Annotated in this window: 48 protein-coding genes and 1 other RNA gene (1 of these 49 only partly in view); 30 read left to right on the forward strand and 19 right to left on the reverse strand. The window is 54.8% G+C overall.

Going from position 1 to position 57671, the window contains the following annotated elements; all coding sequences use genetic code 11:
• Positions 1–109 precede the first annotated feature (109 nt).
• From can to BLR09_RS04995, 4 genes are all read right to left on the reverse strand, one after another.
• A complete protein-coding gene (gene can, locus BLR09_RS04980; protein ID WP_093198600.1) occupies positions 110–742 on the reverse strand; it encodes a carbonate dehydratase in 633 nt (210 codons plus the stop codon).
• Positions 743–766: 24 nt separating this feature from the next.
• Positions 767–2350: a SulP family inorganic anion transporter gene (locus BLR09_RS04985; protein WP_093198602.1), complete on the reverse strand. Its 1584-nt coding sequence runs from the start codon at positions 2348–2350 to the stop codon at positions 767–769.
• Positions 2351–2695: 345 nt separating this feature from the next.
• Positions 2696–4018: a hypothetical protein gene (locus BLR09_RS04990; protein WP_093198605.1), complete on the reverse strand. Its 1323-nt coding sequence runs from the start codon at positions 4016–4018 to the stop codon at positions 2696–2698.
• Between the two features lie 266 nt (positions 4019–4284).
• Positions 4285–7968: a hydantoinase B/oxoprolinase family protein gene (locus BLR09_RS04995; RefSeq protein ID WP_093198607.1), complete on the reverse strand. Its 3684-nt coding sequence runs from the start codon at positions 7966–7968 to the stop codon at positions 4285–4287.
• A gap of 67 nt (positions 7969–8035) precedes the next feature.
• On the opposite strand from BLR09_RS04995, the gene BLR09_RS05000 reads away from it, so the two are divergent.
• Together BLR09_RS05000 and BLR09_RS05005 are read left to right on the forward strand one after the other, a co-directional pair.
• Positions 8036–8971: an EamA family transporter gene (locus BLR09_RS05000; RefSeq protein WP_093198610.1), complete on the forward strand. Its 936-nt coding sequence runs from the start codon at positions 8036–8038 to the stop codon at positions 8969–8971.
• A gap of 23 nt (positions 8972–8994) precedes the next feature.
• Positions 8995–9909 carry an alpha/beta hydrolase gene (locus tag BLR09_RS05005; protein ID WP_093198612.1) on the forward strand — a complete coding sequence of 305 codons (915 nt, stop codon included), beginning with the start codon at positions 8995–8997 and terminating at the stop codon, positions 9907–9909.
• A gap of 91 nt (positions 9910–10000) precedes the next feature.
• Here the strand turns inward: BLR09_RS05005 and BLR09_RS05010 are convergent, their stop codons facing one another.
• Positions 10001–11059 carry a LacI family DNA-binding transcriptional regulator gene (locus BLR09_RS05010; protein ID WP_093198615.1) on the reverse strand — a complete coding sequence of 353 codons (1059 nt, stop codon included), beginning with the start codon at positions 11057–11059 and terminating at the stop codon, positions 10001–10003.
• A 280-nt stretch (positions 11060–11339) separates the two neighbouring features.
• On the opposite strand from BLR09_RS05010, the gene BLR09_RS05015 reads away from it, so the two are divergent.
• The 6 genes from BLR09_RS05015 (at position 11340) to BLR09_RS05040 (ending at position 17958) form a co-directional block, all read left to right on the forward strand.
• Positions 11340–11951, forward strand: a complete 612-nt coding sequence (locus BLR09_RS05015; RefSeq protein ID WP_093198617.1) for an RNA polymerase sigma-70 factor — start codon at positions 11340–11342, stop codon at positions 11949–11951.
• Between the two features lie 116 nt (positions 11952–12067).
• Positions 12068–13255 carry an MFS transporter gene (locus BLR09_RS05020; RefSeq protein WP_245689868.1) on the forward strand — a complete coding sequence of 396 codons (1188 nt, stop codon included), beginning with the start codon at positions 12068–12070 and terminating at the stop codon, positions 13253–13255.
• Between the two features lie 62 nt (positions 13256–13317).
• Positions 13318–16197, forward strand: coding sequence for a glycoside hydrolase family 9 protein (locus tag BLR09_RS05025; RefSeq protein ID WP_093198620.1), 2880 nt, complete (start codon positions 13318–13320; stop codon positions 16195–16197).
• Positions 16194–16730 carry a GNAT family N-acetyltransferase gene (locus BLR09_RS05030; RefSeq protein WP_093198622.1) on the forward strand — a complete coding sequence of 179 codons (537 nt, stop codon included), beginning with the start codon at positions 16194–16196 and terminating at the stop codon, positions 16728–16730. Before BLR09_RS05025 ends, BLR09_RS05030 begins: the two co-directional genes overlap by 4 nt.
• Positions 16731–16810: 80 nt before the next feature.
• Entirely contained in the window at positions 16811–17302 is a 492-nt protein-coding gene (locus BLR09_RS05035) for a helix-turn-helix transcriptional regulator (RefSeq protein WP_093198625.1), read from the forward strand.
• Positions 17299–17958, forward strand: a complete 660-nt coding sequence (locus BLR09_RS05040) for a nucleotidyl transferase AbiEii/AbiGii toxin family protein (RefSeq protein ID WP_093198627.1) — start codon at positions 17299–17301, stop codon at positions 17956–17958. Before BLR09_RS05035 ends, BLR09_RS05040 begins: the two co-directional genes overlap by 4 nt.
• Here the strand turns inward: BLR09_RS05040 and BLR09_RS05045 are convergent, their stop codons facing one another.
• The 5 genes from BLR09_RS05045 to BLR09_RS05060 form a co-directional block, all read right to left on the reverse strand.
• Positions 17959–18837 carry a DUF2279 domain-containing protein gene (locus BLR09_RS05045; RefSeq protein WP_176785457.1) on the reverse strand — a complete coding sequence of 293 codons (879 nt, stop codon included), beginning with the start codon at positions 18835–18837 and terminating at the stop codon, positions 17959–17961.
• Positions 18838–18886: 49 nt separating this feature from the next.
• Positions 18887–20944: a GGDEF domain-containing protein gene (locus BLR09_RS05050; protein WP_093198631.1), complete on the reverse strand. Its 2058-nt coding sequence runs from the start codon at positions 20942–20944 to the stop codon at positions 18887–18889.
• 57 nt (positions 20945–21001) lie between these two features.
• The gene (fabG, locus tag BLR09_RS05055) at positions 21002–21748 is read right to left on the reverse strand and encodes a 3-oxoacyl-[acyl-carrier-protein] reductase (RefSeq protein WP_093198634.1); all 747 of its coding nucleotides are present in this window, start codon (positions 21746–21748) and stop codon (positions 21002–21004) included.
• A 97-nt stretch (positions 21749–21845) separates the two neighbouring features.
• Positions 21846–22001 carry a hypothetical protein gene (locus tag BLR09_RS25450; protein WP_176785458.1) on the reverse strand — a complete coding sequence of 52 codons (156 nt, stop codon included), beginning with the start codon at positions 21999–22001 and terminating at the stop codon, positions 21846–21848.
• An 8-nt stretch (positions 22002–22009) separates the two neighbouring features.
• Complete coding sequence (locus BLR09_RS05060; RefSeq protein WP_093198635.1) at positions 22010–23770, reverse strand: tetratricopeptide repeat-containing sensor histidine kinase; 1761 nt, start codon at positions 23768–23770, stop codon at positions 22010–22012.
• Between the two features lie 174 nt (positions 23771–23944).
• Here BLR09_RS05060 and BLR09_RS05065 point away from each other — a divergent pair, with 174 nt between their 5' ends.
• The 7 genes from BLR09_RS05065 to trmD all read left to right on the forward strand — a co-directional run bounded on the left by BLR09_RS05065 (position 23945) and on the right by trmD (position 30686).
• Positions 23945–24886, forward strand: a complete 942-nt coding sequence (locus BLR09_RS05065) for a Smr/MutS family protein (RefSeq protein WP_093198638.1) — start codon at positions 23945–23947, stop codon at positions 24884–24886.
• Positions 24887–25004: 118 nt separating this feature from the next.
• Positions 25005–26336 carry a DUF4403 family protein gene (locus BLR09_RS05070; protein ID WP_176785459.1) on the forward strand — a complete coding sequence of 444 codons (1332 nt, stop codon included), beginning with the start codon at positions 25005–25007 and terminating at the stop codon, positions 26334–26336.
• Positions 26337–26437: 101 nt separating this feature from the next.
• Positions 26438–26843: RNase P RNA component class A (gene rnpB, locus BLR09_RS05075), an RNA gene on the forward strand.
• Positions 26844–26877: 34 nt separating this feature from the next.
• Entirely contained in the window at positions 26878–28545 is a 1668-nt protein-coding gene (locus BLR09_RS05080; RefSeq protein ID WP_245689869.1) for an OmpA family protein, read from the forward strand.
• A gap of 245 nt (positions 28546–28790) precedes the next feature.
• A complete protein-coding gene (locus tag BLR09_RS05085) occupies positions 28791–29336 on the forward strand; it encodes a 30S ribosomal protein S16 (protein WP_093198642.1) in 546 nt (181 codons plus the stop codon).
• A gap of 90 nt (positions 29337–29426) precedes the next feature.
• Positions 29427–29993: a ribosome maturation factor RimM gene (gene rimM / locus BLR09_RS05090; RefSeq protein WP_093198643.1), complete on the forward strand. Its 567-nt coding sequence runs from the start codon at positions 29427–29429 to the stop codon at positions 29991–29993.
• Between the two features lie 12 nt (positions 29994–30005).
• Positions 30006–30686 (forward strand): tRNA (guanosine(37)-N1)-methyltransferase TrmD, encoded by a 681-nt coding sequence (gene trmD / locus BLR09_RS05095; protein ID WP_093198645.1) that lies wholly within the window; start codon positions 30006–30008, stop codon positions 30684–30686.
• 73 nt (positions 30687–30759) lie between these two features.
• On the opposite strand, the gene BLR09_RS05100 is transcribed toward trmD, so the two are convergent.
• The 6 genes from BLR09_RS05100 to BLR09_RS05125 form a co-directional block, all read right to left on the reverse strand.
• Positions 30760–31887, reverse strand: a complete 1128-nt coding sequence (locus tag BLR09_RS05100; protein ID WP_093198647.1) for a glycoside hydrolase family 88/105 protein — start codon at positions 31885–31887, stop codon at positions 30760–30762.
• 80 nt (positions 31888–31967) lie between these two features.
• A complete protein-coding gene (locus BLR09_RS05105; RefSeq protein ID WP_093198649.1) occupies positions 31968–33260 on the reverse strand; it encodes a rhamnogalacturonan acetylesterase in 1293 nt (430 codons plus the stop codon).
• 4 nt (positions 33261–33264) lie between these two features.
• Entirely contained in the window at positions 33265–33714 is a 450-nt protein-coding gene (locus tag BLR09_RS05110) for a GNAT family N-acetyltransferase (protein WP_093198651.1), read from the reverse strand.
• 10 nt (positions 33715–33724) lie between these two features.
• Positions 33725–34747, reverse strand: coding sequence for an RluA family pseudouridine synthase (locus BLR09_RS05115; RefSeq protein ID WP_093198653.1), 1023 nt, complete (start codon positions 34745–34747; stop codon positions 33725–33727).
• Between the two features lie 176 nt (positions 34748–34923).
• Complete coding sequence (gene sufB, locus BLR09_RS05120) at positions 34924–36369, reverse strand: Fe-S cluster assembly protein SufB (RefSeq protein ID WP_093198655.1); 1446 nt, start codon at positions 36367–36369, stop codon at positions 34924–34926.
• 69 nt (positions 36370–36438) lie between these two features.
• Positions 36439–36918, reverse strand: a complete 480-nt coding sequence (locus tag BLR09_RS05125; protein WP_093198657.1) for an Lrp/AsnC ligand binding domain-containing protein — start codon at positions 36916–36918, stop codon at positions 36439–36441.
• A 749-nt stretch (positions 36919–37667) separates the two neighbouring features.
• On the opposite strand from BLR09_RS05125, the gene BLR09_RS05130 reads away from it, so the two are divergent.
• From BLR09_RS05130 to BLR09_RS05190, 13 genes are all read left to right on the forward strand, one after another.
• Entirely contained in the window at positions 37668–38903 is a 1236-nt protein-coding gene (locus tag BLR09_RS05130) for a DUF819 family protein (RefSeq protein WP_093198660.1), read from the forward strand.
• A 180-nt stretch (positions 38904–39083) separates the two neighbouring features.
• Positions 39084–40985, forward strand: a complete 1902-nt coding sequence (locus tag BLR09_RS05135; protein ID WP_093198662.1) for a glycoside hydrolase family 88 protein — start codon at positions 39084–39086, stop codon at positions 40983–40985.
• Positions 40986–41099: 114 nt separating this feature from the next.
• Positions 41100–41927 carry an EboA domain-containing protein gene (locus BLR09_RS05140; RefSeq protein ID WP_143011026.1) on the forward strand — a complete coding sequence of 276 codons (828 nt, stop codon included), beginning with the start codon at positions 41100–41102 and terminating at the stop codon, positions 41925–41927.
• 112 nt (positions 41928–42039) lie between these two features.
• Positions 42040–42945 (forward strand): TatD family hydrolase, encoded by a 906-nt coding sequence (locus BLR09_RS05145; RefSeq protein ID WP_394331399.1) that lies wholly within the window; start codon positions 42040–42042, stop codon positions 42943–42945.
• Between the two features lie 132 nt (positions 42946–43077).
• A complete protein-coding gene (eboC, locus tag BLR09_RS05150; protein ID WP_262507470.1) occupies positions 43078–43953 on the forward strand; it encodes a UbiA-like protein EboC in 876 nt (291 codons plus the stop codon).
• A 48-nt stretch (positions 43954–44001) separates the two neighbouring features.
• Positions 44002–45156 carry a 3-dehydroquinate synthase gene (locus tag BLR09_RS05155; RefSeq protein WP_093198673.1) on the forward strand — a complete coding sequence of 385 codons (1155 nt, stop codon included), beginning with the start codon at positions 44002–44004 and terminating at the stop codon, positions 45154–45156.
• Positions 45157–45188: 32 nt separating this feature from the next.
• Positions 45189–46379, forward strand: coding sequence for a metabolite traffic protein EboE (gene eboE / locus BLR09_RS05160; RefSeq protein WP_093198676.1), 1191 nt, complete (start codon positions 45189–45191; stop codon positions 46377–46379).
• Positions 46380–46397: 18 nt separating this feature from the next.
• Positions 46398–47771, forward strand: coding sequence for an alkaline phosphatase family protein (locus BLR09_RS05165; RefSeq protein ID WP_093198679.1), 1374 nt, complete (start codon positions 46398–46400; stop codon positions 47769–47771).
• A 156-nt stretch (positions 47772–47927) separates the two neighbouring features.
• Positions 47928–48329, forward strand: coding sequence for a VOC family protein (locus BLR09_RS05170; protein WP_093198683.1), 402 nt, complete (start codon positions 47928–47930; stop codon positions 48327–48329).
• A gap of 136 nt (positions 48330–48465) precedes the next feature.
• Positions 48466–49512 (forward strand): PA0069 family radical SAM protein, encoded by a 1047-nt coding sequence (locus tag BLR09_RS05175; protein WP_093199658.1) that lies wholly within the window; start codon positions 48466–48468, stop codon positions 49510–49512.
• Positions 49513–49728: 216 nt separating this feature from the next.
• A complete protein-coding gene (locus BLR09_RS05180; protein ID WP_093198686.1) occupies positions 49729–50751 on the forward strand; it encodes an AI-2E family transporter in 1023 nt (340 codons plus the stop codon).
• Between the two features lie 9 nt (positions 50752–50760).
• Positions 50761–51540, forward strand: a complete 780-nt coding sequence (locus tag BLR09_RS05185; RefSeq protein WP_093198688.1) for a carboxylesterase family protein — start codon at positions 50761–50763, stop codon at positions 51538–51540.
• Positions 51541–51543: 3 nt separating this feature from the next.
• Complete coding sequence (locus tag BLR09_RS05190) at positions 51544–51990, forward strand: DoxX family protein (RefSeq protein ID WP_093198690.1); 447 nt, start codon at positions 51544–51546, stop codon at positions 51988–51990.
• On the opposite strand, the gene BLR09_RS05195 is transcribed toward BLR09_RS05190, so the two are convergent.
• Positions 51991–52830, reverse strand: coding sequence for an AraC family transcriptional regulator (locus BLR09_RS05195; protein WP_093198693.1), 840 nt, complete (start codon positions 52828–52830; stop codon positions 51991–51993). It abuts the gene before it with no gap.
• A 91-nt stretch (positions 52831–52921) separates the two neighbouring features.
• Here BLR09_RS05195 and BLR09_RS05200 point away from each other — a divergent pair, with 91 nt between their 5' ends.
• Entirely contained in the window at positions 52922–53845 is a 924-nt protein-coding gene (locus tag BLR09_RS05200) for an NADP-dependent oxidoreductase (RefSeq protein WP_093199660.1), read from the forward strand.
• Positions 53846–53880: 35 nt separating this feature from the next.
• Here the strand turns inward: BLR09_RS05200 and BLR09_RS05205 are convergent, their stop codons facing one another.
• Entirely contained in the window at positions 53881–56016 is a 2136-nt protein-coding gene (locus BLR09_RS05205; RefSeq protein WP_093198695.1) for an alpha-L-fucosidase, read from the reverse strand.
• Between the two features lie 213 nt (positions 56017–56229).
• Between BLR09_RS05205 and BLR09_RS05210 the strand changes: the two genes are divergently transcribed.
• On the forward strand, positions 56230–57165 hold the full coding sequence (locus BLR09_RS05210) for a M20/M25/M40 family metallo-hydrolase (RefSeq protein ID WP_218126610.1): 936 nt from the start codon (positions 56230–56232) through the stop codon (positions 57163–57165).
• A gap of 67 nt (positions 57166–57232) precedes the next feature.
• On the opposite strand, the gene BLR09_RS05215 is transcribed toward BLR09_RS05210, so the two are convergent.
• A protein-coding gene (locus BLR09_RS05215) for a GNAT family N-acetyltransferase (protein WP_093198698.1) crosses the window boundary here: on the reverse strand, positions 57233–57671 show its 3' portion. 110 nt of this gene lie beyond the right edge of the window; the window shows 439 of its 549 coding nt (coding positions 111–549); the start codon falls outside the window, past its right edge; its stop codon occupies positions 57233–57235.

Here is a 57671-nt window from a genome sequence, read left to right on the forward strand (position 1 = left end):
TCTCACAGAATACACAGACTTCACAGAAAAAGCTGGAAGATTTTAGCTAATCTACTCCCAAGCAGTTTTCTGTGAAGTCTGTGTATTCTGTGAGAAAAAAACCTTCCCCTTAATCGAAATCGTACCGGAATACCGGATCAATCGGACTATTCGGCGGAAGGCTCAGGATTTCGTTGATAATCCCCGTCTTCAACCCGAATACCCATCCGTGGATATACGGCACCTCCCGGGTCTTCCAGGCACGCTGCACGATGGTCGTTTTCGACAGGTTCTTCACCTGTTCGAGTACGTTCAATTCTACGAGCCTGTCTGACCGTTTGTGTTCGTCTTCAATGGCGTTGATTTCCTCTTCGTGTTTGTAGTAGACTTCCTTGATGTTACGGAGCCACTTGTTGATCAGCCCGAGGTCCTGATTGCCCATCGCCGCCCGCACCCCGCCGCAGCCATAGTGGCCGCACACGATAATGTGCTTCACTTTCAGCACTTCCACGGCATACTGAAGCACGGAAAGCATGTTCATATCGGTGTGTACCACCAGGTTGGCGACGTTCCGGTGGACAAAGATCTCCCCCGGCTGTGTCTGAGTAATCTGCTCGGCAGGTACCCGGCTGTCGGCGCAACCGATCCAGAGAAACTTGGGCTTCTGGTCTCTGGCCAGATCGTCGAAAAAGGCTTCATTTTCCTGGAGCTTTTCCATCGCCCAGGCTTTGTTATTCAAGAGAAGTCGCTGGTATTCCTGCATAGTAGTTGTTAGTGGGAAAGTCGCTTACAAAACTTCAGTGGATTTCCGGTCTTCGAGTTTACGCCGGCTAACGTGCTTGAATTCAACAGACACTTCCCGTTCGGGCGCATTTTCCTTGAATTCTTTCATGAGCTGAAACACATCGTAGTCGATAAACTGCGCGCGGCTGCCGTCAAAGATAACCATGTCGCCCGCTTCAATTTCACTCAGGACCTGTTTGATTTTTGGTTTATTGAGGAATGATACGTCTTTGTTGAATTTAATGAGAACGCGATTTTCATCCCGGACGACCGTGAGCACGGAGTGAAAATTGGTATACAGGACAAAAGCCAGTCCCACGAATGTCCCGATGAAAATCCCCATCAGCAGGTCAGTAAAGACAACCAGCAGGATCGTCACCAGAAACGGAATGAACTGATCCACTCCCTCTTTCCACTGTTTGATGAAGTGGGAAGGATTGGCCAGTTTCCATCCAACGATGATCAGTACCGCCGCCAGCGACGACAGCGGAATGCGGTTGAGCAGTCCCGGCAACGCAAATACAGCTACACACAGCAGCAAACCGTGAACAAAAGCAGACATCCGCGAACGCGCTCCGGAATATACGTTGGCAGAGGTGCGCACCACTACCGACGTGATCGGTAACCCGCCGATCATTCCCGAAACCAGGTTGCCAACTCCCTGAGCGACCAATTCCTTATTAGGAGACGAAATACGCTTGTACGGATCGATTGCGTCCGAGGCTTCGAGGTTCAGCAGGGTTTCCAGACTGGCCACAATCGCGATGGTACCGGCGGTCACCCATACCTGCGGATTGGTGATGAAACTGAAATCCGGGAAAATAAGAATGCTTAACAGGCCCTCGCCTTCTTTGGCGATCGGTACGTTGACCATGTGGGTCGGAAGGTTTCCGAGGAAGAGCGACGGGAAAGCTGCTTTGAACCATTCATTCAGTCCTACTCCCAGCAATACTGCGGCGAGAGATGAGGGAAAAGCCTTGAAGAAGCCAATTCCTTTTTTGGCGAGTTTATCCCAGAAAACGAGGAGAACAATAGCCAACACACTGATAATCAAAGCACCTTCATGAAACGATACCACCGACTTGATCAGCTCGGTAATGGTATTTTCGTGGTCGTTCTGAAGAAACTCGAACTCCCCTTCCGCATCCTGGTCGTCGCCCAGGGCGTGCGGTATCTGTTTGAGGATGATGACAATTCCGATGGCAACCAGCATACCCCGGATCACACTTTCCGGGAAGTATGCGCTGAGACGGCCGGCTTTCAACGCACCCAGCAACACCTGCAAAGCACCGGCGAGTATTACCGCCACGAGGAAACCTTCGAACGACTCCAGTTTGGTAATCGCGGCGGCGACAATCACCGTCAATCCGGCGGCGGGGCCACTCACTGAAATCTCCGAACCGGAGAGTAGTGAAACCAGTACGCCGGCCACTATTCCGGCTACCAACCCTGAAAAAAGAGGGGCTCCCGATGCCAGCGCAATCCCGAGGCAGAGCGGAAGTGCGACAAGAAAGACCGAAAGACCTGATTTCCAGTCGCTTTCAATTAGAGAGCGCCTGTAGTATGACCAATTCTCGCTGAGTTTCATGAAATAAGTTCAATAAGGAGTTAAATCAATTACAAAATTGACTTATCAAAGAAGGCGAAAATTGAAGGAAAAATAAAAACGGGATTAAAAATTAATAAATAGTTGGAAAATTGGTGGCGTTTTCAGTTTACGGTTGGTAGCCCGGTGCGAGTAGTCGAGGCCGATTGCCCGCCGTGCGTAGCTCCACTACGGTAGGCAACCAGCTTAGACTACGCGCACCCGGCTGCCGAACAAGCAACTGAAAACAGAAAACCACAAACTGAAAACAAAAAAGAACCTCCACCCCAACGGAGCGGAGGTTTCCAACCTTCCCACTATAAACTACTCTGGTATTTGCGTTTGGATTCAGTTCAGAAATACCTGATACTGAAGAATAAAGGCCCCTCTGTGTCCGGTCAGGTCCGCTTGTTGGCCGCGGGTTTCGAACAGGGGGCGGTTCTGATAGGCCAGCGTCAGCTTCGAGGTATGGCCTCTGAGCAGCCAGTTGATGCCTGCGTCCCAGAACAACATCGCGTCATTCAGGCGGTCATACTTCGCGTATTGCAGACTGGCATAGGGCATCAGCGTCGTTTTTCCGACAAGGTTATCCCGGAATTTGTACCCCGCCTGTGCGTAAAGCAGATTTCCGGTACCGAAAGACGGGTATCCGTTTCCGCCTCCGTTGACCAGACTGGCCTGCGTACTACGGCCATCCGCCGGATTCATGACAGCCTGATTGCGGATGTAGCCAGGACCATAATAGGTATTCAGGTACGCCGCGTAAATACTGATTGCAGTACCCTTTGATTTGTTGACAGGTGCATCGTAAAAAACATCCACCGCGAAATTCCGCATGGACGTTTCCACCGTATCTCCCGACGCGGAGGTATGCCACTGGGCATTATCCTGGTACTGAAAACCCGCGCCAATATTGAATACCCGCTTACTACCCAGGTAAGTACCTGTATTATAACCCGTCACGTTCGACTCCCGATCCAGAAACTGCCATTGAAAATACCCGTTGAGCTGCAGCTGCGCGGGTTTCGGCGAAAACGTGGAATTCGCGCCGATCGCCGGAACATACCCGGCCGATTTGGTAATTGACATCGGTGAGGCGACCGTCACCCGGTAGTCCAGCTTTCCCAGTTTGCCTTTTGCGTAAATGCTGAGTTTCCGGAGAAACTGGTCGGTCACGTCGTTGGTATTCTGTTCAAAAAGCGGCGCATCGAGGCCTAGAATCGAGCCTACCGAGGGGGAAGAATACCGGGACAGCCCGTTCCAGGCCGTCAACCCGCCGCCGAGGAAGAATTTCTTCCGCACGACTTCGTAATCCCCGTTGATATCGTGGATAAAGAAGCCGGCTTTCCGGTCTGACAGGTAGTTAAAGTTATTCATTCCGATCTGGGTATACAGAAAAACACGGTCGGCAATCTGCCCATAGGCCTGCATCCGGGCGCGCCGGATACCAATGTCGGTGACATTCCGTTTTGCGAACCCATTGACCGTTGAGCCCGGGTTCAGGTCGGTATTTCTCAGCCAGAACTGGCCCGTGAGCGTCACCTTGAAATAGTTGCTGCCGTCTTCGTTGAGCCATAGTTTACCATCTTTAAACTGCTGGCTGTAAGCGATGTGCGACAGCAAAAGGCTGGCTGCGAGGGTCGTGACCGGAAGGAGTCGTCTGAAATGCATGCAGGTGAAGTATGACGTGGATAAAAGCACAGCAGGCGACCCCCGCCGGGCTTTTCCCGTCAGGCTGTCACCTGTTCCTCTTACTGGACGTTGCTAAAATAGACCTTCTTTCGGGAGAAAATCCCAAAAAACGCTCCTCCACTCCGGCATGCTGCTTCGTTACCTGCATATGCAAAACGGGTGCTGTTGTCACCCACGCAGATTAGACGGGCAAGGCCGTTCCGGTCAAACCCCGAAATCCGGTTTTAATTTCATTTTAATACCCGTCAGGCAGGCGGGCCGTATCCGCCGCCGCCGGGCGTTTCGAGGTGCAGGCGATCGCCCGCGGCAAGCGCTGCGCCGTCGATGCCTCTCAGGGGAAGGATGGTACCATCGGCCCGTGTCACCCACTGCCGGCCGGCAGCGCCTGGATGCCCGCCCGCCACGCCATACGGACCGGCGTTCCGGTGCTGGGTAAGCATGGACAACGTCACCGGTTCCAGAAATTCCATGACACGGCGGATACCATCGCCTCCCCGGAAACGCCCGGCTCCACCCGAGCCTTCCCGGATTTCGAAGCGCTCCAGCCGGACCGGATACCGCCATTCAAGTATCTCAGGATCAGTGATGCGCGTATTGGTCATGTGCTGGTGTACGCCGGAAGCGCCGGCAAAGTCCGGCCCGGCGCCGGTACCCCCGCCTACGGTTTCGTAATATCCGAAGCGGTCGTTTCCAAACAGCGTGTTATTCATCGTACCCTGGGAGCAGGCCACCGAGCCGAAGGCTTTCAGAAGCGTATCGGTGAGGCGCTGACTGGTTTCGACGTTGCCGCCGACCACGGCCGGGCAGCGGGAGGCTTCCGGCGGGAAGGCCGGTCGCAGCAGCGTATCTTCCGGAATAATCAATTCCACAGCCCGCAGCAACCCGTCATTCAGCGGAATATTTTCCGGAATGAGCGTCCGGAGTACGTACATGACCACGCTTTGAACGATGGCTTCGTTGGCGTTGAGGTTTCCCGGATGCACCCCTCCGGTTCCGGAAAAGTCGATGATACGGTGATCCGACTGCCGCATCGCTATGCGGAGAGGTGTACCGTCGTCCAGCATTTCCGCTGCCGACCCGACCGGTAATCCGAAAACATATTCCCGGACTTTTGCGGCAGAATAGGCCTTCAGTTTTTCCATGTAAAGCCGAACGGTATCAATACCGGACGCAGCGGCCAGTCGCTGTAACCCCGTAGCGCCCTCGCGGTTGGCGGCGAGCGCCGCGTTGAGATCGGCCAGGTTTTCTTCCGGCGAACGACTGGGATACCTCGCGCCCGTCAGCACGTCAGTCATTTCCGCCCAGCGTGTCTGGCCGTGGTGAACGAGGTACATCGGTGGAATAACAACGCCTTCTTCTTCCAGGTTTTTCGCATCCGGCGGCATCGAAGCGGGTCGGATACCGCCCATTTCAGCGTGATGGCAGCGACTCGCTACGTACCCGATCCGGGTTCCCTGCCAGAAAACCGGAGTAATCAGGGTAACGTCCGGCAGGTGACTTCCTCCAAAACCAGGGTGATTGGTCACGACAACATCCCCCTCCTCCATCGGAATCGCCTCCCGTACCTTCCGGACGCATACGCCGAGACTCCCCAGATGCACCGGGATATGCGGAGCATTGGCGATGAGTTCGCCGTTTTCATCCAGCAGAGCGCAGGAAAAATCCAGCCGTTCTTTTACGTTGACGGAAAGACTGGTACGGCGGAGCATTTCGCCCATATTTTCGGCAATCGCACGAAAGCGGTTTGTAAACAGCTCCAGGTCAGCGAGTTCGTGCCCGGCTATTGCCTGCGTATGCTCGTGTAAGGTAATGATGACTGTTCCGTCGGGATCGACGAGGGCTTCGGAACCTTCGTCGAGCCAGGTAGTCGAAAACGCATCGGTCAGCACACAGGGCCCCTGGACGACGCTTCCGGCAGCTAATTCCTCCCGCCGGATAACCGGAGCAGCAGGTACGGGAATACGTTCCGGGGAAGCAGCTCCACCGGGCATATCTTCCTGCACACGCTCTGCTGCTATGACCCGTATACTTTCGATTTCAATACTTCTGTTTTCGGGGAAATAGCCATAGACCTGCTCGTATCTTGCCCGGAATAATCCGCCCAGCACGGCAATATCCAGTGATTCAACCGGTATTTCGAGGCTGGATTCCTGCCCTTTTAACCGGAGAAAAACGAAGCGGCGGCGGATGTATCCATCCGCAACCCCCTCTTCCTCCAGTCGTCCCAGGGCGTCTTCCTCCAAAATTTTCAGGTAATCGCGGAGGACAGACGGATTGTCAAGTAACTGAAGAACAGATCGTTCGGCAAACCGTTCCAGACGTGACCGGGAGATCCCATAGGCGCTCAACAGCCCCGCCTGTGCCGGCAGCAAGATCGTCCGCACATGGAGCAACCGCGCTACTCCGCACGCGTGGAGCCCACCAGCCCCGCCGAAAGCGACGAGGGCGTACTCCGCCGGATCGTATCCTTTGGAGACGGAAATCGTCCGGACAGCCTCGGCCATCGTTTCATCTGCGATCCGGATAAAGCCCAGCAGGGTGTCTTCGGCACCGGGCCGGGCCCCGGTTTTTGTTTCGATGGCAGTCAACAGCTCTTCCAGCCGGAATGAAGCATCTTCCAGGGATACCGGAATACCAAACTGGCCGGCGTCGAGGCGCCTGAGCAGCAGGTTAACGTCGGTGATCGTCAGCGGGCCGCCTGCGCCGTAGCAGGCCGGACCGGGCGAGGCGCCTGCCGATTCCGGTCCGACATACAGCTTTTGCCCGTCGAATCCGCAAACCGACCCGCCGCCTGCTGCAACGGTATGAATCGCCAGCGCCGGCGCCTGCAGCCGCGCCTGACCGATGACAGACTCAAACTGGTAGTCGTAATCTCCGTCGTACCGGGCCACATCTGTACTCGTTCCGCCCATATCAAAGGTCAGAATACGCTGAAAACCTGCCCGGCGGGCCGTTTCCGCTGCCCCTACTACTCCACCGGCCGGGCCGCTGAGGAGACTATCCTTCGGTTCAAAAGATGTAGCCCGGACCAGATTCCCGGCACTGCTCATCACAAAGAGCTCGCCGCCGCGGAGTACTTCCTGGATTTTTCCGAGGTATTGATGAATAACGGGTGACAGATACGCATTGACGACGGCCGTCTCCGCCCGGTGCAGAAACTTGATCTGGGACGACAGATCCGTCGAAACAGAGGTAAAAGGATGTTTCAGAAACGTAGCCAGCTGCTGTTCGTGTACCGGATTCCGGAACGCATTTTTCAGGCAAACGGCAATACTTTCGGCATCTGTCGCAGCAGGTAATTTCATCGGAATCAGCACATTACCGGCTGCGTCAATCTGCTCTTCGACTTCGATGACATCGGAATAAAGCGGCGCCGGTTTACGGATATTCAACGCGAAAAGATCCGGCCGGGATTGATCTCCGATCCGGAGTAAGTCCCGGAATCCCTGCGTAATGTAGAGCGCAGTGCGTGCGCCCTTTCCTTCCAGCAGCGCGTTGGTTCCGCGGGTAGTACCCAGGCGCAGGACCAGCGGCGGGAATACCTCGCCGGGAGCAGTTCCGGTCAGCAGACGGGCCGCCAGTACGGGCGCCTCCTCTCCCGCGGTCAGCTCGAAAGCGCCAATACCTTCCGGCGGCGCATCTTCGAGTTCAAGTACCGCAAACCTCCCCTGAGGCAGGCAGGTCTGTACGACAGAGGTAAAATTGCCTGAGAGCGAGCGAAAGCGGAATCCTTTCAGTACATCACGTGTTAACCCCCACACATTCAGCACCGTGAGCCGATTATCGGCTGCCGAAACAACACGACTCCTCAGGCATCCGCTGGAAAGTACTTTGAGCTGATAGGAATGCCCTTCGGAATCCCGGGCGATGCAATCGGTGAAGGTACCGCCGGTGTCGACGGAGAGGTAGTAGGTCAGGTCTTCTCGCATGTCCAAAAATAAATTGTGAAAGCAGGGTCGTCAACTTTTCTGTAATTTGGTCGCACTTAAACTTCCCATGAGCCGCACTTCTTCCTTCCAAATCTGGTCCGGATTGCTGTACCTGTACCTCGCCTGGGGCAGTACGTATCTGGCTATTCACTACCTCGTCGAAACCGTACCTCCCCTGCTCGCTTCCGGTTTCCGGAATCTGTCGGCGGGAATGATCATGCTTGCCTGGGCGCGCTTCCGGGAGCCGCAGGTATGGCCGGACCGGCGTTCGTGGCTGATCTCGACCTGGATCGGCATTTTGCTACTGGGCGTGGGCAACGGCGGCGTGAGTATCGCAGTAGCCTGGGTACCAACGGGATATGCTGCGCTGATTGTGGCGGCCGTGCCGATCTGGCTGGTATTGCTGCAATGGCTCTGGCTGGGTATACGGCCGAGTGCGATGGTGCTGGGCGGCGTACTGACGGGCGTCCTCGGTGTCGGGTTGCTTCTCGATTTTGAAGCCTTTTCGCTGGAAGGCGCCTCTGCCAATTTCACCTGGGGTATCCTGGCGCTCCTGCTCGCTACGTTTTGCTGGAGTTTGGGAATGGTAACGGCGCAGCGCTCTCCGGTACCCTATTCGGCGGCATACATTTCCGCCATGCAAATGCTGGGCGGAGGCATGGCGACGCTCCTCGTGAGCGGCCTGACCGGCGAGTGGCTGCGCTTTGATCCGGGAAAAATGAACCTGGTGACGTTTCAATCGTATGCATACCTGCTGATTATCGGCTCGCTGGGAGGCTTTACCGTTTTCAGCTGGCTCGCGCAGAAGACGACGCCTACGCTATTAGCTACCTATAATTATGTAAACCCGCTGGTTGCTTTGTTGCTGGGTTATATTTTTGTCGGAGAACAACTTTCATTCAAAGTAGTACTGGCAGCAGTCATTATCATTGCGGCAGTCGTCTTAATTACGGTCGGGCAGCGTCGCCAGAAGCGGATTTCCCGCGAGGAGCAGCCCGCCTGATCCCCTAAAACCTCTAAATCACCATGAAAAAAACCGCACTGGTTTTACTCGGCAGCATGCTTACTCTCGGTACTCAGGCACAGCAGGTTATTCCGCTTTACGACTTTCAGCCTATTCCGAATCAGGCGCCGAACGCGCCGACGACAGACGAGATCGCAGAAAACGACGGAATTCTCCGCATCCGCAACGTCACGAAACCTACGCTGACAGTCTACAAACCCGCCAAACCCAATGGCACAGCGATAATTATCTGCCCGGGAGGCGGCTATTACATCCTCGCTGCCGGGCATGAAGGGTCGGATGTTGCCAAGACGCTCAATGACTTCGGGGTGACGACCTTCGTCCTGAAGTACCGCCTGCCGACAACGGAGAACCTGTTTATGGACAAAGAAACCGGTCCGCTGACCGACGCCCAGCAGGCCATCCGCCTGGTGCGTTCGCGGGCGGTGGAGTTTGGCATACGTCCCGACAAGATCGGTGTCATGGGTTTCTCGGCCGGCGGGCACCTGGCCTCTACAGCCGGCACTCATTTCGAGCATCCGGTCGGAAACTGGCCGGGCCGGTCAACGGTATCCGTTCGCCCGGATTTTCTGGTGCTGCTGTATCCGGTTATCAGCTTTGCACCCGGGCTTGCACACGGAGGCTCGCGCGATGCGCTGCTTGGTAAGAATGCCTCTCCCGAAAAAATAGACCTTTACTCCAACGAAAAGCAGGTTACGAAACAAACGCCACCGGCTTTCCTTGTTCACGCAGCGGACGACGGTGGTGTGCCGGTGGAAAACTCTGTTGAATTTTTCCTGGCTTGTAAGCGCAACGGCGTTCCGGCGGAGTTGCACATTTACCCCAAAGGTGGCCACGGCTTCGGCATGAACAACCCGACAACTCCTGATAAGTGGACGGAGCGGTTGAAAAACTGGCTGACGAGTATCGGGATGTAGGGCAAAGAGCAAAATTACGTTTCTGTGAATTCTGTGTTTTCTGTGAGAAATAAAAAATGTTACTCACAGAAAGCACAGAATTCACAGAAGATCAGATAAACTCATTCATTTCTTCCACCATCGACCCCTTCCGTTCCGAGGATTTCCGTATGACGAGATCCGTTTGCAGGATACGCGTTTGATACCGGATCGGCTTTCCCTTCTTTTCAATCAGGTCAATCAATAGTTCGGCCGCCTGCTGCCCCATTTCAAAGCCGGGTTGAGCCACTGAGCTCAACGGCGGGTCGAGCAACGGCGCGATCGGCGGATCTGAAAACCCGATCAACGCTACCTGCTCGGGCATGCGCAGGCCCATTTCCCGGATGGCGAGGTGCGCGCCCAGCGCGATACTGGTACTCGCGGCCAGGATACCGTCGGGATAGTCGGCGGCGTTTGCACACAATTCTTTCGTCAACTGATTGCCGCTCTGCTGCCGGAAGGGGCCTTCCACGAGCCATTCTTCACGTACAGGCAGGTTGTTTTTATGCAGCGCCGCGCGGAACCCGGCTGTTCGCTGCTGGACAATCGGCAGATGCTGCGGACCGGTCAGACATGCCAGGCGACGGCAACCCTGCGCGATCAGGTGCTCGGTAGCCCGGAAGGCGCCGTCGAAGTCGTCGACCAATACCTGGTGCGTTTGAAAATTATCCACTTTCCGGTCGAAGAAAACGACGGGAATCCCCTGCTCTTGAAGGGTGCGGAAGTGGTCTCCGTTACGGACGGAGCTGGCTGTAGAGACAACGAGTCCGTCGGCCCGCCGTACCAGAATATTCCGCACATCAGCAACTTCGCGGTCTACTGAATCGTGGCTCTGGTAGATAATGATGTGGTAGCCCATGCGGTAGGCTACTTCTTCTACTCCACTGATAACCAGCGCAAAAAAAGAATTAGCAATCTCCGGGACGATGATCCCGATGGTCTGGCTACGGCTGCGCTGAAGGCTCAGCGCGATGGGGTTCGGGGAGTAACTCAGTTCCTGGGCCAGCTCCAGTACTTTCCGCTTCGTTTCCTCCCCAATTTCGCTGCTGTCACGCAGGGCGCGGGAGACGGTCGACTTGGAAACACCAAGCCGGCGGGCAATTTCCTTCAGGGTAATAATCGAACTATTCACGACGGTATTTTTTGCGAAACCCGGAAAAATCCAAAACAGTACCGGGACGATTTGATTCTACTCCTCCTCTTTCTTCGGCAAAAATTGAACTTTACCTAAAAAAAACTGACCTAAAGATAGTTTACGCAACCGTTCCCGGGAACGGTTGCGTAAAAATATTTTCTCCGGCGCTTGGCGGTGCTGTTTTACCCCCCCAATATCCCTTCAACAAACCGGCACGAAAGCAACACCTGTTTTTCCGGTTTCTGGGAAAAATCGAATACGTCTTACTACCAAACCGATGCATCTCTCGTCACGTCGCTCTGCACTTCGTCCGGCCATCGCCAAATCGAAGGCATCTACTGCCCAATTGTTCGAGCGTTTCATTCAGAACGCAGACGACACGGCGTTTTCCGATCTGTATCACCGGTACCACAAGCGGCTGCTGGTTTACGCGACGAAAATTGTCAATTCTGCCGAGCTGGCGGAGGAGATCGTGCTGGACGTATTCATGCACTTCTGGCAACATCGCTCCCGCCTGCAGATTCATACCTCATTCGAATCGTACCTTTTCCGCTCTGTCCGGAACCTGGCATTTGACTACCTCAAGCACTACCGGCACGAGTTGCACCTGCACGAGATTACGCCGGAAGTAGCGAATTCCCTGCCGTTGTCGGAAGACCGCCTCGCGGACCAGTACGACTACCAGATCCTGAGCCATTTCCTCGAAAGCCATATTGCAGCTCTCCCCAAGCGCTGCCGCCTGATTTTCCGCATGAGCCGGGAAGAAGGGCTGATGTACCGGGAAATTGCCGAGAAGCTCGACCTGTCGATCAAGACCGTCGAAGCCCAGATGGGCCGGGCATTGAAAATGCTCCGCTCGGCTTACGAACAGCATTTTGAGGCCGTTTGATGCCCACTCCTACTGGGCATTCAATACGAGGTTCCGCTTCCGGGCGGGACCTTTTTTCGTTTCCTCCGAAACTTCCCCGGCGGTGATGCTGTTCCCGTCCTATCCCTATCTTCCCAATGAATACCAAGATGCAGGCTACTGTTGAACGTCCGCCGCAGGCGATTGCCCCCAGTCTGGTATGGATCATGGCCGTTACATGCGGCGTGGTCGTTGCCAACATTTATTACAACCAGCCGTTGCTGCAAAGCATCGCTTCTTCCCTCTCGCTATCGGAAAAGGCCGTCGGCTGGATTGCCACCATTACGCAGGTCGGGTATACCCTCGGTCTTCTTTTCATGGTTCCGCTCGGAGACAAATTCGAGCGGAAGCGTCTCATTTTGCTGATGCTGACGGGCGCCACTGTGTTTTTGCTGATTGCAGGATTTACCCTCAGTTATCCCATTCTCCTGATTGCCAGCTTATTCATCGGTATTTTCTCGTCTGTTCCGCAATTGCTGCTGCCAATGGCGGCTCACCTGGCGCCGGACGAGAGCCGCGGAAAGGTAGTCGGCAAAGTCATGAGCGGTTTGCTCATCGGTATCCTGCTGTCGCGGACTGTCAGTGGCTACGTAGGCGCTCATTTCGGCTGGCAGACGATGTTTCTGGCGGGGGGCGGCCTCATGCTGGTCATCATGGCGCTGCTGTACACCCGCCTTCCGGATAGCCAGCCGACGTACACCGGCACCTATGGCAGCCTGATGAAATCCCTGTGGACGCTGGTGCGGACACTTCCCCCGCTGCGCCAGGCGGCAGCTACCTCCCTGTTTCAGTTCGGGGCGTTCAGCGCGTTCTGGACGACGCTCGTATTTTTCCTGGAAGGCCCTGACTATCAATTTAAAAGTGATATCGTCGGCCTCTTCGGACTCATCGGCGCGGTTGGAGCGCTTGCTGCTCCGCTGGCCGGAAGGAGTGCTGACAAACGCGGCCCGCGCCCGACGATCCTCGCCGGCATGGCAGTGGGCATCGTAGCCTTCGCGCTGATGGGCATATTGAGCAAATCGCTGCTGGTGGTGATCCTCGGTGTGATTCTGCTGGATATGGGACAACAGCTGACGCATATTTCGAATCAGACGAAAGTATTCGCCCTGAAACCGGAAGCGCGGAGCCGCCTCAATACGGTTTACATGTCCAGTGCCTTTGCAGGCGGCTCGCTGGGTTCTTTCCTGGGTATGATGGCCTGGACAAGCGGGCAATGGCCGGCAGTGTGTTTACTGGGGATTATCCTCATTTCAATCGGCTTGTTTCTCAACCGGAAAGCGAATTAAACGACTGGTAGTCAGGAATCGGCCGGGGCGCATTACCTTTGGTCAATTCCTGACTATCCGCCATGCAAGCCCTCTCAACCGCCATTGCAGCAGCCGGCCTGTTTGCCTGCCTTACCGGCTATGCCCAGGTTTCCGGTTCGGGAACCCTTCCGTCCGGAGGCAGAATCCGCTCCTTTTCCTACCACCTTCCTGCTGCCATACCTCCCGGCGGACTACCGCTGGTCATCGCCTGTCACGGAGACGGCGGTACGGGCGCCGGCTTTCAGGCCTACGCCGGACTGGACGCCGTCGCGGATCAGCAATCCTTTCTGGTGGTATACCCGAATGCCGTGAACGTCGGCGGTGGAATCCAGTTCAATAAATATGCGGACACCGCGCCGGGTTTCGGTACCGTCGGAGACCCGAACGGCCCGTCGCCGGCCGATCCGAACGCTCCGGATGATGTCGCTTTTGTCTCCGATCTGATCGACTACTTTTATCAGCAGTATCATATCGACCGAAACCGGGTATATGCCACGGGGCATTCCGGCGGCGGGTTTTTCTGCTACTTCCTCAGTCTGGCAATACCGCAGAAAATAGCGGCGGTTGCTCCGGTAGCAGCCAGTCTCTGGGGGAATGACAGTTACCTCACCAACCGCTTCGCCACTGGCAATTACCAGCAGGTTCCTGTCCTGCATATACATAGCAAGGGAGACGGGACGGTCACCCCGCCGATTTCCCCCTATCCGGACCCAACGCCGGATTTCGTCTGGCCATTATCGAATTATGCCTACGGGAATTGTAATAACGGCAGTGGATACACGACGAATCCCCTCAATGCGAATGTAGATTCCCTGACCTTTTGCGGTTCCGGAAAAAAAGTCATTTTACTGATGACGAAAGATGCGACGCATGGCTGGAGCACGCTTTTTCCCGTTGCGCAAACGATGTGGAACTTCTTCCGGAACTACCAGCTGACAACTTACCCGAACGGCCCGGTCACTGATCCGCATCTCCGGATCGATCAGTTCGGCTACCAACCCCTGGCGAAGAAAATAGCGGTCATCGCCAACCCGCAGACCGGCTACGACGCCGGAAGCTCTTTCACCCCCGGAACTGTTTATCAGGTCCGGAATGCCGCGACTAATCAGGTCGTTTTCCAGGCAGCGCCGGTGGCCTGGAATAGCGGCGCAACGCACGCACAATCAGGAGATAAAGTCTGGTGGTTTGATTTTTCGACGGTGCGTGAACCGGGCACTTATTTCATACTGGATACCATCCGGAACGTCCGCAGTTATTCTTTTCAGATTCAGGAAGAGGTGTACCGGCCGGTACTCCGGCATGCAACGCGGGTATTCTTTTACCAGCGCAGCGGCTTCGCCAAACAACCTCCTTATGCGGAAGCGCCGTGGACAGACGGCGCTGCTTTCCTGGGCCCCGAGCAGGATACCAACTGCAAGCTCGTAGGCTCGCTAACCGACCCCCGCGATCTCCGGGGCGGCTGGTTCGATGCCGGCGACTACAACAAATACGTCCCGTTTACCTTCGGCACCCTCACGGATATGCTGCTGGCGTATGAAGACAATCCGCGTGTCTGGACCGACGATTTCGGCATTCCGGAATCGGGCAATGGTATTCCGGATTTGCTCGACGAAATCAAATGGGAGCTCGACTGGCTGAGGCGTATGCAGTCGGCCGACGGGTCGCTGTTGCACAAAGTCTCGGTCACCGACTTTTCCGCCGTTTCTCCGCCCAGCGCAGATACGCACCCCAGACGTTATGGCGCAGCAAGTACGGATGCGACAGCTACCGGCGCAGCGGTATTTGCGCTGGCGGCCCTTTCCTTTCGTTCCGTTGATCCGGTCTACGCCGATACACTTCAGCAGGCGGCTATCCGGGCGTATGACTGGTGTACCACGCATCCGGAGCAGGTATTTTCGAATACCGGTTTTCAAAGCGCAGCGGCGACTTATACCTCAAACGACCGGCTGGCCAGGCGGGTAGCAGCGGCGGGATACCTGTTTGCACTGACCGGAAATACGGCCTACCGTACTTTTTTTGATGCACAGTATACCCAGCTTCACCTGCTTGCATGGTCGTACGCATATCCGTTTGAAGCGGCCTATCAGGATGCCCTGCTGTACTATACCCGGGTACCGGCGGCTACGCCTTCTGTCCGGAATACCATTCTTACTACTTACCGGCAAAGTCTTCAGAACGGGAATACCGAAAACCTTCCGGCATACCTCAACCAAACCGACGCCTACAGGGCTTTTCTCGCCGACCGCAACTATACCTGGGGAAGCAACGAAACCAAATCGCATCAGGGGTCTATGTTCCTGACCATGAATCAGTACCAGCTGGATACTGCCAACAGGGTGCAGTACCGGGATGCCGGTCTTGGGTTTCTGCATTACCTCCACGGCGTCAACCCCACGCGATACTGCTACCTGACGAATATGGGTACTTCGGGCGCCGGGTATTCTGTTCAGACGATGTATCATTCCTGGTTCGGCGATGGAACAGCTTTCGATACCAATCCGCCACCAGGGTACCTGATGGGCGGCGCCAATCCGACCTTTGCCCCGGATCCATCCTATGCCGGCCCTCCGCTGTCACCACCTCAGAATCAGCCGGTTCAGAAGTCGTACAAGTCCTGGAATACCTCCTTTCCGGAAAATTCCTGGGAGCTCAATGAGCCGGCGATTTATTCTCAGGGCGCGTATCTCCGGCTGCTTGCTCAGGCCATGTGTTACACGACAGCCGTCACCAGCGTCCGTTCCGGCAACTGGACCGACCCTGCGACCTGGGCTTGCCGACGCGTGCCGCTTTCGACAGATCCGGTTATTATTGCGGCCGGAACCTCCGTCACGGTAAGTACATCTGTCGAAGCCCGGAAGATCTCGCTTCAGGGAACGATTCAGTATCAGAATGGAGGGGTACTTAAACTAGGTCAGCCATGAAACGCCTGTTCGATCCTGCTCATATTCACGTAGAAACCATCCGGCAATTACTGGAATCATCTTTTCCGGTGGAAGAAAGACGGCCTTTTCCGGATTTTCTCCGGCTGCTTTCCAACGGCGCTTTTTCGCTGTATGTCTGGGAGGAAAACGAAAAACTGATGGCCTTTTCCGTCGTCTGGGATTTCGGGGATTTTCAGTTTCTGGAATACCTCGCGGTACATCCGGATACCCGCGGAACGGGGTATGGTACCCAGGCGATGAACGACCTGATCGCCGCCTTTCAAACACCCCTGTTGCTGGAAGTCGAACCGCCGGCAGATGCCATCAGCCGCAAGCGTATCGTTTTTTACGAGCGACTGGGTTTTGTATTGAACGACTTTCCGTATTTCCAGCCGCCGTACCGGGCAGATGGAACTCCGTTTTCGCTCCGGATCATGTCCTATCGCCGACCACTGGAAGCTGCCGATTTCGCGGAAAAGGCAGAGAAGTTGAAATGGGAGGTGTATGAGAGGTGGTATGATGGGGTGAAATAACTTCTTCAAGCCCGCTCGCCTGGGATTTTTCCTCGCCTTCGATTATTCGGAATGTAAACAAAACTGTTTACATTTCAACTATGGACGGGCGATTCGAAAAATACAAAGGCATTCATCCCGGGATAGTACTGGACCGCGAGCTGAAAAGGCGGGCGCTCAAACAACGACCGTTTGCTCTGGCCTTGGCCGAGCATCCACAGACTTTTAATGCGATTACGAAAGGGAAACGTAACCTTACGACTTCATTGGCGTTAAAAATCGAGCGGGAGCTGGGTTTGGAAGAAGGAACGTTGCTCGTTTTGCAGGTTTTTTACGATATCCGGAAAGAGAAAGAAAAGCTTGCAACCCGGATTGCTCCAAATCTGTCCTTGTTACGCAAAACGCTTTTCTGGGATACTGAGATAGAAAAAATTGACTGGCAACAGCAATCGACGGCAGTTATCCGACGTGTGTTTGAACGTGGAAGCGAAGCCGAAAAAGCTGAGATCCTTCGATTTTATGGAAAAGCAAAAGTTGTCTCAGTGATGGGTTCCGTCGCTTTGTCGACGGAACCCATCACTGAAGATGAATGACGTTATATTACAACACTGTTGACCCGGATCTTCGATACTGCCTCGATATATTGATGAAGGCAGAGATACTGGCGGACTTCCGCCTTGTTGGAGGTACTGCCCTCAGCCTCCAGGTTGGGCATCGCCGCTCGGTAGATATCGACTTGTTTACAGACGCCCCTTACGATACGGTCGATTTTCAAGGAACAGACGAGTTCGTGGAAGCCGCCTTTCCGTATGCCAGTCATATGGCCAACTGCTCACCTGCCCTTGGGAAATCATATTCCATCGGAAACCATCGGACAAACGCTGTCAAGCTGGATCTCTTTTACACAGATCCTTTTATATTTCCTGCCGTAGTGGCGGAAAATATCCGTTTGGCCTCAGTTGAGGAAATCGCCGCCATGAAACCCGACGTGATCTTACGCGGAGGTCGAAAGAAAGACTTTGGGGACTTACACGAGCTTCTCACCATTCACGACGTTTCTACCCTACTCGCACTGCATCGGCAACGATACGAATACGCCCATGACAGGAACCTGCTCCTGAAGAATCTTACCGATTTCGCTTCCGCTGAAGAAGATTTCGACCCTATTTGCCTCAAAGGAAAGTACTGGCAATTTGTCAAGGAAGACATTCAGGAGGCAGTGGCTCTCACCATTCGCTCCGCTCTCTGATCAAAAATAAATCGCATGCACCTTCACCTTAAACTTCGGAGGTACTTTCGAAAAGCGGAATTCAATTGCCGGAGCCGGAATTTTCAGGCAGTTTGCGAGGAATAACAGGCTTCGGATCAGGTCGGAATTCGTCGGAATACGCGTCAGATCCAGGTCCGGTGACAGGAAAAACTGCCGCACCGGCCGGCGACCAAGCGCGACGCTCTTTTCATAATCCGCCGCGATCATGTTATCAATTCCGTAGCCTACGGCAATGTTGAGCATTTTCGGCCAGTGAACGGAGCGGTCGGCCGTCTGAAACGACGCCGGGTTGACGGAAAGCCAGTAGGTTTGGCCGTTGTAATCCTTAAGCCAGCTTTCCTTCCAGGTTCTCCCGAGTATTTCCGGGCGTTCGCGCGCCAGGCGCGTCGGGTGAAAGCTCCATTTCGGCGTCACACGAACTTCTCCCCAGGCAAGTTGTTGTCCGACCAGCAACGCAGGGCCCGCCAGGTTTGCCGCCATATCCCCGAGAGAAAAGCCGTACTCCGGCGAAAATCCATCCAGAATTTCAATGGGAAGCATAAACGTCAACCCGCTCGTAGCGCCGTAAATCGCAGCGTTCCGGTCCGTCAGTCCCGCCCAACGGTATGCAGCCATACCCATCCGGGCAATTTGGTACGAGGTATAGGCATGACCGGCTTTATCGATCTGAAGCCACTCTTTGTTGTCGTTGAACGTATGAAAATCCTTGAGGGGCTTCTTATACCACGCTTTGCTCAAACCGTAGATACTTCCCGCAAAACCTACGCCCTGCCCGATCAGCAAACCGTTGAGCCGGTCGTGATGGATCTGGCAGAATACAAACTGAGGGACACAAATCAGGAATAACAGCAGGCGCACGGGGTGAAGGAAGGTTGGCACAAAAATGGGGAAAAAGCACCGGCAGACGTCAATATCCGCCCATGAATTTCCGCACGCCCCACTCCAGCGTCAGCAATGCGACCAGCAGGAAAAACACCCAGCGCAGGTTGATGGCCTCCCGAAGGTCTTCCGTACTCGAGATCCGGTCGGGCGTATCCCGCTTTTCCAACCGTGCAGTCAGCTCCGGAATCTGGCTTGCCAGGTAAAAATGCCCGGATGTCTGCTGGCTGAGCTGCCGCAGGAGGTTGAAGTCGGCAGTGGTATTGGACAGCTCCATCTGCTCGTCGCGCACGACAAACTGCCCTGCCGCCGATTCGTCCTTTCCCAATACTTTCGCCGTAGCCGAATAGTGGTATACACCCGCCGGCAGATTACTGATATCAAACCGGCTCTGGGATGCGGTGTAGGAATAGGTACGCGGTTCGCCTTTTTCTCCGGTTACTTTCAGGTTGACGGTCTGTCCGTATATCCGTTCGTAAATGTCGTTGTAGATCTCTGTTTCGAAGGATACCCGCTCTTCCGTCTGGAACTGGTTCTGAACCGGATAGACCCGGAGCTTGCGCTTGTCGTCCTTGGATGAAAGGTACTGGATGATTTTCGTGAAAAGGCCGTCTACTACCTCCTGTTTTTCCGTCAGGTTATACTCTTCCAGCCGCCATTCCCAGAGACCTTCGCCGAGCAATACCGCGCTTCTGCGACCGCCGGAATGCAGTAGCAGCAGGGGTTTTGTCGTTTCGACGTTGTTTTTCTTCTGGTAAAGAACCACTTCCGAATTAGCCAGTACCCGCACATCTCCGAAAGGCACCGTCATCGGCGGCAGCTTCCGGATGAGCTCCATCTGAGCGGCATCGAGGTTGAGGCGGGTGAAATTCCGGTTGTAAAAGCCCGTTACCTGGTCGGTCTGGCTGCCCTGCGACAATACCTGCGCCGCCTGCTGGAGATTGTTCAGCGCGTTGAGGTTTGTCTGCGCACCGACAATCCAGAAAACCGGCGTACCTGAATCGAGCCATTTCTTCAGGTATCCGGCAGAGGAGTTCGTCTGGTCGGGCTGCTGGTGGAAGATGACCAGATCGTATTTCTGGTCTGTCGCCGGCGCCGGGGACAACGGATTGACAATCTGAAACTGAAATTCCAGGTTCTCGTTTTTCTCAATAATACTTCGCAGCGCCTTGATATCGGGGTGCGGAGCAGATGCGACCAGGAGTATCTTCTGCCGTCCGTCGATGACTTCCACATACACATCGCGGCGGTTATTCTGTACGGTGTGTTCGCCCGGAAGCGGCGACACCTCCACCACCAGGTGCTGTACGCCCTTTGCCTGTGCCTGCGCAAGAAACTGCACGGAAACAACATTCGACTCTCTTGGAAAGGAAACAGCCTGCTGACCGACGACCTCACCGCCCCGACGGAGGGTTACCGTCGCCGAACGGCCCGCATACCCGTCTGCCCGAACTTCTGCCTGAACCGGAAACTGGTTCCCTAAGTAAGCTATCTGATTGGCATAGACCGATTTGATACTGACGTCCTTCTTCGGGACGGTATCTCCAACCGCGATAGTATGAATCGGGAAAGAATAGCTGCCGAACGCGGGAGAAGTACCCTGGTTGACGATACCATCCGAAAGCAGAATCACATCGGTAACGTTACGGCCTTCAAAATTGCTTTTGACAGTACCCAGTAAACGTGAAAGGTCGGTTGTTTTCTGGTTGAAGCGAACGGAGTCCAGTGTGGCGGGCGGACGGTCCTGAAGAGTCTGCCACTCAACGGCATAGCCTTTGTCTTCCAGGCTTTCGCGGAGCGATTGCAGGCCGGGAATAGCGGCAGCCCCCGCTTTGCCGAGCGAGGCGGAGTTATCCAGCGCCAGTACCACCGTTTTCTTTTCTACACGTACTTCAGTCTGGCGGAGCAGCAGGTTCAGCAGCAGCAGACACAGTCCTGTAACCGACAAAAACCGCAGCGCAGCCAGCAGAAGGTTGGTCCGCTTGCTCCACGACGGCTGGGGTTGATAGAGAAGAAAGGCATAGAGGCCGCCTGCCAGCAGACAGAGCAGAATCCACCACGGTGACGACTGAAAAACGACGTTCAAACTCCCGGTGATTTTGGAGCGGGGCCCCGCTCATTGCCAGGCCCCGCTACTGTGTGACTAGGTTAAGATACCTCCGTCTACCTGAATAACCTGTCCGGTGATGTACCGCGACATGTCAGAACCCAGGAAAACGCAGGCGTCGGCCACTTCTTCCGGCTCTCCTCCCCGCTTCATCGGGATGGAGTTCATCCAGTCGGCAACAGCCTTCTCGTTCACTTCGCCCGTCATTTCGGTGACGATGAAGCCCGGAGCGATGGCGTTGGAGCGGATATTCCGGCTGCCCAGTTCGAGGGCGACCGACTTGGTAAATCCGACGATACCGGCTTTCGACGCCGCGTAGTTGGCCTGTCCGGCGTTTCCGCGAAGTCCGACAACCGACGTCAGGTTGATAATGGAACCGCTTTTCGCCTTCATCATCGGGCGGGTTGCCGCCTTGGTGAGGTTGAAAACCGATTTCAGGTTGACCCGGAGTACTTCATCCCAGGCTTCTTCCGTCATGCGCATGAGCAGACCGTCACGCGTGATGCCGGCGTTGTTCACCAGTACATCCAGTTTGCCGAAATCGGCAATAACCTGATTGACCAGTTCTTCCGCTGCCTGAAAATCGGACGCGTCCGAACGATATCCTTTCGCCTTAACGCCCAGAGCGGCCAATTCCGCTTCCAGCGCCTGGCCTTTTTCTACGCTTGAGAGATAGGTAAACGCAACAGAGGCCCCCTCCTGGGCAAAACGGGTGGCAATCGCCCGGCCGATTCCCCGGGATGCACCCGTTACCAGGGCGACTTTTCCTTCTAATAAGGGCATAGATAAGAAATTGTTTGGAGTACGAATGACAAAAATATCAGGGTTCGGCGATCTCTGAGACAGAAGACCGAAAAATTAAGTCAGAAGAGGAAAGACTTCAGACAGCCAGGGACAGGTCGAAACGGGTACCGATCTGCGGAGAGGAGCTGATGATCATGACGCCGCCGATGGCCTCCATCCGTTCCCGGATATTCTTGAGGCCAATGCCGTCGAAATGGCCCTGGATGTTGAATCCCCGCCCGTTGTCCTGCACGGTTACGTTCAGGGTTTCGGCTGTTTTTTTTCGACGACAATCTCCGCCAGCTGCGCTTCGGCATGTTTGAGAATATTGTTACAGAGCTCCAGGCACACATTATAAAGGTTGAACTCCACTTCCCGAGACAACCGACCATCCAATCCTTTGACAGTCAGATCAAAACGGGTTTGTCCGCGGCCGTTGTTCAGCACCCGGACCAGGCGGGTAAGGCTCTCCACCAAACCGTGTTTTTCAAGCTCTTCCGGAAGCATGTTGTGGGAGATGTAGCGGACTTCCTGGTAGGCTTCTCCCATCATCGACAATACCTCGCTGTAAATTTCCTGCTCCCGTACCGTCAGGTTCTTCGGATCGAGGGCCTTGATTGTCATCCGGGTAGCCGCCAGCAGGCCGCCGAGGTTGTCGTGCAGCTCAGCCGCCACACGCTTCCGCTCCATCGTCTGTCCGCGTACGAGCGCTTCGGAAATTTCCCGGTTTTTCTGGATCAGCTCTTCGTTGGCCTGTTTGAGCTCCTGGGTACGGCTTTCGACACGCTCTTCCAGGGTTTCGTTGAGTTCTTCGATTTTTTCTTTCTGAAGGGCGATCTCCTCCTTCTTTTTCTGAACCGTCCGGTACAGGAAGAAGAGCATCGCTCCGATGCCCCAGAAAAGTACGGCCGCGCCGACAAACCAGAGCTTCATTTTCCGCTCCCGGTCAGCTTCCTGCTGCTTTTCAGCCAGTTTTTCGCGCTCTGATTCCACCATGATTTTATAGAAATCCTGGAGACCGGCGTTTTTCGGAAGACTGTCGTTTGTGGCCTTGTACTGCTCGTGGTATTCAAGGGCTTTGTCGAAATGGCCAAGAACCTTGTAGGACTCGGCGAGGTACTGCAATGCTTCCGCCCGGTCGGCCAGGTTATTGCTTTCCATGCGGGCATTCCGCAGCGCTGCTTCCGCAAAACCGATAGCGGCGCGGGCGTCTCCCTGCCTGAGCGAAAGCTGTGCGAGGTAGAGGTTGCTCGTCGACCGGGTAATGGTACTGCTGTCAGACCGGATGGCCTGATGAAAGAGGTCTATCGCCCGGGACGTATCGCCGAGGCGCTCGTAGATTTCGCCGAGGAAATTGAGCGTCATCCCGATTTCATAGGTCCGGTTGGCTTTCCGGGCCAGGCCCAGCGCCCGCTCGAAATACTGCTTGGCGACCTTGGGCTTGTTCATCTTCCGGTAGCAAAGTCCTACCTGTCGGAGCATGAACGCCCGCTGTTCGTCCGTCCGTGAAATCTGTTCTCCTTTTTCAAAGAAACGCAGCGCCTGAGGATAGTCCTCCAGCGTCGTATACTGAATCCGGCCCATGCGTTTCAGGCATTCGAAGAGGTAGCGGCACTGATCGGGCGGGTATTTGAGATAGAGATTATAGGCCTGGTAGTTTGCCAGGTAGGATTCCCGGTAGTGCAGATCAAGGTGGGCGATACGACCTTTCAGCGTGAGAGCGTCCGCTTCCGCTAATTCATAGCCAAGGGCTACAGCCGCCTTCAGGTGGAGGTCGTTGTAATAGTAGGCCGAATCAAGGTCGCCATCCGAATCGTCGTAGCTGTCGGATTGTTCGATGTACAGATTCGTCAGCTTTTCGTACAGGTCGAGGCTCTGCCGGGTGTCCTCCTCGCTGGTATGTGCGCGCTTCCACTCGTCCAGTTCCCGGCGGGCACTGGAAATCGAACGGGTCAGCGGTACCTGCTGGGCAAGGGTGGGAAACACCCAAAGAGTCAGCAATAAGGAGTAGATAAGCTTCATCCGACGGTGAGCGGAAAACAGAAGGTCAAAATAAGAGTTTTTATCCCTCGAAATCAAGGAAGATACCAGACGAACTCGTAAGCGGTCAGAATCGGCTGCCGCACATCCCGCCAAAAAATCCGGGGCATCCCGCGGCGGATTCCTACTTTTGCGCCCTGAAACAGTTCTGAGACTATGAATATCGGAGACAGAGTACGGCTGGTCCACGGTCGGGAAGAAGGTATCATCACCAAATTCCTGCCGGGGGATATTGTAGAAGTGGAAATCGAGGACGGCTTCCGTATCCCGGTGCAGAAGCGGGAGGTAGCTCTTGTTTCTCCGGAAGAAAAAAACCGGTTCCGCGGCGTGGAACCCGCCCAGACCGAGCGCCCCCGCGCCTCGGAAATCGTAGCCAATCAGGGTCTTTACCTCGCGTTTATTCCGGTCAATGACCGGGAGATGACCCTCTATGTCATTAACAATACCGACTGGGACATTCCCTTCACGCTCACCAATGGCGCCGAGCCGCATTTCCGCAGCCTGGCGGCCGGATCGCTCAAGGGCCGCAGCAGCCTGAAAGCGGGCGACTGGCTCGTGAAAGACTTCGAAAGCTGGGGTGTTTTCACTGTTCAGGCCCTGTTCAGCCGCCCGGCATTCATGCAGCTTCGTGCGCCGCTGGAGAAGAAACTTCGCTTCCGGGCGGCTACCTTCTTCAAAACCACGCAGCGGGTACCCGTGCTGGATAAATCGGGACATCTCTTCCAGCTCGATGGGCAGGAGCCCGTCCGCGCCGAGCAACTGAAAGCCAGCCTCGAAGGAGCGCCCAAAGCCGATACCCTGCCCGATCTGCCCAAACCGGAAGAAACGGTAGACCTGCACATCGAAAAACTGTCCCGGGATTTTCTGGCAATGGACCCGCTTGAAATACTGGATCTGCAACTAAAAACGTTCGAAAAAGCGTTGGAGAATGCCATCGCGCACGGCGTGGATGAAATCACCTTTATTCATGGCGTCGGAAACGGCACGCTTCGCACTGAATTACACCGCAAACTCGGCAAACACCCGCATGTCGCCTATTTCTCCGACGCCCGCAAAGAAAAATTCGGGTATGGAGCTACCCTGGTCCGGATCAAGTAATCCGGTACGTTCGTTTTGGTTTTTGGGCCTTTTGGCCCTGTTTTTGTGGGGATGTCAGCCGAAAGGCCCGGCGGGTCCGCCGGCGCCGAAGGAATCGTACCTCTATACGAAAAAGCAAGTGGAAAGTCGTCGTTACCTGTCTACCCTGAATATTCCGGTTGACATTTCCCTCCGGGATGTCGAACAGCAGATCAATGCCAATCTGCAGGACCTCATTTACGAGGACCTGAGCTATGATGACGGAGACGACATGCAGGTCCGGGTGTGGAAACGCGGCCGGATTTCGGTGGCTCCTCAGGCCATCCCGGCCAAAAACGGTACGCCGGCAGCGGGCGGCCCGCTTCCGGCTTCGCCCGGCAGCAGTCTGCAACTGGTGGTTCCCCTCAAAGTCTGGATTAAAACCCGGTACAGCCTGCTCGGCCTTTCCACCGAAAAAGAAATTCAGTTTGACCTGAACGTACGCCTGACAACGCGCTTTTCGGTAGCTCCCAACTGGGAAGCGCGGACGGAAACCGAGCTTCAGGGATTTGACTGGGTGACAAAACCTGTGCTTAAACTGGGTCCCGTTTCTATTCCGGTAGCCGGTATTGTCGAAAAATCGCTTAACTCAAAGAAGGAATCCATCGAAGACGGTGTGGATGAAGCCGTCCGGAAGAACATCGAAATCCGTAAGTACGTCTTGCAGGCCTGGAATGCCGCCCTCCAGCCGTATCAGGTATCGGAGAAGTACCGTACCTGGCTGAAGGTGACGCCGGTCGGGATTGAAATGACGCCTTTCCGGGCAGACGGCAAGAATCTTCGGGCAGTTGTGGGTATTCAGACTTATACGGAGACCGTTTTCGGGGATAAACCCGTCGTAACACCGGTGACGCAGGTGCCCGATCTGAAGATTTCACCGTCGGTCAGCGACGATTTCACCATCGGGCTTGTCAGCGAGCTGTCACACGCGGAAGCCGAAAAAATGGTATCGGATACGGTCGTCGGCCAGCATTTCCACTACGGCAAGTACGACGTGGAAGTTACCGACGTGAAACTATACGGCGACGCGAACGAGCTTGCCATCCGTGCCGGGCTGAAAGGCAGTCTGAACGGCTATATTTATTTCAAGGGAGTACCGTATTACGATCCCGTAACCCGCACGGTGACGCTCCGGAACATGGATTACGATCTGGATACGCGCAGTTTCCTCGTCAAGACGGCCAACTGGCTGTTGCAAAGCCGGTTGCGGAAGTCGCTTCAGGCGGCGCTTACCTTCCCTGTGGGTGAGCCGATCGAGGAAGCCCGTCGCCGGGTGCAGGCGTTACTGAACCGCAACCAGGTGGCCAAAGGCGTGACGCTCAACGGAAAGATTGAGTCGGTCAAACCCGATCAGGTATACCTGACCAACGGGTCGATCTACGCGATTGTATTTGCAAAAGGGTCTGTCAACCTGCATGTAGAGGGGCTTTGACTTACCTGCAGCGGGAGTCCGGACGAGTTACAAATGTGGAAGGTTCGTCTTTTTTCGCCTTCGCAGGTGCTCGTATGGAGGAAGATCGTATACATTTGTAAAAAGCAAGCCGTCTTATCGCTGCCTGTGCAAACAGGGAGAGGAAAGTCCGGGCAGCATAGAGCACCGTGCTACCTAACGGGTAGGCGGTCGTCTGGTGACGGGCGGCCGACAGCCAGTACCACAGAAAATATACCGCCCGGAGGAGCCTGCTCCGCCGGGTAAGGGTGAAAAGGTAGGGTAAGAGCCTACCGCCTGTCAGGCGACTGACAGGGCAGGGCAAACCTCACGGGCTGAAAGACCAAATAAACCGGCGGTTTCCGCAAGGAACGAAGGGCTGCTCGCCCGGTGCCGGTGGGTAGGTCGTTAGAGACGGCAGGTGACTGCCGTTCTGGATAAATGATAAGACCGCGACTTTCCTTCGGGAGTCATCGCGGACAGAACCCGGCTTACAGGCTTGCTTTTTCTTTTTCTTTCGAAAGAAATTCCTTCGACGTCTACTATGAAACTGTCTTCAACCCGTCTGGTTAGTCTCTTGACCGCCCTGCTGCCTCTTTCCCTGGCGGCGCAGGTGGGCACTCCGTCCAAAAAGTACCAGACGCCGATGTCCATCGAGGAACAGAATCAGCAAAAAGTACTTTCTGAAGCGGAAACCAAGCGTTTTCGCCGGTCCTACGAAGGGTTCAACAAAATGAATACCTGGTCGGTCTCGGTACACGGCGGTATCAGCAAGTTCTTCGGTGATCTGCAGACAGGTGATTTTCTGACGAATGGGCCGGGGGAAAAGACGACGTTTCTGGCAGGGTTATCGGTCAACAAACAGCTCTCGCACCTCTTCGGTGTATCGGCCAATTTCGGCTTCGGAACGCTCAGCGGCAGCAAGGACCGGTTTGTGTACATCGATCCGCTCAACGAATCAAAAGGCCTCTCCTACGGCCCGAATTACTTCAACTCCGATATTCTCCAGGGAAGCCTCAACTTCGAAGCCAACCTGAAATCGCTGCTCTTCGGTACCCGGAAACTCCGGCGGCTCAAGGCAGATGTTTTTGTGGGAATCGGGTATCTCTACTACAATACCAAAGTGTACGCCATCCGCGACTACCAGTTTACAGACGCGGGCGGAACGGTGCGGAATTACCTGAAAGACGAACTGATCCGTTTTTCCAACGGCCCCAAAAGCTCTACGACGGCCGGAGGCTGGGAAGGTGCAGGATCGAAGTACAGCCGGGACCTTGTCATTCCGACGGGTATCCGGTTTTTGTACGAACTATCTCCCCGGATCGATATCGGGATGCGGTATACGCTCAACCATACCTTCACCGAAAAACTGGATATGACCCTCGGCGGGTATGACAACTCGAATATGGGCCAGATCTATTCCTCTTCCGGCGGCAATAACTCCTTCCGGCGCGGTGATTCGGCGTATGACAAGTACGGTACGCTTGGACTGGAAGTTAACTACAAACTCGGGCGAAAAGCGGCCCGCGGTACGATTAACGGAAAGTACCCCCGCGACAACGGACAGGTATACCACCTTCGCTGGACCGATCCGAAAGACCTCATCGAAGCGCCGTATAACCCGACCGCCGATACGGCCCTGGCACGCGTAAAAGCCATTATGCCGCCGCCGGTTGACCCCCGCCTCTACACCGATACCGACGGAGACGGCGTCGCCGATCTCTACGACAAGGAACCCAACACCCCGGCCAACAGCATCGTTTCCGGAGCGGGCGTCGCCATGAACCTGAAGGACCTGCTCCAGCCGATGATCGACCGGAAGGTACCCAAGGAAACCTGCACCCAGGTATTCGGCAATGTGGAATTCAAGACAGACCAGGCGGTACTTCTTCCGGGGGCAAAGAACCTGCTCAACGACCTAATCTCCTACCTGAACGAAGCGCGGGATTGCCGCCTGGTGGTAATGGGCCATACCGACCGCCGGGCATCCGACGCCTATAACATGCGGTTGTCGCGCCGCCGGACGGAAGCCGTTAAGAAATACGTCGCCAACGCCGGGCTGAAAGACCCCAGCCGCGTGACGATCGAATACTACGGCGAGCTTCGGCCCGTCGCCCCCAACGACAAACCCAATGCCGGCATGGCCCGCAACCGCCGCGTCGAGCTGCGGATTCTTCCGATGAATAATTGGAAGAATTATCCGGGGAACTAGGGGACAGGCAGTCGCTCCTGGGACGTTTCGTTTTCAGTTTCCGGTTTGCAGTTTGGGATCCAGCAGATACCCTTTTTCAGGTGGCGGAGAGAGGCAGAAACGCTGGAGCCCGGTACCCTAACCGAAAACGGAAGACAGAAAACTGTAAACAGAAAACCGAAAACACGGTTACTTCAAAACTTCTTCCTACCTTTGCGTTCCAATTCGGAAATCGGGGGACGGGTTCCCCCACAAACCCAATAACAATGGTAAAAATTCGTTTGGCCCGTCGTGGCCGCAAGAAACAAGCCATGTACGACGTCGTAGTAGCTGACGCTCGTGCTCCGCGTGACGGTCGTTTCATCGAGAAACTCGGCACGTACAATCCGAACACCCAGCCTGCGACGATCGTCCTCAACGAGGAAAGCGCCGTAAAATGGTTGCTCACCGGAGCTCAGCCGACGGACACGGCCCGTGCAATTCTGTCTTACAAAGGTCTGCTGCTCAAGAAGCACCTGCAGGTTGGCGTAATCAAAGGTGCGATCTCTCAGGATCAGGCCGATGAGAAATTCGCTGCCTGGAAGGCTGGCAAAGATGCCCAGGTAACCACCGCGAAGGAAGGCTACGCTGCCAAGAAGGCGGATGCGAAGCAATCCCGTCTCGAAGCCGAAGCCAAGGTAAACGCGGCACGGGCTGAAGCACTCGCGAAGAAAAACGCGGAAGCGGTAGCAGCCGTTGAAGCTGAAGCAGCAGTCGAAGAGGCTCCCGCTGCCGAAGGCGAAACAGCTACCGAAGAAGCCGCTGCAGAATAAGCTTCTTTTCCTGTTATCGGAAGAATTGGCAAGTCTGCCGGATCCGTTCCGGCGGACTTGCTTCTTTTTTAGACAAGATCCTCTCTCCCAATGACCAAGGAAGATTGCTACGAACTGGGACGAATCACCCGCGTACACGGACTCAAGGGCGAATTGCAGCTCCTGTTTGAAGTGGACGACCCGTTTGAATACGAAGAACTCGACAGCGTCCTCATCGAACAGAAAGGACAGCTCATCCCCTTCTTTGTCGAACAGCTCAACATCCAGCCGAACCGCATCATCGCGAAGTTCGAGGAAGTAGACTCGATCGACAAAGCCCAGACCCTCGTCGGGTCCAAGCTCTGGCTCACGCTGGATAACCTCCCGGATCTGGATAAAGGGCAGTTTTATTACCACGACGTCGTCGGGTATCAGGTCGTTGACAAAACCCTCGGCCCGCTCGGTACTGTCCGGGAATTTGCCTCCTTCTCGCATCAGGATATCCTCGTGATGGATTACCAGGGCAAGGAAGTACTCATCCCCGTGATCAATGAAATGATCGGCGAAGCCGACCACGATCAGCAGCTGCTGCATGTTTCGCTCCCGGAAGGCCTGCTCGATATTTACCTGAGTGAATCGTCCAAAGACGACGGAGACGAAGAAGAAGAACACGCGTAACTGCACGTACCTATGCGTCTGGATATTATTACCGCCGTACCGGAATTGCTGGAGAGTTTCTTCCAGAATTCGATTGTGAAACGGGCTCAGGACAAGCAACTGGCCGAAATTCACCTGCACAACCTGCACGACTATGGCATCGGCAAGTACAAACAAATCGATGACTACCCCTTCGGCGGCGGCGCCGGTATGGTCCTGATGATCGAACCGATCGCGCAGATTATCCGGCAGTTACAAGCCGAACGTACGTACGACGAGATTATTTATACTGCTCCCGACGGCGGCCGGTTCGACCAGAAAACGGCGAACAAGCTGTCCCTCGCCGGGAATATCATCATCCTCTGCGGGCATTACAAGGGCGTGGACGAACGTATCCGGGAAACCTTTATCACCCGGGAAATCAGTATCGGAGATTATGTACTCTCGGGCGGAGAACTGGCCGCTGCCGTCATTTCTGACGCGATTATCCGCCTCCTCCCGGGCGTACTGGGCGATGAAACCTCTGCCCTCACCGACTCTTTTCAGGATAACCTGCTCGCTCCGCCGGTATATACCCGGCCATCGGAATGGGAAGGACAACCCGTGCCTCCCGTCCTGCTCTCCGGCCACGACGCCAAAATCCAGGACTGGCGCTACGAGCAGTCTGTGGAACGGACGCGTGAGCGGCGACCGGATTTGCTGGGTGGGGAGTAGGCTATAAGCAATAAGCTGTAAGCTACAGGCCTTTGAGCAGTGATACTCTCGCCTATAGCTTACAGCTTATTGCCTAGCGCCTCTCCATCCTGAATACTTCGCTGCCTGCCAGCAGGAAACAACCGAGGCCGTAATCTTCAAAATCCGGTACGCTGGAGACGGTGACCGGCTGCCCGTCTTTGGGTTCCTTACCGGTTCCCTGGACATAGCCCAGGAATCCATTCGGCTGTACCGATTCGCTGACGAGCGCGTTCCAGGCCTTGCGTACTACCGGCTTGTATGCTTTCCCGGGTAAAATTCCGTGGTTAATTCCCCACGCCATTCCATACACAAACAGGGAGGTCCCGGTCGCTTCTTTTCCGCCGTAGTTGGACGGATCGTGTAAACTGGCATTCCAGAACCCATCCGGCCGCTGAATCGTCTTCAGCGCGCCGAGCATATCGACAAGCATTTGTTGATATTCGTCCCGGTGAGGGGCGTTTTTCGGAAGAATATCCAGTACCCGAACGAGCGCCGCTACTACCCAGCCATTTCCACGTGACCAATAGCAATCTTCTCCGTTGGGTTCTTTGTAGGGGGGAAGAAAGTCTTTATCCCGCCACCAAAGTTTATCCTCCGGGTTATACAGCCCCTTTCCGCCTTCCGCGTCGCGGGTATGCCGGAACATGCGGTACATCTGTTCCCAATAGGTCGTATCGCGGTAGATGACACCCAATTGAGCATAGACCGGCATCCCCATCTGGATGGCGTCGATCCAGGTCCAATCGCCGGTACGGCCCGACTTCACCACATTATCAATACAGGTTTTGATATCGCGGATGCGCTCCTCTTTCGACGGGTCCAGCAGGTAGAGATCAATGTACGTCTGACCGCAGCACTGGTCGTCCGCATTTTTGGTCGTTACTCCGTTTCGCAGTCCCCATTTATGTGCCTGCCCCCAACTGAGGGCGTAGTCGAGGTATTCCGGTTTCGGATCGATCCGGTGAAGCGCCATCAGGCCTTCATAGTATACCCCACGAGTCCAGATATTACTGGGCCTTGTCCGGTTCGTCACGATTTCCTTACCGGTATCCGGCCATTTCTGCATGAAATAGGCATTCGCCCGGCGCATGGGTTCGAGGATAGCCGCCGGTTTGGGGAGTTTCTGAGCAGAAAGGGAGAAGCTGGCGAGTATGCCGGCCGCCCATAGCCATTTTTTCATCGGGATCAGGTCTTGCTTATCGGGAGGACGGACAAAATCGACACCCTCCCTCAAGCTACCCTACCCCGCACCATCCTGTTTCAGTTGCCGTCGGGGCGTGACGGATCCACGAGCGGGCTCGCCGCCAGGTGAAACTGCTCCGGCAGCATCGGGCGGGTGGGATCAATCGCCTGTACATCCGAAACGAGGTTTCGCGCGAGTTCCGGCACGACTTCCCGGATCCCTTTCACCACACATTGAGCCAGCAGGTACGCGCCGTAGTTACTGAAGTGGATATTATCCTGAATGCCATCGGGCCGACCGGGTAGCACGCCCGGCGGGTAATGCACAAAGGCCTTGAGCGAAACCTCCGGACCAAGCGCCTCCCAAAGCTGCTTACTCATCGCATTCAGATCGATCAGCGGAACATGCTCCTCGCCGGCCGTTTTCCGCATCGCCTCCGGAAAATCGCCGAGGGTATTTTCGATATGTCCCGCCGCATCAAACTTTCGTCGGTGCATCGACGTGACCAGAACAGGGTTACCGCCTTTTGCCCTGACATCCTGGATGTAGCGTTTCAACAGGCCCGCATACTCAACAAATGGCCGTAAATCTTTCTGTTTCTGATCGTTATGGGCGAATTCAATGAAGACATAATCTCCGGGGCGGACGAGACCGAGTACCTTCTCCCAGCGTTTCGACGCAAGAAAGCTCGTCAACGATTCGCCCGATTCCGCATGGTTGGCAACCGCTATTTTCCCCGGCTCAAAAAAGCGCGGGATCATCTGCCCCCAGGCGGCGAAGGGTTCATACGGTTGGTCGACCACCGTCGAGTTGCCGGTCAGAAAAACGGTTACGGCTTTTTTATTCGGACGGATCTTCAGCGCAGCGACTTTCGGCAGTTCTCCGGAAAACTCAAACGTTAACTGCCCGTCCCAATGGCGGTAGGCTTTTTCCCTGGGTTTCAGGATAACTTTTCCGCCGTTGGGTAAGTTGGGAGTCCGGACGTTGACCGTCATTTTCTTCCGGACCAGCTTGCGATTCGGCGTCCGGATATCTTCCAGCATGAGCCGACGGTTTTCTACTTTGACAGTTGTCTGGGAAGCGCCTTTTTCATCCCCCAGAAGCAACTCCACATCATAGTTTCCCTCCGGCAGGTTGACGCTGAAATAAAACGGCGCAGCAGCGGTGACGAAGTCATTCCGCTTCCGGACAGCAAAAAGGCCGGTAATAGGCGTACCGGGTAAGAATCCATATCCCCGGGTGGAGTCGTAAAGCGTCTCGGGCGTCACTTTTGTATAACCCGATGCGACGGGCCCTCCGCCAAAGTCAAACGACTGGGCGCCCGCCGTACCCGAGGCCATCAGCAATATCCAAACCGGCCATTTTTTCATTTGTTCAGAAGTCGATGTGGCAATTGATCCACTCTCCGTCCAGGCGCGCGCCGTACTTTTTGTAAAACTGAATGGACGGTTCGTTCCAGTCGAGTACCTGCCACATCAGGCCGGTGCAGTCGGTACGCCGGGCTTCTTCCACCGTCGCGTCGAGGAGGCTTTTACCGAGGCCGAGGCCGCGGAACTCTTCCCTGACGATCAGGTCTTCGAGGTACAGCCGCTTGCCTTTCCAGGTAGAATACCGGTAGTAGTACAACGACATACCCGCGATAACGCCGTCTTTTTCGGCAATAATCGTCCCATAAACAGGGTTTTCGCCGAAACCGTCTTTCAGCAGTTGTTCCGGGGTATTGGTTACTTCGTGACCGGCCTTTTCGTAAACAGCCAGTTCGGTAATGAGGTCAAAGATGGCCTGAACGTCAGCCGGTTCGGCGCGGCGAATCGTGATACTCATGGAGAAACGGTTAATCCTGAACGTATTTTTCCCACTTTTCGATAACAGCCTGAATATCGGGCGCAAGCTCGGAATCAAACTGCATCCATTCACCCGTCGCCGGGTGTTCAAAACCGATAGACTTGGCATGCAGAGCCTGCCGCGGGCAAAGCGCGAAGCAATTTTCGACAAATTGCCGGTAGCGGGTAAATACCGTACCCTTCACAACACGGTCTCCGCCATACATGCTGTCATTGAAGAGCGGATGCCCGAGGTAGCGCATGTGGGCACGGATCTGGTGTGTACGCCCTGTTTCGAGGTTGCATTGCACCAGGCTGACGTACTTCAGGTACCGAAGTACCTTGTAGTGTGTGACGGCGTGTTTACCCTGCTCGCCGTCGGGGTACACGTCCATTACTTTCCGGTCGCGCGAGCTGCGGCCGATGTGCCCGGTGATAGTCCCTTCCTCTTCTTTCGGCTCTCCCCAAACAAGCGCATAGTACGTCCGTTCGATGGTATGCTCGAAAAACTGGCGGGCCAGGTGGCTCATGGCATAGTCGGTCTTGGCAATGACCATCAGGCCGGAGGTATCCTTATCAATCCGGTGTACCAGGCCGGGGCGGATTTCCCCGTTCCGACCGGTCGGCAGTTGCTGAAAGTGATAGATCAGGCCGTTGACGAGGGTTCCGTCCCAGTTGCCATACGCGGGGTGAACCACCAGGCCGGCAGGTTTGTACAGGACGAGCAGATGGTCGTCTTCGTACCGGATATCCAGCGGAATCGGCTGTGGAATCAGCTCCGTTTCGGCACGGGGCGGCTGCGGCAGGGAGATGATGATTTCGTCCAGGGGTTTGACCTTGTAGCTGGACTTCACCGCGTTGCTGTTCACCTTCACGCCGGCGGCATCGATCGCCGCCTGGATTTTGGTCCGTGTCGCGTTTGGAATCTTATCGGTGAGAAACTGGTCCAGCCGGACCATCTTCTGACCCGCATCAACGGTAATCCGGTGATGTTCAAAGAGTTCGTCTTCTAGTTCTTCGTTTTCCTGAATCATAGGAAGGGGGGATTGCGGGAGGGGTTTCGGGCTTTAAGCTATAGGCTTTAAGCCGTAAGCTATAGGCAATATGCCGGCCAGCAACAGCTTAAAGCCTCTCACCGCCACATCCGTCATATGCTAAAAAAACCCCGGCTTTGGCCGGGGTCCGAGACCTTCGTATGGAGTACCGACGCTTATCCCACGCTGCCTTCGAGGCTGATTTCGAGGAGCTTCTGGGCTTCTACTGCGAATTCCATCGGCAACTGATTCAGTACTTCCTTGGCGTAGCCGTTGATGATCAGCGCGACAGCCGCTTCCGTCGGGATACCCCGCTGGTTGCAGTAGAAAAGCTGGTCTTCTCCGATTTTCGACGTCGTCGCTTCGTGTTCGACGGTCGCCGTGTTGTTTTTCACTTCGATGTACGGGAAGGTATGCGCTCCGCATTTGTCTCCCAGCAGCAGGGAATCACATTGGGAGAAGTTACGGGCGTTGGAAGCCCGTTTCATGACTTCCACCAGACCCCGGTACGAGTTTTGGGAACGACCGGCAGAGATACCTTTGGAAACAATCCGGGACTTGGTGTTCTTCCCGATGTGGATCATTTTGGTACCGGTATCGGCCTGCTGGAAGTTATTCGTCACCGCTACGGAGTAAAACTCTCCGATGGAATTATCCCCTTTGAGGATAACGGACGGGTACTTCCATGTCACGGCAGAACCCGTTTCCACCTGTGTCCAGGAGATCTTCGCGTTCGGACCGTCGCAGATACCCCGCTTGGTCACAAAGTTGTAAATCCCGCCGCGGCCTTCCTTGTCACCCGGATACCAGTTTTGTACCGTTGAGTACTTGATTTCAGAGTCGGAAGCTGCGATAAGCTCGACTACTGCCGCGTGCAGCTGGTTTTCATCCCGCATCGGAGCGGTACACCCTTCGAGGTAGCTGACATAGGAGCCTTCATCGGCCACGATCAGCGTACGCTCAAACTGGCCGGTACCGGCTGCGTTGATACGGAAATAGGTCGACAGTTCCATCGGGCAGCGTACCCCTTTCGGGATGTAGCAGAAGGAGCCGTCAGAAAAGACCGCCGAGTTGAGGGCGGCAAAATAGTTGTCTTTCGGAGGAACGACGGATCCGAGGTACTTCTTCACCAGCTCAGGGTGTTCCTGAATGGCCTCGGTCATCGAACAGAAAATGATACCCAGTTCCTTGAGCTTGTCCTTGAAGGTAGTGGCAATGGAAACGGAGTCGATAACGGCGTCGACGGCCACCCCGGAGAGGCGTTCCTGCTCCTGAAGGGAAATACCCAGGCGTTCGAACGTCCGGCGCAGTTCAGGATCAATGTCGTCGAGCGACTTCACTTCCTTTTTCTGCTTCGGAGCCGAATAATATTTAATTGATTGGTAGTCGACTTTTGCGTAATGTACATTTGCCCAAACCGGCTCTGTCATTTCAAGCCAAAGGCGATACGCCTTGAGTCTCCATTCCAGCATCCATTCCGGTTCGTTCTTTTTAGCTGAGATAAAACGTACAATATCTTCACTCAGCCCTGCCGGAGCCTCGTCGGCTTCGATCAGGGTTTCGAACCCGTATTTATATTCGGAACTGGTAATTTCTTCTAGGATATCTGCTTCCTTCGCCATGATTGCTTTCTCAGATTTATGCAAAAATATAACAAAACCCGCGGCGGAACGTTCATCAGCGCAAGAAAATTACCCGACCACAGGCTCTGCAAACGGAACCGGGCGCGAAACGCTTTCTTCGAGTGAGATGAACGTCTCGGTCCGCTGAATGCCGCTTACCTTCTGAATTTTGTCGTGCAGTACTTCCCGCAGGTGAGTCGTATCGCGGCAGACGATCTTGGCAAAAATGGAATAGATACCGGTTGTATAGTGGATGTTGACGACTTCAGGGATTTCCATCAGCTGCTCGGCAACTTCCGCGTACAACGAGCTTTTATCGAGGTAGATACCAATGAAAGCGGCAATGTCCCAGCCCAGGCGCGTGTGATCCACCATCAGGGTCGATCCCTTCACAATGCCCATCTGTTCCATTTTGCGCATCCGGACGTGGACAGTACCGCCCGAAACGAAGATCCGCTTGCCGATTTCCGTGTAGGGCATCGTTGCATCCTGCATCAGCAACCCCAGAATTTTCAGGTCAACGTTATCAATCTCGTAATTTTTGTCCATGGATCAACGACGGTTTTTAATATTTAGGCAACGCTACGACAATATTTTTGAAAAAATCATAAATATTTCAAAATTTTCATACAAAACTTGCAAAGAGCCTCCACGGTGTTCTATTTTTGTACCGTCAAAAGCGACAACGCTGATACACACTGTAGGGTGATGAAATTGGCAGCCATGCCCTCCTGTCTCGGGGGTAAGGACCACGGGAAAAAGTCAGGATAAAGCCGGGTTAGTCCGACTGGGGTTGACCACCAAATTTTGTTCTGTACCTAACCGCCTTGTGGAGGTTCGAATCCTTCTCCTACAGCTCTTTATTTTTCTACTATATTCCATTCATTTACAGGTTTTCCGTTACCGGATTCAATTGTCCGACGGATTTTTTTTACCCTGTTGTTTGGTATTGGCAAGAAATGGCAGTAGTTTTATTTGGTTTTTAGTTTGTTGATGAAGTGTAATTCTGACACGCGACCTTGCTGAGGTTTGCGTGTTTTTTTTTGGCTTAGCTGCTATAAGCTACAGGCTGTAAGCGTTAAGCTGAAGGCTGTGGACATGGAGCGGTTACAGCCGATATAGTACCCCACCCGATACGTTTAATACTTACTGCCTTTCTCAGTTTGTTGAATGCCAAGCAGGGTCGGGGATGCAGATACGTTTATATTTGTTTTTTGACCGGCGACACCTCACTGGCCAATCGCTTATAGCTTACAGCCTACGGCTCAAAGCTCCTACGCATCTATTCCGCTTACTTCATGATTTCAAACTACGCCGTTGTCCTTGGCATTCTTTGTGCCGTCCTCGGAACTGTCTTTTATGTTTCGTCTTTCCCGTCCCTGAAGAAGTTTTTCAACCTCATTCCTCCGGTACTCCTCTGCTATTTTATTCCGGGACTGATGACGACCGCCGGTTTATTCGCCGACGATGTGACGGGGGATAATTCCGCGATCTACAAAGTCGTTTCCCAATACTTGTTGCCGGCTACTCTTGTACTCTTTACCCTCTCCATGGACATCAAAACCCTGCGCAAACTGGGTGTCAGGACGGTATTGATTTTCCTCGCCGGTATCACGGGTGTTGTAGTAGGCGGCCCGATCGCCGTGTTTATTGTCAAGCAGTTTTCGCCGGCGACGGTCGGAGGTACCGGGCAGGACGAAGTATGGCGCGGACTCGCCACCATCGCCGGGAGCTGGACCGGCGGCGGCGCCAACCAGGCTGCACTGAAAGAGATTTTCAGGCCGTCCGAAAAGCTCTTTTCCCAGTCTGTTGCCGTGGATATCATCGTCGGCGAGCTCTGGATGGCTCTGATGATTTACGGCGCCGGCAAGGCCGCGCAGCTCGACAAGCTCTTCAAAGCCGACGCCTCCGCCATCCGCGACGTACAGGTAAGCCTCGAAACCTACAAGGCGAAAAACGAGCGGATTCCGACGCTGCGGGATCAGCTCATGATCCTGGCGATCGGCTTTGGCATTACCGGCGCGGCGCACCTGATTGCGGACAACCTCGTCCCCTACCTGCAGCAATTCCCGGCGCTGGAGAAATTCAGCCTGACGTCGAAAGTGTTCTGGATTATTTCCCTCGCGACACTCGCAGGTATTATCCTCTCCTTCACCCGGTTACGGGAGCTGGAGCATGTCGGCGCTTCCCGCACGGGCAGTGTATTCCTGTACCTGCTCATCGCAACGATCGGGCTGAAAATGAACCTGCTGGCGATTGCCGACAACCCCGGCCTCTTTGCCGTGGGCCTGATCTGGATCACTATCCACGGGCTTTTTACGCTGGTGGCTGCAAAATGGCTCAGGGCGCCGTTTTTCTTCACGGCAGTTGGTTCACAAGCCGCTATCGGCGGGCCTGCCTCCGCGCCCGTAGTGGCGGCGGCGTTCCATCCTTCCCTTGCTCCGGTTGGTGTGCTGCTGGCCATTCTGGGATATGCGATCGGGACGTACTGCGGCTACCTTACCGGTTTGCTGATGCAGTGGGCGTCGCTGTAAACGGGCCCAGAACGGAATAAATATATTTTTTCTGTGCAGATTCCAATACAATCTACAAGCGACGTATATTCGCCGTTTCGAACCGTACTTGTTTAAAAGTCACTGGTTTTACGAGTTGTTTTTAAGGGAGATCCGCCTCCTTGAACTTCTTTCCTCTGACTTATCTTTCGAAACTCTGACATGCGTCTTCGTTTTACGCTTCTGATTGCCCTGGGTCTCTTGTGGAGTCCGGCCGGATTTGCCCAGTCCTGGTCCTCCCTGATGTCGGATTCGTTTATTGCCCAGCATACGGATTCCATCACGGTAAAAGAACAAAAACCGGCTCACTGGGACTACGAACAAGGTCTGGTCCTGTTTGCCCTCAACCGGGAATGGGAGCGGACAGGCGACGGCAGGTACTTCCGCTACATCCAGAAAAACATGGACTCCTTCCTCGATGCGGAAGGCAATATCCGGACCTATAAACTCGAAGACTACAACATTGATAATATTCCGACCGGGCGCCTCCTGCTGATGCTTTACCGGCAGACCGGCCAGGAAAAGTACCTGAAAGCCGCGCGTTTTGTCCGCCACCAGATCGAAACCCAGCCCCGCACCAAAGAAGGCGGCTTCTGGCACAAAAAACGCTATCCCAATCAGATGTGGCTCGACGGTCTTTATATGGGCGAGCCGTTCTATGCTGAATATTCCGCGTATTTCCACGAAGAGAAGAATTTTGACGACATCGCCAACCAGTTTATCTGGATGGAAAAAAACGCCCGCGATCCCAAAACAGGTCTGCTTTATCATGCCTGGGACGAGAGCCGGGAAATGAAATGGGCCGACCCGAAACGCGGTACTTCTCCCAATTTCTGGGGCCGGGCCATCGGCTGGTATGTGATGGCTATTGCCGACGTGCTCGACTACTTTCCCCAAAGTCACCCGAAGCGGAAGGAGCTGGAGACGATTTTCAAACGCCTCATGCCCGTCGTCGTGAAGTACCAGGATCCGGCTACCGGCTGCTGGTGGCAGGTTTTCGACAAGGGAGGTGCGCCCGGTAACTATGTCGAAGCCTCGGCTTCGTGCATGATGGTATATGGTCTGGCCAAGGGTGTTCGTCAGGGTATCCTGGATCCGTCGTTCCTGGCGGCAGCCAAAAAAGGCTATCAGGGTATTTTGAAAGAATTTGTCGAAACCGACGCCAAAGGCCTCCTTCACCTGAACAAAACCGTCAGCGTTGGCGGCCTGGGTGGGAATCCCTACCGCGACGGCAGCTACGAGTACTATCTCAGTGAGCCGATCAAAAAGGACGACCTGAAAGGAATCGGTCCATTCATCCTCGCGAGTATTGAAATGGAAATTGCCGCCGAGCAGCCGGCCGGAAAAGGCAAGACTGTCGGCCTTGATTACTTCTTCAACAACGAATACGGTAAAGACAAAGAGGGCAATCGCTTCCGGTATCATTATACCTGGGAAGACTACAAGGATTCAGGCTATTCCCTCTGGGGTTCCATTTTCCGGGATTACGGCGCGAAAACCGTATCGGTGGAAACAGCCCCGACCGAAGCTGCCCTGAAAGGCCTTAATGTCTATATCATCGTCGACCCGGATACGCCGAAAGAAACCGAGAAGCCGAATTATATGACGGAAGAGTATGCCAAAGTCATTTATAACTGGGTAAAAGCGGGCGGTACGCTCGTCATCCTCGGCAATGATACGGAGAATGCCGAACTGAAGAAATTCAATATCCTCGCCGGGAAATTCGGTATCCAGTTTACCGACAAAAACCTCAACATGGTCAAAAATAACGTGTATGAACAGGGTAAACTGACGTTCGACGGCTACCATTCCATCTTCCGGGATGTGAAAAAGATTTTTGTCAAAGAATTGGTTTCTCTCCAGGTACAGCCCTCAGTCCGCCCGGTTCTGACCTCCGGCAGCGACATCGTCATGGCTGTCGCGGAGGTCGGTAAAGGCCGTGTATTCGCCCTGGGCGATCCCTGGATCTACAACGAATACCTGAACGGCAAGCGCCTTCCGATGGAATACGAAAATTTCAAGGCGGCGAAAAACCTGAGCCTCTGGCTGTTGCGGGCGAAGTAGACGCCGTCAGCCGCATGAGTGACTAATATCAAGGCAAAACTGAAACGCCTTTGGTATTTTTGTCGGTATGACCAGGTCGGGTGCAGGTCGCCCGGCCTTTTTTTGTGGATGTACATGACCAACGAATCGCTGCTGCTGCTTCGCCGGCACCTGGAAACGCTTCTGGAACGGCACCTTCCGGAAAGCGGATGGAACTGGCTTCGGGGAAACCGCCCCGTACTGACTGCTTTTGTGGCGGCGCCGCGCTTTACAGGCAAGACCGTCCCACCTGCGGATGACCCGCTTTTTGCTGATATTGAGGCCCTTCGCCCGGGTTTTACCGTAAAAAGCTGGCCGGCAGACCGGCTGGCACGTCTATGGCTGCTGCTCGGATTGCCGCTGGATGACCGGGAGGCTTTTCTCCGATCGATTGAAACGCTCTTCGATACGGCGGAAATGAACGAACTGGTGACGCTATACGCTTCGTTGCCGGTACTGCCTTTTCCGGATGCCTGGATTTTCCGGGCGACAGAAGCCGTCCGTTCCAACATGGGCGTCGTCTTCGACGCGCTGGCGCTCGACAACCCCTACCCTTCCGAGCAGTTTTCGGAGCCGGCCTGGAACCAGTTGGTCATGAAAACGATTTTCAACGACAAACCTCTCGGACGCATAATCGGTCTGGCAGAACGCTCCAATGCGGCGCTTTGCCGTATCCTGGTTGATTTTGCGCACGAGCGCTGGGCTGCCGGCCGGCACGTGCCGCCGAGAGCCTGGGAGGTTGTCGGGCCGTTTATCGGAGAAAACTTTTTACCGGATCTGGAACGTCTGTTCCGGTCGGGCCGTCCGGAAGACCGCCGGGCAGCCGCGCTGATCTGCCGCGATACGCCGTTTGAACCGGCGCGCGTGTTGGGAAGTACCTATGCAACTGCCGACGGACTCGATTGGAGTTCGGTCGACGAATAACCGCTAAACCACTATGTGCTTACATCAAAATCCTTCTCATTTCGAGGAAAATAAAGAAGAAATCACCCATAGCAACCTGGTATGGAACGATTACCGGGAGACTATCCGGGGAATGGTATTCTTCGATCCGCACGTCCATATGACGTCACGGACGACAGACGACTACCAGGCCATGGCCGATGCCGGTATTGTTGCGCTGATCGAACCCGCTTTCTGGCTGGGGCAGCCGAGAACCGGCGTAGCGACGTTCAAGGACTACTTCGCGAGCCTCGTCGGCTGGGAGCGTTTCCGCTCTTCCCAGTTCGGCATTAAACACTACTGCACCATCGGGTTGAACTCCCGGGAGGCCAATAATGAAGCCCTCGCCGAGCAGGTAATGGAAATTCTTCCACTATATGTGTACAAAGAGGGAGTAGTCGGCGTAGGTGAAATTGGCTTTGACGACCAGACACCCGCCGAAGAGAAATACTACCGCGCCCAGCTTGAACTGGCAAAAGAAGCCGGCCTTCCGGTGCAGGTTCATACCCCGCACCGCGACAAAAAGCAGGGTACCGAACGGAGCATGGCCATCGCGCTGGAACACGGCCTTGATCCGGGTATGGTCATCATCGACCACAACAACGAGGAGACGGTACACAGTGTGCTCGATCAGGGATTCTGGGCGGCGTTCACGATTTACCCGTTTACCAAGATGGGCAATGAGCGCATGGTCGAGGTAGTTCGTGAATACGGCCCGGAGCGGATTATGGTCAACTCGGCGGCCGACTGGGGTATTTCCGACCCCCTGGCCGTCCCCAAAACCGCTGCCCTGATGAAAATGAAGGGTATTTCGGACGAAGCCATCCGTCTCGTGACCTACCAAAACGCGCTGGACGCCTTTGCCCAAAGCGGACAGATCACCGAAAGCGATTTCGAAGCGGTGAAAAACATCGATCAAAGCCTGAAATTCAACGGGAATACCATCCTCCGCGGCGGCCAGCAACCCCGTATCGACAAGGATTCCATCTTCATCCGATAAATGACAACAGGATGCCGGCGTGATCTTTCAGCCGGCATCCTGTCCGTTTGTCAACCTGGTTGATTAAATTGCCGGGAATTTCCTTCTTCCTTTTCCGGAAAGACAAGTCTTCAAACAAAGGATAGCAAACCGTTGGGTATCAAAGCGTATTTTCAACTGATGCGCCCGGCCAATATTGTGACGGCCGTCGCGGATGTCTGGGCGGGTGCAGCCATCGCCGGAGCGATACCTCCGTCGTTCGACTGGCACCGCCTGCTGGCCCTGAGTATCTCTACGGTCGGTCTTTATGGCGGGGGAGTGGTTTTCAATGACGTGTTCGACGCCGGTCTGGACGCCGTGGAGCGGCCCGAGCGGCCGATCCCGAGCGGGGAAGTATCGGTCGAGGCCGCTATTTTCCAGGGTACGGCTTTACATATTCTCGGCATCATTGCTGCCAGTACCTGCGGCACTACTTCCGCGATTCTGGCCGCTTCCATTGCCGTGCTGACCCTGAGCTATGATCGTTTTGCGAAGCATCATTCCGTGCTCGGCCCGCTGAATATGGGTCTTTGCCGCGGATTGAACCTGCTGCTGGGTATCAGCCTGATACCGGAGCAGTTACCGCACTGGTATTTCCTCGGCTTTCTGCCGATTCTGTTTATCGCCGCGGTTACGATGATCAGCCGGGGCGAAGTACACGGCGGCCGGGCCCGGACCATGCTGTGGGCGGGTATTTTGTTCGCGATTGTGGAGCTGGCTCAGTTGGCTGTCGCGCAGCAGCAGGGATTTCTGATCGAAGCGCTGCCGGCTGTGGCCCTGCATGCTTTTATGGTTTTTCGTCCGCTGGCGGCCGCTTACCGGAACCCCATCGGACCTAACATTGGAAAAGCCGTGAAATCAGGCGTTTTGTCGCTGATAATCATGAATGCGGCGTGGTGTCTGGCTTTCGGTGCGTGGCCGCTGGCGCTGGCGACGCTCGTTCTGTTACCTTTGTCTTTTCAGTTGGCAAAATGGTTTGCCGTTACCTGAGAGAGAACCGCCTCCGGCGCTTTTCTCTGCTATTTTGATTGTGTGTCCATGGAAACGATTCAACAACGGTTTACCGTCTCTTTTTCATACCCGGTACTTTTCACTACGCATCTTTTCGACCCGAGTAACCCTCAGTTACGTTTGTTCTTCGAGACTTTTCCCGGAGGCGATTTTCGGAGAAAGATTTTGTTCTGCGTTGACGCAGGCGTACTGACCGCGTATCCGGAACTGCCCCTGCAGGCAGCCGAGTACTTCCGCTCCCTTCCGATGGAGTACATTCCGGAGTGGGTGGTTTTGCCCGGCGGCGAAGCGGCCAAAAACGATCCGGCACTGTTTGACGCCATCGTGGATGCGGTGGACCAGTTCGGAATCGACCGGCACTCGTTTGTGGCGGCTATTGGCGGCGGCGCCGTACTCGACCTTGTCGGCTATGCGGCGGCCGTCTCTCACCGGGGTGTGAAGCATATCCGCATTCCGACAACCGTCCTGTCCCAGAATGACTCCGGCGTCGGCGTTAAAAACGGCATTAATTTCCGGGGGAAAAAGAACTTCCTCGGCACTTTTGCACCGCCTGTAGCCGTTTTCAACGACTTCGCTTTTCTCGCAACGCTCGACGACCGCGACTGGCGCTCAGGCATTTCCGAAGCAATAAAAGTGGCCCTCATCAAGGACAAGGTCTTTTTTGAGTGGATCGAAGCCAATGCAGAAGCGCTGGCCCGTCGCGAAGAAGCACCGATGCATTACCTGATTCACCGCTGTGCGGCACTCCACATCGATCACATCGGAGGAGGAGATCCCTTTGAAAGCGGTTCGGCCAGGCCGCTGGATTTCGGACACTGGGCGGCACATAAACTCGAATACCTGACGGATTTCAGGATCCGTCACGGTGAAGCAGTGGCGATCGGCATCGCGTTGGATACGTACTACTCCGAACTGTCGGGACGCCTGACCGGAGACGACGCCCAACGGGTGATCAAAGTGCTGCTGAAACTGGGTTTTGACCTGTTTCATCCGGCGTTGGGCGAAGACGACTGCGCCCACCTCCTCAACGGGCTCCGCGAGTTTCAGGAGCACCTGGGCGGACGCCTGACTATTACCCTGCTCGACGCCGTCGGCAAAGGAGTAGAAGTGCATGAAATGGACGATACGCTGATCCGGCAGTCGGTCAACCGCCTGCGCTCCAGCCACCTGGCCTGGGCCTGAAGCTGACCTCTCCGCCGCAATCCCGACTGACTATGCAAACGCCACACGGTCATCTGACCTATTGCAGCAACATACATCCCGGAGAAAAATGGCATGACCATTTTTCAGCCCTCCGGACGAGCGTTCCCCTGATCCGGCAGCAGCTTTCGCCCGATGCCCCGTTTGGCCTCGGCGTCCGCATTGCCGGCCTCGCCAGCAAGGACCTTCACCGGGACGGCGGCCTGTCTGCCTTCCGGGACTGGCTCTCCGAAAACAATACGTACGTCTTTACGCTCAACGGTTTCCCGTACGGAGGTTTCCACAATACGCGCGTCAAACAGGATGTCCATGCGCCGGACTGGATTCAGCCCGAGCGCCGGGATTATACCATCCGCCTGTTCCGGGTACTTTCGCAATTGCTGCCTGACGGGCTTGACGGCGGGGTTTCCACATCGCCTCTCTCCTACCGTCACTGGTGGCAAACCGAAACCAGCCGGAAGGAGGCTGTCGCAGTAGCTACGCACCATATCCTCGAGGTGGTCGTCGAACTGCTCGACATCCGCCGGAAAACAGGGCAGGTACTTCACCTGGATATTGAACCCGAGCCCGACGGTATCCTCGAAAACTCAATCGAGTTTGTGGACTGGTTCAAAGATGAACTCCTTTTCCGCGGGGTACCTTACCTGATTCAGAAAAAAGGCTTGTCGGAAACCGAAGCCGAAGAGGCCCTTCGCACGCACGTGCAGGTATGCTACGACGTCTGTCACTTTGCGGTGGAATTTGAAGATCCGGACGTGGTACTCGACCGGCTGGAAGCAACAGGTATCGGCGTTGGAAAAATCCAGATCAGCTCTGCGCTGAAGGTGGATTTCGGGAACGATGTTCCGGAAAAAGTAGAACTGCTGCGACGGTTCGACGAACCGGTATACCTCCACCAGGTAGTCGCCCAGTCGGACGCAACGCAGCTGAAATTTCCTGACCTCGACGCTGCTCTCTGGAACAGTACTCCTTCCGGCGAATGGCGGATTCACTACCATGTACCGCTTTTCGTGGATCAGTACGGATTGCTCAAGTCCACCCGGGATGAAATCGTCCGGGTTCTGAACCGTCAGAAAACACAGCCGTTTACCCGCCACCTCGAAGTCGAAACCTATACCTGGGGCGTGCTTCCTCCCGAATCTCAATTACCCATCGAAGAGTCCATCGTCCGGGAAATGACCTGGGTGAAAGAGCAATTGCTCTGATCTATTCTCTGTCCGACCATGCAAAAAACCGTTGTCATCGACGTCGTCGGGTTAAGCCGGAGCGTCATCGGAGCGCATACGCCCTTCCTCAGTAATTACCTTAAGACCAGACACATACAAACCATACGACCTGTACTGCCGGCGGTAACTACTACCGCTCAAAGCTGCTATGTAACGGGTAAATGGCCTTCTGAACACGGTATTGTCGGAAACGGCTGGTACGACCGGGAAGACGCCGAAATCAAGTTCTGGAAGCAGTCCAACCACCTCGTCAAAGCTCCGAAAATCTGGGAAGAAGCGCGGAAAAAGGATGCTTCTTTTACCGTTTCGAAGATGTTCTGGTGGTACAACATGTACTCCTCTGCCGACTACTCCCTGACGCCGCGCCCGCAGTACCATGCCGACGGCGTCAAGGCGCCGGACTGCTACAGCTACCCGCCGGAATTGCGGGATCAGCTACAGGAAAAGCTCGGACAGTTTCCGCTGTTTAATTTCTGGGGACCGAATGCCAATATCAAGTCGACCCAGTGGATCGCCGATGCCTCCCTTGAAGTAGACCGGCTCCATAATCCCACCCTTACGCTGATTTACCTGCCGCATCTGGATTACTGTCTGCAGAAATTCGGGCCGGATATTCCCAAAATCAGCAGGGAACTGGGGGAAATAGACGGCGTATTACAGCAACTCATCACGTACTATCAGGCGCAAAATGCTAACATCATTCTGTTGTCTGAATACGGGATCAATGCCGTCAGCCGGCCGGTACACCTCAACCGCGTCCTCCGGGAAGCCGGGCTGATTTCGGTCCGTACCGAGCGTTGGTATGAATTGCTCGACGCCGGTATTTCGGAGGCTTTTGCGTCCGCCGATCACCAGGTAGCTCACGTCTACGTCAAAAACCCGGCCCGCATTCCGGAGGTAAAGCAACTGCTTGAAAAGGTACCCGGTGTACGCGCGGTACTGGATGAAGCAGGAAAGAAAGAGCATCATATTGACCATGAACGGGCGGGCGACCTCGTCGTACTCGCCGAAACCGACGCCTGGTTTACCTACTACTATTGGCTGGATGACAAAAAGGCGCCGGATTATGCCCATCTTGTCGACATCCACCGGAAGCCCGGATATGATCCTGTCGAGATGTTTATGGATCCGGCGAATCCCTTCATCAAGCTGCGTGCGGGGTACAAACTTGCCCGTAAGCTATTGGGATTCAGGTATCTGATGGACGTTATTCCCCTGGACGCCTCCCTTGTCAAAGGTTCCCACGGCGCGCTCGAAGCGCCGGAGGCTTTCCACCCGGTTCTCATAACCGATGAAAAACTTTCCGAACAGGCGATAGACGCGCCGGAGGTATATGGGGTGATCTGGAAGAGTTTGTTTGGGAATTCTTAGTTAAGCGCCTGAGGTTAAGCTACTTTCCGATCATTTTGATAAAAGCCGTTCTGCTTGCGTGGAACGGCTTTTTTACTTTATTCCCTAATTTTAAACCAATTCTTTCCTTCTATTTTCCTATCTTGTTGAAGAAACTGTCCTCAAATCGATTGATGTATGGCTGAAATCAATGCGTATCTTACTTTCCATGGAAATTGTTTGGAAGCGATGACATTTTACCAGGCGTGCTTCGGAGGTGAATTCGATTCAATGACGTATGAAAACTCGCCGATGAAGGTTCCGGTAGGCAAAGAATCCAAAATCATGCACTCCCGCCTGCAGAGTGAAGCCCTGGAACTGATGGCCGCCGACGACCTGACCGCTCCGGCGTCTTCTCCCGGTAATATGGTGTCGCTCAATGTCAACTGCCGGTCAGAAGAAGAAATCAAGCGCCTCTTCAAAGGCATTTCACAGGGCGGTAAAGTGACCCTGCCTCTTCAGGATACCTTCTGGGGCGCCAAGTTCGGGATGGTCACCGACCGTTTTGGTATCAAATGGATGTTCAACTACGGGAAATAAACCCTGAACGCATACACGCAGGAGCCGGATTTGCATTCGGCTCTTTTTTTTGCTTTATACCTTAACGCTGTTCTGCCCCTTCTTATTTTTGAATAAAAAATACATACATTTGATTGTTATTTTTATTCAAAAAGCCATGAACGAATACCGCAAAGGAAGAGGCGCCCAGTTCAACTCGGACAATCCGTTTCTCAAGCAGCGCTTTGAACCCGAACCCGACGAAACCGAGGAAATCCAGCCGGCTCCGCAGACCCGGTTTTTCACCGAAACACCCAAAAAAATCATCAGCAAATTCGACAGCCCCGACCTCGGCATGGGCATGTCCATCAATCCGTACCAGGGCTGTGAACACGGCTGCATTTATTGCTACGCCCGGAATTCGCACGAGTACTGGGGGTATTCGGCGGGACTGGATTTCGAAACAAAGATCATCGTCAAGCCCAACGCACCGCAGTTGCTGGAAGAACAGTTTCTGAAGAAGAGCTGGGTTCCCACCGTCATCGAAGTATCCGGAAATACCGACTGCTACCAACCGGCGGAACGAAAATTCGGCATCACCCGAAAACTGCTGGAGGTATTCCTGAAGTACCGGAATCCGCTCAGCATGATCACGAAAAACGCCCTGATCCTGCGCGATAAGGACTTGCTGTCGGAACTCGCCGCCTTCAACCTCGTCCACGTCTACATTTCCATCACGAGCCTGAACGAAGACATACGATCAGCCATGGAGCCGCGTACCGTGACGGCCAGGCAGCGCCTCCGGGTCATCGAACAACTGACCGCAGCGGGCGTGCCGACCGGCGTCATGACCGCCCCCATCATTCCCGGGCTCAACGACCACGAGATTCCGAAGCTCATCGAATCCGCCGCGCAGGCGGGAGCGCTCGCGGCGGGGATGACCGTCGTCCGCCTGAACGGCTCCATCGCCGGTATTTTCGAAAACTGGATCCGGAAGGCATTCCCCGACCGGGCCGACAAGGTACTCAACCAGATCCGCGAGTGCCACGATGGCAAACTCAACGACAGCCGCTGGGGCAAGCGCATCAAAGGCGAAGGCCGGATAGCGGAGCACATTCAGCAACTGCACCGCATCTCCCGCCTGCGCTTCCTCAAAGACCGGCAGATGCCCGCTTATGATCTGACACAGTTCAGGAAGGAGGGGATGCAGATGAGGTTGTTTTGAGGGAGTTTTCGGTTTTCGGTTTTCGGTTTTCGGTTTTCGGTTTTCGGTTTTCGGTTTTCGGTTTTCGGTTTTCGAGAGATTCTGTGCCTGCCGCCTACCCTTAAAACTTGCAAGAATATTCGCTCACCCGACTGAAAACTGAAAACCATAAACCGAAAACCCTCCCGGTACACCTTTTTTACTAATTTACCTCCCACCTCACACAGGTATGTATTTATGGCTTCGATCTACACCGAAAAACAGCAGCGTTATTTGCTCATCATGAGCCTGGTGGCTATTGCCGGCTTTATTCTCGCCGGGCTGAGGCAGTATACGACGGCGTTTCTGGGAGCGGGAATTCTGTTTGTGATTTTCAGGCCCTGGTTCAAGCACCTCGTACATGAAAAAAAGTACAACCGGACGTGGGTATCGTCGGGGTTGCTGCTCTTTGCTATCCTCGTGATTATCATTCCGTTTCTGGTGTTGAGTCTGCTGCTGATCGACCGTGTCCGGTATTACAGCAACAATTACGACGAGATACTCCGGCTGGTCAAACGGATGGAAGACTGGAGCGGGTTTTCCCTCACGCAGGAAGACAACGTCCGTTCGCTCATTCAGCAGGGGGCATCCTGGGCCAGCCAGCAGTTTCCATCGCTGATATCCGGAGCCGTGGATATTTTCATCATCCTGGGCCTGCTGTTCTTCACGCTGTACTACATGTTTGCAGAGGAGGAGCGGTTCCTCGCCGGCGTGAAGCGCTACATTCCCTTCGATCCGAAAACCACCACCGAGCTCGGCGAGAGCCTCAAAAACATGGTAAACGCCAATATTCTCGGCCAGGGGTTGATTTCCCTCGTGCAGGGAGTACTCACCGGGCTGACGCTCTGGATTTTCGGCGTACCCGATTCGGCTTTCTGGGGAACGGTGGCCTTTTTCATGGGTTTCATTCCGGTACTGGGTACTCCGCTGGTATGGGGACCGGCCGGTCTGATCGTCATTTCCCAGGGAGATACCGGTCGCGGAGTAGGTATCCTGCTGGTAGGAGTGATTGTCATTATGAACATTGACAACGTCCTGCGCATCGTGCTGGCCAAGCGTATGGGCGACGTACATCCGCTGATTACGCTGGCGGGCGTTGTACTCGGCGTGCCGCTGTTCGGTATTCTCGGCCTCGTCATCGGGCCGCTGCTTATTGCCTATTTCATTGTGCTGTTCAAGGTATTCGAACGACAAAACAAAGCCCTCCTCAAAAACGAGTAAGATTGCCCTATGCGCTACCTCCTCCTCTCTGCCTGTTTGCTGTTTGCGTTGACAATCAGCGCACAACAAAATGATTTCCAGAAAAAAGAGTACATTCACTCCGATGGAAAAAAGCTTCCCTACCGCATTCTTTTCCCGGAAAACTATGATCCGCACCGCAAGTACCCGCTGGTATTGTTTCTGCATGGCGCCGGCGAGCGGGGTACCGACAACGAAAAGCAACTGACGCACGGCAGCTCCCTGTTCCTGAAAAACCGGTCGGCCTTTCCAGCTATTGTGGTCTTTCCGCAGTGCCCGCCGGAAAGCTACTGGGCTTCGGTGAAGATTGACCGGAGCACGTCGCCGATCAGGCTCGATTTCGACTACTCGCGGGAACCGAATTGGCCGCTGGTATCCGCGATGGAGGTTGTCAGATCCCTGATGAAGGACGAAGGTGTCGACAAAAAACGCATCTACATTGTCGGACTTTCGATGGGCGGTATGGGTACGTTCGAAGCCGTATACCGGCATCCGAAACTATTTGCCGCAGCGGTGCCGATCTGCGGCGGCGGGGATACGCAACGGTATGAAAAGGTCAAAACGTCGTTCCGCGTCTTTCATGGAGATGCCGATCAGGTAGTTGGCGTGGACCAGTCCCGGAAGATGGTCGACGCGCTCCAAAAGCTTGGCAATGACGTCACATACAAAGAATACCCCGGTGTCAACCACAATAGCTGGGACAATGCCTTTGCCGAGCCGGATTTCCTTTCCTGGCTCTTTTCACACGCACGCCGGAAGGCCCGCTGGTAACCGATGAAACCGCTCTACGTTCTCACTTTTACCTTTATTCTGGCGATTGCCGGGCTATGGCTCTGGAGCCAGGAATGGCGGCTTGTCCTGGCCGGGAACATCGCCATGGCAGCGATGCTGCTTTTTACGGCCATGGGGCATTTCATGTTCACCCCGGGAATGGTGCGTATGATGCCACCCGTTATTCCCTTTCGCCGGGAACTGGTGTGGCTGACAGGCCTGGCGGAAATCGCCGGTGCGGTCGGCCTGCTCCTCCCGCAATACCGGCACCTGGCGGCAGGCTGGCTAATCGTTTTCCTGCTGCTCGTGCTGCCGGTCAACATCTATGCAGCATTGCATCGGGTTGATTACCAGAAAGGTACGAGCGATGGAGCAGGCCCCGAATACCTCTGGATCCGGATTCCGCTACAGGTATTTTTTATCGGGTGGATCTGGTTTTTCAGCTGGTAGTCAGGCCCGTTTTTTCCGGAATTCCGTCGGGCTCATCCCGCGGTACTTCCGGAAAAGGCGGTTGAGGTGACTTTCATCCGTAAACTGAAGTTCATCCGCTATTTCATTGATACGCAGATCACTATGCAGCAGCCGGGCTTCCACCAGCTTCATTTTATAGCCGATGATATACTGTTGAAGCGTTTCTCCGGTATGCTTTTTGAAATACTCACTGAGGTAATTGACGGACAACCCGAAACGCGAGGCAATCTGCTCCGCCCGCAGGGATTCGGGCTGGTAGATGCCGGATTGAATATGCCGGATGATCTGCAGGATGGTCGTTTCTGCGGACTGCTTCTGTATTTTTTCGGGTAGTTTGAGTGCGAGGTTGCGGGCAACGATCATCAGCACGGTATGGATAATCTGCGTAATGACCTCCCGGTGATAGAGCTCCTGGTTGACATATTCTTTCATCAGCCCGTCCATCAGCGCCCGCATCAGGGCTTTGTCGCTCTGGTTGTGCAGGATACAGCCGGGCGTATGCGTAGCATTGAGAAAGATAAACTCTATTCGGCGAACCCAATCGTCGGATTTATAGCCGTCAGACAGGTATACTTCCTGAAAACGAACAAAAAAGAAGCGGGTAGTACTGCTGACCTGAAACGAATGGCAGTCTTCCGGCGTGAGCAGAAACAGATGCCCGCCGCGGTAATCGAAGGTATTCTGGTTGATACACTGGCGCCCTGTCCCGTCCAGGATATACACCAGTTCGAAGAAGGTATGCTTGTGAGCGGAAACCGGAGATTCGGTCAGTTCCTGGTAACTCACTTCAAAAGGCTGGTACAGGTTTTCCGTCAACATACCTGCAATTTTACAGAAAGTCCCGAAAAGGATACCGGAATAATGATCGTTTCCTCACGGAAATTTGCCTCCGGAAACCAACAGCAAATCCATGAAGACCCTGGTATTACCCCATCCGGAAAGTGCCTTCCAACTCACAGACCTTCCGGTTCCGGAGCTGGCCGAAGGCGAAGTACTCATTCAAACCAAAGCCATCAGTATCAATCCCGTAGATGTCAAGACCCGGGCCGGCAAGGGTATGTACGGCCGGCTCAGCACCGAAAATCCGCTGATCCTCGGCTGGGATGTTTCGGGGACGGTTGTTCGCTCCAATAGTCCGGAATTTGCCGTTGGAGACGAAGTCTTCGGTATGGTCCGCTTTCCCGGACACGGCAAAGCATATGCCGAATACGTTGCCGCGCCGGCTGCACACCTGGCCCGGAAACCTGCCACGGTCACACACGAAGAAGCCGCCGCCGCAACACTCGCCGCGCTGACGGCCTGGCAGGCGCTGGTCACTCACGCCGGAGTTCAGCGCGGTCAGGAAGTACTCGTTCATGCCGCAGCGGGAGGTGTCGGGCACTATGCGGTACAGCTGGCGCGTCACCTCGGCGCTGTTGTTACCGGAACTTCCTCGGCAGTCAACCGGGATTTCGTGCTTTCACTCGGAGCTGAACGGCATATCGACTATCACCGCGAAGCTTTCGACGACCGGGAGTATGATTTTATTCTGGATACCCTCGGGGGAGATAACGCCCTGCGGTCCATCCGCGCCACCCGGCCCGGCGGAACGGTCATCACCATTCCGAGCAATGCGGTAGCAGACACCGAAACCCTCGCCCGTGAGCGGGGCGTTAATGCCTATTTCTTTCTGGTTTCCTCGAATGGAGAAGATATGAAAGCCATTGCGTCGCTTCTCGCTTCCGGGGCTCTCCGGTCCCATGTTTCAGCGGTGTTTCCGTTTGATGAGATGGAAGCAGCCCATGCGCAGGTAGCCTCCGGCCGGACAAGGGGAAAAGTAGTAGTGGCGGTATAAGCAAAAAGCCCGGTCTCCGTGGATCGGGCTTTTTGCTACCGTGTTCCGAGTTCGACCGACAGATTCGGCAGGCCCAGAATCCGGTGTGGCGAAGGCGGATTGGCCAGCTTCAGTTCGATGGTATGTCCGCTTTCCTTCGCCCATTTTACCGGGGTAAGTTCCTTGCGGTAAATCAGTTGCGGAATATCATCGGAAATCAGCACCGGAACCTTGTCGTGGTATTGGTTGAAGAGTTTGACAACCAGCTGATTCCGCCCCGACTTCAGTGGTAATAACACCACATTCCGGTTGGTTTCGGCTTTTTCCGGACTATTCCGGACGAGGAGTTCTTCCCCGTTGAGCCATACGGCGAGGCCATCGCCGCTGCGGATTTCGACGAGTACCTGACGGGCCTTGTCGGCCGTCATTTCCTGAAGGATAAACCAGCTTTGGGACGGTTCTGCCGGTAGTTCATGCTCGTCGGCGTGCTTCCAGTTTGTGGCCCGCCAGGCAGGGTCGGTAGTCCTGGGCCAGGGTTTGGAGGGTTCTATCATTCCGGTCACCCCGGGCCAGGCAATACCGGAGTACTCCACCGGGTGGGTATAGGTTGATCCCCAGAAAATCGGGCCGTTTTGCGGCAGGCGAACGGAAGGGTCGCCGTCGAGCACAACCGTCTCCGTATTTCCGTCAATCGAAAAGTCGATCGATTTACCTTTTTCTTCCTCTGTGTAGACCAGAACAGGCTTACAGTTCACCGCTGCAGGAGTCTGGACGGTCCACGACTGGCTGACCGTTCCCCGGAAATACGTATTGTAGTCAATCCCGCCGATGCTGTAATGCGGTTCGGCATTTCGCTGGTCAAGTACTTTCGGGCGCTGGGATTTGTAGACGGTTTCGAGGTTGGCAGCCGGAACGGAGTAGCCATTCTGAAAGTCCACGACGATGACGGGGATATCCCGCACCGACTTGATTTCTCCCGGAAGCATAATCTTCAGGCCATTACCCTGCCGCTGATAGGAAGCAGAAGCGCCGGGGCTGCCCAGGAGGTAGATATTCTTCACCTGCCCCGTCACATGTGGCAGCAGCACGGACCGGGTTTTCGGCAGGGTGGTTACGGCGAGGTACAGCTTGTTTCCTTTGGTGGTTACTTCGCCCCACTCGAATGCCTCGGGAAACGGATTCGGAGAGGCAGCGTAGACGGCCTCTCCGTTTTTGCGGAGCCATTCGCCGTTTCGGAGAAGTACGTCCCGTTCGAAGTCGACCACGGTTCCGTCCCCCCTCGGTCCGATGTTCAGCAGGTAGTTGCCGCCCCGGCTGACGACTTTCAGGAGAGCCACCAGTTTTTCCCGGGCTTTGTCTGACGCCAGGCCATGCTCCTGCCAGGAGCGGTATCCCCAGGTTTCGTCGTAAATGGAGGCGGGCGTCTGCCACGGCGTAGCGATTTTATAGTTCGGATACTCGTTATCGCCCATGACGCAAAAATCCCCGGCCTCGTTACCCAGTCGCCCGCTCACCATGCAATCCGGCTGGAGGCGGTGCACCAGATCCCGCAGTTCGGTACTCTGTTTTGCCGTGAGTGACCCCATGTCAAACCACAGCTCGGAAATCGGGCCGTAGTGGGTCAACAGTTCGGTTACCTGGTTTTTGTTGTATTCGTGGTGAGAATCCGGAATGGGATCGGAATTGGAGCTTGAAATGGGGTATGCACCCGGGAAATGCCAGTCGATCAGCGAGAAATACAACCCGAACCGCAGCCCGGCGCGCTGGCAGGCTTCAGACAGCTCTTTGACGACGTCCCGCTTATACGGCGTAGCGTCGACCATGTTGAAGGTGGTATAGGCTGACTTGAACATGCAAAAACCGTCATGATGTTTCGACGTCAGCACTATGGATCGCATACCGGCTGCTTTGGCCAGTAACGCAACCGAGTCGGGATTCCATTGAGTGGGATTGAACGTTTTAGCTACACGTTCATACGTATCCGAGTACAAACCGGCAGCATGTGCCCGGATTTGTTCGCTGTAACCGCGGGTGACCGGCTTGCCTTCCCATACCCCACCCAGAACGGAATAGACGCCCCAGTGAATAAACATGGAATACTTGTCGTTTTTCCAGGCAGTAAGGGCGGGCGACTGGGAATGGGCGGCAACGGGAAAGAGCAACGCAAGCAGGAGTAAACGTATAGGCTTCATGTGATTGTCGGTTGAGCGTCTCAAAGGATCAGCCTTCCGGCGGGAAGAACCAATGGCCAAAGTAACCAATATCTTTCAAAACACGCACCGAACCGCGTCTATACCCGCTTCAATTTACCGAGCGGGCGGATTCAGGGTCTTTTCCCCGCCCGATGGTTAGGAAAAGCCGGCCCCCGTCTTCTACCTTTGACTACTGTTTTACTGATCACTGCTGTGAAAAAAGTTCTCATTCTGCTTCTGCTGGCCGGATTTTCGTCCTACGGCCGCGACATCACGCCTACTGCGAAGAGGCTCTCCAGGCATATCCGTTTCCTGGCATCCGACAAGATGAAAGGCCGGGGTACCGGCAGTCCCGAAAACGAAAAAGCGGCCGCCTATATCGCCCGCCATTTCAAAAAATATGGCCTCAAGCCGCTCGGTACCGATGGCTACTACCAGGCATTCACGGCGAAGGTACGGCGGGTGGTGGTACCCGATAGCCTACGGCCGGCCCGTAACGTCATCGGCTTTCTGGACAACGGAGCTGAAAATACTATCGTCATCGGCGCGCACTACGATCACCTCGGCACGGGTAATCAGGGCAGTTCACTCGCCGAAAACCCGCAGGGGCAGATCCACAACGGGGCCGACGACAACGCGTCGGGCGTGGCGGGCCTGCTGGAACTGGCGCGGTACTTCTCCGGAAACGACGTCAAAGAATCATACAACTTTCTCTTCATGGCTTTCGGAGCGGAAGAGCTCGGCCTGATCGGCTCGCGGTACTTCCTCCTCAACCCTACCCTGCCGCTCGCCAAAATGAACTTCATGATTTGCATGGACATGATCGGCCGGTACAACCCTGAACGTGGCGTCGGAATCGGCGGATATGGTACGGGCGATCGCTGGCCGGAAATCTTTCAGAACCTCAATGCTTCCGTGAAGTACTTCACCGACCGGCCTGGAAACGGCGGCTCTGACAACGCCGCATTCTATGCCAAGCGTATCCCTGTCCTCTTCTTCCATACCGGCGGGCACCCGGACTACCACAAGCCTACCGACGATGCCGACAAGATTGATTACCAGGCGGAAGAGGGTATTCTGAAATTGGAAATTCAGGTTATTGAAAACGCACTGAAACAACCGAAGCTGGTTTTTACACCCGTTCAATAATGTCTGTGTATTCTGTGAAGTCTGTGAGCCATATTTTTCTCACAGACTTCACAGAATACACAGACATTTATTTCGGTTCGAACAGCATACCGGTACACAGGCAATACTTCCCGCCCGTCTGCTCCAGTATGTCATGGTGGCGGCAGAGCTTACATCCTTCCCAGAATCCCGGATCCTGCGTAAGTAACTCAAAACCAACCGGTTGAAAACCCAGCTTCCCGTTCATCCGCATGACCGCCGTGCCGGTAGTAATGCCGAATAATTTCGCCTTCGGAAACAGCCTGCGGCAGAGTCGGAACAGAATGGTTTTGAGTTTCGCTGCCAGTTTTTGCCCCCGAAACTGAGGCGCAACGATCAATCCCGACTGAGAGACATACTTTCCTCCTTCGTACACATCGTAGTAACAAAAACCGGCCCATTCTCCCGTCGCCGAAGTGGCGATGATCGCCCGGTGATCACGCATCTTCCGCCGGATAAACTCCGGTGTCCGGCCGCCTATTCCCGTA

Origin of the sequence: Siphonobacter aquaeclarae, assembly GCF_900103285.1 — a bacterium.
GTDB classification, from domain to species: Bacteria; Bacteroidota; Bacteroidia; order Cytophagales; family Spirosomataceae; genus Siphonobacter; species Siphonobacter aquaeclarae.

Bases quoted from the DNA above. Each gene is read 5' to 3' on its own strand.
- BLR09_RS05110 (WP_093198651.1), bottom strand. From the start codon at position 33,714: ATGAGTATCACGATTCGCCGCGCCGAACCGGCTGACGTTCAGGCCATC.
- BLR09_RS05030 (WP_093198622.1), top strand. From the start codon at position 16,194: ATGAAACGCCTGTTCGATCCTGCTCATATTCACGTAGAAACCATCCGG.
- BLR09_RS05035 (WP_093198625.1), top strand. From the start codon at position 16,811: ATGGACGGGCGATTCGAAAAATACAAAGGCATTCATCCCGGGATAGTA.
- eboE (WP_093198676.1), top strand. From the start codon at position 45,189: ATGCAAACGCCACACGGTCATCTGACCTATTGCAGCAACATACATCCC.
- BLR09_RS05130 (WP_093198660.1), top strand. From the start codon at position 37,668: ATGATTTCAAACTACGCCGTTGTCCTTGGCATTCTTTGTGCCGTCCTC.
- can (WP_093198600.1), bottom strand. From the start codon at position 742: ATGCAGGAATACCAGCGACTTCTCTTGAATAACAAAGCCTGGGCGATG.
- sufB (WP_093198655.1), bottom strand. From the start codon at position 36,369: ATGGCGAAGGAAGCAGATATCCTAGAAGAAATTACCAGTTCCGAATAT.
- BLR09_RS04985 (WP_093198602.1), bottom strand. From the start codon at position 2,350: ATGAAACTCAGCGAGAATTGGTCATACTACAGGCGCTCTCTAATTGAA.
- BLR09_RS05190 (WP_093198690.1), top strand. From the start codon at position 51,544: ATGAAACCGCTCTACGTTCTCACTTTTACCTTTATTCTGGCGATTGCC.
- BLR09_RS05005 (WP_093198612.1), top strand. From the start codon at position 8,995: ATGAAAAAAACCGCACTGGTTTTACTCGGCAGCATGCTTACTCTCGGT.
- rimM (WP_093198643.1), top strand. From the start codon at position 29,427: ATGACCAAGGAAGATTGCTACGAACTGGGACGAATCACCCGCGTACAC.
- BLR09_RS05200 (WP_093199660.1), top strand. From the start codon at position 52,922: ATGAAGACCCTGGTATTACCCCATCCGGAAAGTGCCTTCCAACTCACA.
- BLR09_RS05145 (WP_394331399.1), top strand. From the start codon at position 42,040: ATGGTATTCTTCGATCCGCACGTCCATATGACGTCACGGACGACAGAC.
- BLR09_RS04990 (WP_093198605.1), bottom strand. From the start codon at position 4,018: ATGCATTTCAGACGACTCCTTCCGGTCACGACCCTCGCAGCCAGCCTT.
- BLR09_RS05185 (WP_093198688.1), top strand. From the start codon at position 50,761: ATGCGCTACCTCCTCCTCTCTGCCTGTTTGCTGTTTGCGTTGACAATC.
- BLR09_RS05180 (WP_093198686.1), top strand. From the start codon at position 49,729: ATGGCTTCGATCTACACCGAAAAACAGCAGCGTTATTTGCTCATCATG.
- BLR09_RS05080 (WP_245689869.1), top strand. From the start codon at position 26,878: ATGAAACTGTCTTCAACCCGTCTGGTTAGTCTCTTGACCGCCCTGCTG.
- BLR09_RS05125 (WP_093198657.1), bottom strand. From the start codon at position 36,918: ATGGACAAAAATTACGAGATTGATAACGTTGACCTGAAAATTCTGGGG.
- BLR09_RS05060 (WP_093198635.1), bottom strand. From the start codon at position 23,770: ATGAAGCTTATCTACTCCTTATTGCTGACTCTTTGGGTGTTTCCCACC.
- BLR09_RS05025 (WP_093198620.1), top strand. From the start codon at position 13,318: ATGCAAGCCCTCTCAACCGCCATTGCAGCAGCCGGCCTGTTTGCCTGC.
- BLR09_RS05140 (WP_143011026.1), top strand. From the start codon at position 41,100: ATGACCAACGAATCGCTGCTGCTGCTTCGCCGGCACCTGGAAACGCTT.
- BLR09_RS05155 (WP_093198673.1), top strand. From the start codon at position 44,002: ATGGAAACGATTCAACAACGGTTTACCGTCTCTTTTTCATACCCGGTA.
- BLR09_RS05205 (WP_093198695.1), bottom strand. From the start codon at position 56,016: ATGAAGCCTATACGTTTACTCCTGCTTGCGTTGCTCTTTCCCGTTGCC.
- BLR09_RS05115 (WP_093198653.1), bottom strand. From the start codon at position 34,747: ATGATTCAGGAAAACGAAGAACTAGAAGACGAACTCTTTGAACATCAC.
- BLR09_RS05085 (WP_093198642.1), top strand. From the start codon at position 28,791: ATGGTAAAAATTCGTTTGGCCCGTCGTGGCCGCAAGAAACAAGCCATG.
- BLR09_RS05015 (WP_093198617.1), top strand. From the start codon at position 11,340: ATGCATCTCTCGTCACGTCGCTCTGCACTTCGTCCGGCCATCGCCAAA.
- fabG (WP_093198634.1), bottom strand. From the start codon at position 21,748: ATGCCCTTATTAGAAGGAAAAGTCGCCCTGGTAACGGGTGCATCCCGG.
- BLR09_RS05065 (WP_093198638.1), top strand. From the start codon at position 23,945: ATGAATATCGGAGACAGAGTACGGCTGGTCCACGGTCGGGAAGAAGGT.
- BLR09_RS05000 (WP_093198610.1), top strand. From the start codon at position 8,036: ATGAGCCGCACTTCTTCCTTCCAAATCTGGTCCGGATTGCTGTACCTG.
- BLR09_RS05135 (WP_093198662.1), top strand. From the start codon at position 39,084: ATGCGTCTTCGTTTTACGCTTCTGATTGCCCTGGGTCTCTTGTGGAGT.
- BLR09_RS05165 (WP_093198679.1), top strand. From the start codon at position 46,398: ATGCAAAAAACCGTTGTCATCGACGTCGTCGGGTTAAGCCGGAGCGTC.
- trmD (WP_093198645.1), top strand. From the start codon at position 30,006: ATGCGTCTGGATATTATTACCGCCGTACCGGAATTGCTGGAGAGTTTC.
- BLR09_RS05020 (WP_245689868.1), top strand. From the start codon at position 12,068: ATGAATACCAAGATGCAGGCTACTGTTGAACGTCCGCCGCAGGCGATT.
- BLR09_RS04995 (WP_093198607.1), bottom strand. From the start codon at position 7,968: ATGCGAGAAGACCTGACCTACTACCTCTCCGTCGACACCGGCGGTACC.
- BLR09_RS05040 (WP_093198627.1), top strand. From the start codon at position 17,299: ATGACGTTATATTACAACACTGTTGACCCGGATCTTCGATACTGCCTC.
- BLR09_RS05175 (WP_093199658.1), top strand. From the start codon at position 48,466: ATGAACGAATACCGCAAAGGAAGAGGCGCCCAGTTCAACTCGGACAAT.
- BLR09_RS05105 (WP_093198649.1), bottom strand. From the start codon at position 33,260: ATGAAAAAATGGCCGGTTTGGATATTGCTGATGGCCTCGGGTACGGCG.
- BLR09_RS05195 (WP_093198693.1), bottom strand. From the start codon at position 52,830: ATGTTGACGGAAAACCTGTACCAGCCTTTTGAAGTGAGTTACCAGGAA.
- BLR09_RS05170 (WP_093198683.1), top strand. From the start codon at position 47,928: ATGGCTGAAATCAATGCGTATCTTACTTTCCATGGAAATTGTTTGGAA.
- BLR09_RS05100 (WP_093198647.1), bottom strand. From the start codon at position 31,887: ATGAAAAAATGGCTATGGGCGGCCGGCATACTCGCCAGCTTCTCCCTT.